We start from the raw sequence: 57,671 nt of genomic DNA, 5'->3' as shown, positions 1-57,671 counted from the left end.
ATATCCACGGCCTTTGTTTATCGTGAGGTCGAGAACCATTAATGCCTTTGAGTCTAAATGACAAATCACCAAATCTGGGTTTAACACTTCAAATCCAGTCAGATACTTGCCAATGTCACCGGCTTTGAATTCGGTGGAATTCTCTACGGTGATACTAACTTTCTCGTTCTCGAATTCTTCTACTACTTGCTTGAAGCGTACTTGCTTCAGATTCAAGATGATGTTGGTAACATCTTCTTTTACACCGGGAACGGATGAGAACTCATGTTCAACACCGGCAATCTTGATGGTGTTGATGGCATAGCCCTCGAGCGATGAAAGGAGAATGCGGCGCAGTGCGTTACCAATGGTCACACCGAAGCCTGGCTCAAGAGGACGAAATTCGAACTTGCCGAATTTATCATTTGCCTCCAGCATCACTACTTTATCAGGTTTTTGAAATGCTAATATCGCCATTAATTTAATGATTTGATTAGTTCTTAGAATACAATTCTACGATTAACTGCTCCTTGATGTTTTCGGGAATGTCAGCACGATCTGGCACGTGAAGGAACTTGCCACTCTTTGAAGCAGCATCCCACTCCATCCAAGGATACTTGCTGTGGTTGAAACCTGCGAGTGCAGACTCAATCACTTCAAGAGACTTTGACTTCTCGCGGACACCGATAACCTGTCCCGGTTTCACTGAATAAGAAGGAATACCCACAACCTGACCGTCAACTACGATATGTCTGTGGCCTACAAGTTGACGAGCTGCCGCGCGAGTAGGAGCAATTCCAAGACGGAATACTACATTATCGAGACGACACTCAAGATGCTGTAGCAGCACCTCACCGGTAATGCCACCAGACTTTGCAGCCTTATTAAAAAGGTTGCGGAACTGACGCTCGAGCACACCGTAAGTGTATTTAGCCTTTTGCTTCTCTGCCAACATGACCCCATACTCCGAAGTCTTGCGACGACGGTTCTGGCCATGCTGTCCGGGAGGGAAGTTTCTCCGGGACAAAACTTTGTCTGCACCGAATATGGGTTCTCCAAAACGACGAGCAATTTTTGATTTCGGTCCAATATATCTTGCCATAATACTTTGATAATTTTTCTTTTGTTAATGTTATTTCTCCGAACAATCCGAAAATTCGGATATTCGGGGAAATTTGGTTTTATACACGACGACGCTTCGGAGGACGACAGCCATTGTGTGGCAGTGGTGTAACGTCAACGATTTCGGTTACTTCAATACCTGCGGTATGGATAGCGCGGATTGCACTTTCACGACCGTTACCCGGACCTTTAACGTAAGCCTTTACTTTACGGAGACCAAGGTCGTATGCAATCTTTGCGCAGTCTTCTGCTGCCATCTGTGCTGCATAGGGAGTGTTCTTCTTTGAACCACGGAATCCCATTTTACCTGCAGAAGACCAAGAGATTACCTGACCATCACCATTGGCCAATGTTACTATGATATTATTGAAAGAACTGTGCACATGAAGTTGACCAAGAGCATCAACTTTCACATTTCTTTTCTTTGCGACTGTTTTCTTTGCCATAATTCTTAATTGTTAATTTTTAATTGATAATTGTGAATTACTTAGTGGCCTTCTTCTTGTTAGCAACAGTCTTCTTCTTACCTTTACGTGTTCGGGCATTGTTTTTGGTGCTCTGACCACGTACCGGAAGACCATTACGATGACGGACTCCACGATAGCAACCAATATCCATCAGTCGCTTAATATTCATCTGGATCTCACTGCGGAGATCACCTTCAACTTTGTATTCAGCGCCGATAACTTCACGGATTTTGGCTGCTTGATCGTCGCTCCACTCGTTAACCTTGAGTTCGCGGCTGACACCAGCTTTATCCAATATCTTTGCTGAACTACTTCGACCTATACCATAGATATAAGTCAATGCGATTTCGCCACGCTTATTCTGGGGCAAATCTACTCCAACAATTCTTATTGCCATTGTTTTTTAATGTAAAAATAAAATGTTTAATTTCAAAAACCTGCTAAAAAGCATGCAAAGGTAAGAATAATATCCGAGACTCTTGCCTTATTATGCTTATTTAACATTAACCCTGACGAAGTTTATACTTAGGGTTCTTCTTGTTGATAACGTACAGACGACCTTTGCGACGTACTATCTTGCAGTCGGGTGTGCGCTTCTTAAGTGATGCTCTTGTCTTCATATTATCTCTAAGTTTATTTGTATCTAAATACTATCCTGCCTTTTGTAAGGTCGTAGGGACTCATCTCTACTCTAACCTTGTCACCCGGCAATATCTTGATGTAGTGCATTCTCATCTTTCCTGAGATGTGTGCTATGATAGGCACTCCGTTCTCAAGTTCTACACGGAACATTGCATTCGAGAGTGCCTCTATTATTGTTCCGTCTTGTTCTATAGCCCCTTGCTTTGCCATGTAAGTTTATCTTGTTCTATTAATTAATGTTTTCTATTTCTTCGAAAGTTGATAAAATCTCTGCCTTGCCCTGTCTGATTGCTATGGTATGCTCGAAGTGGGCTGCCGGTTTTCCGTCTCGTGTACGTATTGTCCAGCGATCCGGCATCATGTATATGCTTCTGTTTCCCATTGTTATCATAGGTTCTATTGCGATACACATTCCTGCCTTTAGCAAAATACCGTTACCTCTCCGACCATAGTTAGGCACTTGAGGGTCTTCGTGCATTTCACGACCTATGCCGTGTCCTGTCAGTTCTCGCACCACTCCATACCCTTCCTTCTCACAATGGTCTTGTACGGCACAACTTATATCACCGACATGTCTTCCTGCCACGGCATTCTCAATTCCGAGATAAAGAGCCTCTCGAGTTGTCTTTAGAAGTTTCTTTACCTCATCTGAAACCTCGCCCACACAAAAAGTATAGGCAGAGTCGCCATTGAAGCCGTCAAGCAACGTACCGCAGTCTATGGAAACGATGTCTCCATCTTTCAGTACGTCTTCATCACTTGGCACTCCATGCACCACAGCATCATTCACCGATGTGCAGATGCTTGCGGGAAACGGTGCTCCGTATGGATTGGGAAAGTTCTTGAACGTAGGCACTGCGCCATGATCGCGTATGAACTCATCGGCAATCTTATCTAACTGGAGCGTGGTGACACCCGGCTTTATATGTTTGGCTAATTCGCCGAGCGTTTTTCCAACAAGTTGGTTAGCTCGGCGCATTAGCCCGATTTCATCTTCTGTCTTTAGAAATATCTTCATCTACAACAGAAAAGAAATTAGTAAGCAGAAACTCCGCCACGCTGACGTGATGTGCCCGAATTGAGCAGACCGTCATAATGGCGCATGAGCAAGCGGCTCTCTATCTGCTGTAGAGTGTCTATTACAACACCGATAAGAATCAGCAGTGATGTGCCGCCAAAGAACTGCGCGAACGAGTCTTGCACATTCAAGAATCCTGCGAGAGCAGGCATAATGGCTATGAAGGCAATAAACAGAGAACCCGGCAATGTGATGCGTGACATCACTGTATCAATGAACTCTGCTGTCGGTTTTCCCGGTTTTACACCCGGAATAAAACCATTGTTACGCTTCATGTCTTCTGCCATCTGTGTTGGATTCAGCGTAATTGCAGTATAGAAATATGTGAAAGCAATTATAAGTATTGCGAACACTACATTATACATTACACTACGGTGATCCATCAAGTTACGCATTATATATCCCGGCTCGCTTACATAACTTATTATAGTCAACGGAATGAACATCAAAGCCTGAGCAAAGATGATAGGCATCACGTTGGCAGCGAACAACTTCAATGGTATGTACTGGCGTGCACCTCCATACTGCTTGTTGCCCACAAGTCTCTTTGCATACTGCACAGGGACTTTACGAGTACCTTGAACAAGGAGAATTGCAAGACAAACCACGATATAAAGTATTAGAATCTCGATTATGAACATTACCAATCCACCACCTGTAATAGCAGTGAATCGCGAACTCACCTCTTGTATAAACGCCTGCGGTAGGCGGGCGATAATACCAATCATAATGACTATCGAGACACCATTTCCTATACCCTTATCGGTTATGCGTTCGCCAAGCCACAGAATGAACATGCTGCCGGCAGCGAGGATTATCGTTCCGACGATAATGAAATAATTCCATGAAATACCTGTGGCAAGTGCATCTGCCGACTGTGCGCGGAGGTTAATGAGATAAGACGGTGCTTGAAACAGCAGAATACCCACCGTGAGGATACGGGTGTACCACTGAATCTTCTTACGTCCACTCTCCCCTTCTCGCTGCATCTTCTGGAAATAAGGTACAGCTACTGCGAGCAGTTGCATAACGATAGAAGCCGAGATGTACGGCATGATTCCCAGCGCAAAGATTGACGCATGGGAGAATGCTCCACCTGAGAAAGCATCAAGGAGGGACATCAGTCCACCTGCTGTCTGTGACTGCAACTTGCCGAGGCTTCCGGGGTCGATACCCGGAAGTACCACGAACGAGCCGAAACGATATATTGCGACAAACAGGATGGTGATGAGGATTCGCTCTCGCAGATCCTCAACCCTCCAGCAATTCTTCAGGTACTCAATAAACTTTTTCATTTAAGATCAGATTATAGTTGTGTTACCACCTGCTGCCTTAATGGCCTCTTCAGCAGTTTTAGAGAAAGCATTTGCTTCAACGTCGATCTTTGCTTTAAGTTCGCCGTTACCAAGAATCTTAACCAGCACCTTGCCGTTTGTGAGTCCGGCATCAACGAGTTCTTGTATGCCAATCTTTGTCAGATTCTTTGCCTCTACGAGTTTCTGAAGAGTTGACAGGTTCACTGCGAAGTACTCCTTGTGGTTTATGTTCTTGAAACCGAACTTCGGAACGCGACGCTGGAGTGGCATCTGACCACCCTCAAATCCAATCTTTCTCTTATAACCGGAACGAGCCTTTGCACCCTTGTGTCCGCGAGTTGACGTGCCGCCCAGACCTGAACCCGGACCACGACCGATACGACGACGAGAATGTGTAGAGCCTGCTGCCGGCTTTAAATTATTTAATTTCATGATTAATAACTCTGTTTAAACGTTAGACTGTAAGTTTACTCTACAACGGTTACCAGATGATGAACCTTGCGTATCATTCCGCGGAGAGAGGGAGTGTCCTCACGTTCTACCACCTGAGAGATTTTGTGCAGACCCAGCGCTTCAAGTGTGCGCTTCTGGTCGATAGGAGCACCAATCTTGCTCTTTATCTGCTTTATTTTCAATGTTGCCATATAAAAAACCTCCTAAGTTTTTAACCGTTAAACACTTTTTTCATATCCACACCACGTATTCCTGCAACAGTGTAGGCATCACGCATTTCTGTGAGAGCCAATATTGTAGCCTTCACAAGATTGTGCGGGTTAGAAGAGCCCTTGCTCTTTGCGAGCACGTCAGTAACTCCTGCACTATCAAGAACGGCACGCATAGCACCACCGGCAACAAGTCCGGTACCGGCAGCAGCCGGCTTCAAGAACACTTGCGCTCCGCCATAGCGTGCTTCTACTTCATGAGGGATTGTGCCTTTAAGCACGGGAACCTTTACGAGGTTTTTCTTTGCAGCCTCAGTTCCCTTTGCGATAGCAGCGGTAACTTCACCGGCCTTTCCGAGGCCCCATCCGATAACGCCATTGCCGTCACCGACAACAACTATTGCTGCGAATGTGAAAGTGCGACCACCCTTTGTCACCTTGGTAACTCGGTTAATAGCAACCAAACGGTCTTTCAACTCTACGTCACTATTTATCTTAACTTTATTATTCATTGCCATAATAATCTTTTAGAATTTAAGTCCACCTTTACGAGCACCGTCTGCCAATTCCTTAACACGTCCGTGATACAAGTAACCATTACGGTCGAACACAACTTGTGTGATTCCGGCCTCCTTGGCTTTCTCTGCGAACAACTCGCCCACCTTTGCTGCCTGCTCTTTCTTTGGCATTTTTTCCATACCCAGAGAAGAAGCGGCACAAAGAGTCTTACCGGTCAGATCATCAACTGCCTGTGCGTAAATCTGTTTATTGCTGCGGAACACGCTCAAGCGGGGACGCTCAACAGTCCCGTTCACGTTCTTGCGAATTCTGAACTTTATCTTAATTCGTCTTTCTACTTTCTTTGTTGTCATAATAGTAAAATCAATTAAAATTACTTAGCAGAAGCCGACTTACCGGACTTTCTGCGGATAACCTCGCCTTTGAACAGGATACCCTTGCCTTTGTATGGCTCAGGCATACGGAAAGAACGAATTTTTGCACAAATGAGTCCGAGCAACTCTTTATCGCAAGACTCTAACAAAATCTGAGGATTCTGGTTACGTTCCATCTTTGTTTCCACCTTTACTTCTTTCGGAAGTTGGAGGAAGATAGGGTGTGTGTAACCAAGTTGGAACTCCATGAGGTTTCCTTGATTCGAAACACGATAACCTACACCGATAAGTTCGAGTTCCTTCTTGTAACCCTCGCTCACGCCAACAACCATATTGTTGACCAAAGCGCGGTACAGACCGTGGAACGCGTTCTTCTGCTTGTAGTTAACCGGGCTATTCTCATCAACCTCGAAAATTATCTGACCATCTTCCATCTTCATTTTGATAGATGAATCCACTTTCTGAGAAAGTTCTCCCTTTGGTCCCTTAACGGTTACTACGCCGTCATTCTGAGTAACTGTAACTCCTGTAGGGATAGCGATTGGCAATTTACCTATTCTTGACATATTTAAGCCCTCCCTAATTAATAGATATAGCAAAGAACCTCACCGCCTATTTTCTGGGCAGCGGCCTCTTTGTCAGTCATTACACCTTGAGACGTGGATATAATTGCGATACCCAGTCCGTTAATTACTCTCGGCATGTCTTTGTAGCCGGTATATTTGCGAAGACCGGGCTTTGACACTCTCTTGAGAGAACGGATTGCGTTCTCCTTTGTTTTTGGATTGTATTTCAAGGCAACTTTTATTGTTCCTTGAGGACCATCATCCTCAAACTTATAGTTCAGGATGTAACCCTTCTCGAAGAGGATCTTAGTGATCTCTTTCTTCAAGTTTGAAGCCGGTACTTCTACAACACGGTGATTAGCCATGATTGCGTTTCTCAACCTCGTCAGATAATCTGCTATTGGATCAGTCATAAAATATAAAATGTTTAATTAATCGGGACTACCCCGACAATATTAAAAAAATATCCTTTTCAGGTATTGGTGCTTGGTGGTGGGTGCGGCAAAAAGCAGGCACCCCCATCCTTCACCTTTATTTATCATTACCAGCTTGCTTTCTTTACTCCCGGAATGAGACCTGCCGAAGCCATCTCACGGAACTGGATACGAGAAAGACCGAACTGGCGCATATATCCCTTAGGACGACCCGTTATCTTGCAACGATTGTGCAGACGTATAGGGTTGGCGTTCTTCGGTATGCTCTGCAACTTGCGAGCGGCCTCGTAAGCCTCTGCCGGATCCTCGCTCTTAGCGACAATCTTCTTCAGGGCTGCACGTTTCTCTGCATAGCGAGCTACGAGTTTGGCACGCTTCACCTCACGAGCCTTCATTGATTCTTTTGCCATATCTCTTAATCTTTTTTAGCGTTCTTGAATGGGAGACCGAATGCTTTGAGCAGTGCAAAACCTTCCTCGTCGGTCTGTGCCGATGTAACGAAAGTGATGTTCATACCCTGAATACGGTCGATAGCATCAATGTTTATTTCAGGGAAGATAATCTGCTCCTGAATACCGAGTGTGTAGTTACCACGTCCGTCAAACTTAGTCTCAATACCTTTGAAGTCACGGATACGAGGGAGAGCCACGCGCACGAGTTTCTCAAGGAACTCGTACATGCGCTCACGTCGCAATGTAACCATAACGCCGATAGGCATCTTCTTGCGGAGTTTGAAGTTGGCAATATCCTTCTTTGAATATGTAGCGACAGCCTTCTGTCCTGTGATTGCTGAAATCTCATTGATGGCAACGTCAACAATCTTCTTGTCCTGGGTAGCATCTCCCAGACCTTGGTTAACTACAATCTTCTTAAGTACAGGAACCTGCATCTTAGAGGTGTAGTTGAACTGCTTTTCAAGTGCCGGAGCTATTTGCTCGTTATACACTTTCTTCAATTGTGCTGTATCCATTATTTGATTTCCTCCCCAGACTTTTTAGCGATGCGTACTTTCTTGCCATCCTCATTCACCTTAATGGCGATGCGTGTAGCCTTTCCGCTCTTCGGATCTATCAGACTTAAATTTGAGATATGAATGGGTGCCTCAATCTTTATGATGCCGCCCTGAGGGTTCTTGGCGCTGGGCTTGGAACTCTTGGAAACCATATTCCATCCTTCCACGATAGCCTTCTGCTCTTTAACCAAGACTTTGAGGACCTTACCTTTCTGGCCTTTATCCTTGCCAGCGAGGATGATTACCTCATCACCTTTCTTAATATGTAACTTCGTCATTACTTATTTACCGTTTTTAATTATTAAAGAACCTCAGGTGCCAGAGAAACGACTTTCATGTTCACGGCGCGAAGCTCACGTGCAACAGGACCGAAGATACGGCTGCCACGGAGTTCGCCGGCGTTGTTCAGTAGCACGCAAGCATTGTCGTCGAAGCGGATGTATGAGCCATCAGCACGGCGTATTTCTTTCTTTGTGCGCACAACCAAAGCCTTTGATACTGCACCTTTTTTAACGTCACTTGTAGGTATAGCGTTCTTTATGGCAACCACGATGACGTCGCCAACGCTTGCATAACGGCGGCGAGTTCCACCCAGCACTCTGATGCACTGAGCCTCACGTGCGCCACTGTTGTCAGCTACTGTAAGTCTTGATTCAACTTGTATCATAATTACTTAGCTTTTTCGATTATTGAAACTAATCTCCATCTCTTTGTCTTTGACAGAGGACGGGTCTCCATGATGAGCACTGTATCGCCTACATTTGCCTCATTCTTCTCGTCGTGTGCATGATACTTCTTGGTCTTCTGCACAAACTTACCGTAGATTGGGTGCTTCTCCTTGAACTTGGATGCAATAACAATGGTTTTATCCATTTTGTTGCTGATAACGACACCCTGTCTTGTTTTTCTTAAATTTCTTGTTTCCATCTGGACCATTGTTATTAATTAAGTTCTCTCTGATGCAATTCTGTTCTCAGACGCGCTATGTCACGACGAAGCAACTTAATCTGCGATGGATTCTCCAGAGGAGTGATTGCGTGGTTAAGCTTCATTTGATGAAGTCTTGCAACCTCAGCGTCTATGCGCTCTTCGAGTTCTTTAGTCCCGAGTTCTCTTATTTCCTTGTTTTTCATCTTTCTTAAGCGTTTTTATCGTAATCACGTCTTACTATAAACTTAGTCTTGACCGGCAACTTCTGAGCACCAAGACGGAGAGCCTCTTTTGCTATATCAAAAGGAACGCCTTCTACTTCGAAGAGGACACGACCCGGTGTAACCGGTGCCACCCATCCTGCGGGATCACCCTTACCTTTACCCATACGGACATCGGCTGGCTTGCGAGTGAACGGTTTATCGGGGAAAACACGAATCCATACCTGACCTTCGCGTTGCATATAGCGGTTAATTGCAACACGGGCAGCCTCTAACTGTCGGCTGTCGAGCCATTTGGCATCAAGTGTCTTGATACCGAAGGAGCCGAATGCCAACGTTGTACCTCTGTGGGCGTTGCCTTTGTTGCCACGTCCATCTTGAGGTCTTCTATATCTTACTCTTTTTGGCTGTAACATGATGATTTCTTAATTTAACGGTTATTGTTTCTCTTACGATTACCGCGACCGCCTGAGCGGCCACCATTGTTACCACGACCACCGCTGCTCTTCTCCTGTGTGAAGTTAGGGGCGAGGTCACGCTTCTCGTAAACTTCGCCGCGGCAGATCCATACTTTTATGCCCAGCAGTCCGACCTTTGTCAGAGCCTCTGCATGGCAGTAATCGATGTCGGCACGGAAAGTATGCAGTGGCGTACGGCCTTCCTTATACATTTCCTTACGTGCCATTTCTGCGCCGTTAAGACGACCGGTGATTTGCACCTTTATACCCTCTGCTCCTGCGCGCATCGTATTGGCAATAGCCTGCTTGATGGCACGACGGTAAGCAATCTTGCCCTCCACCTGGCGAGCGATGTTGTTAGCCACGATTGTTGCGTCGAGTTCAGGTCTCTTCACCTCGAAGATATTAATCTGAATTTCCTTGTCATAAAGTTTCTTCAGTTCTTCTTTCAGTTTGTCAACGTCTTGACCACCTTTACCTATAACGATACCCGGACGGGCTGTGCAGATGGTGATTGTAACCAACTTCAGTGTGCGCTCTATCACGATGCGTGACACCATAGCCTTCTCCAGACGCTTGTTCAGATACTTACGGATTTTCTGGTCTTCCACCAGATTTTCACCGAAGCTTTTACCTCCGAACCAGTTCGAGTCCCAACCGCGGATAATTCCCAGGCGGTTGCTAATTGGATTAACTTTCTGTCCCATTCTGCTTATTAATTTTCATCGTTAGGTTTAGTATCTACGAATATTGTCACGTGGTTGCTACGCTTACGGATGCGATAGCCGCGACCCTGTGGTGCAGGACGCATGCGTTTCATTGTGACACCTTCATCAACAAAGACTCTCGATACAAACAGTTCACCGTCTTCTGCCTTGCGGTTATTTTTGGTTTCCCAGTTTGTGATGGCAGAGCGAAGCAACTTCTCAACGTCGATGGCTGCTTTTTTCTTTGAGAATCGGAGTACGCCGAGAGCACGGTTCACTTCCATGCCGCGTACCATATCAACGACATAGCGCATTTTGCGTGGCGAAGAAGGGCATCCCTTCAGCTTTGCAAAAAACAATGTCTTGAGGGCTTCTTTTCTTTGTTCAGCCGCTAATCTTTTTCTTTTTCCCATTATTGTTCCTGTTTAAAAATGGTTTTTCTCCCTGAGTTACTTCTTATTACCTGCATGGCCTCCGAAGCGACGTGTCGGTGCGAACTCACCAAGTTTGTGCCCTACCATGTTTTCGGTAATGTAAACAGGGATAAATTTGTTTCCGTTATGAACTGCAACAGTATGTCCCACGAAGTCCGGGGAAATCATTGAAGCTCTGGCCCATGTCTTAACCACTGTCTTCTTGCCGCTCTCGTTCATCGCGAGAACTTTCTTTTCAAGTGATACGTTAATGTATGGACCTTTTTTTAATGAACGACTCATAATTTACTTCAGTTTACTTTGTTATTTACTTGCTCTTGCAATAATGTACTTGTTAGAATGCTTCTTAGGTGCACGTGTCTTGAGACCCTTAGCATACAAGCCCTTGCGTGAACGTGGATGTCCACCACTCTGGCGTCCTTCACCACCACCCATTGGGTGATCGTGCGGGTTCATTACAACACCACGGTTGTGCGGACGACGTCCCAACCAGCGTGAGCGACCTGCCTTACCTGACTGCTCAAGAGCATGGTCGGCATTTCCTACAACACCCACAGTTGCCTTGCAGGCAGAGAGAATCTTGCGAGTCTCTCCTGAGGGAAGTTTAATCACACAATAACTGCCTTCACGAGAAGTAAGCTGAGCAAAGTTACCAGCCGAACGAACCAGTTTCGCACCCTGTCCCGGACGCAGTTCGATGTTATGAACCACTGTACCCACAGGGATGTTGGCAAGAGGAAGAGCATTTCCCACCTCAGGCGCAGCCTCTGCGCCGGAAAGCAGTTTCGCACCAACCTCAAGTCCGTTAGGAGCAATAATGTAACGTTTTTCACCATCAGCATAGAAAAGCAATGCGATACGAGCCGAGCGGTTCGGGTCGTATTCGATTGTCTTTACTGTTGCTGGAACACCATCTTTCTCTCGTTTGAAGTCGATGAAACGATACTTCCTTTTATGACCTCCGCCGATGTAGCGGACTGTCATCTTACCGGTGTTGTTTCGACCACCGGTAGAATGCTTGCCGCGAACGAGAGACTTCTCTGGCACGGATGCAGTAATATCCTCGAACGTGCCAATAATCTTGTGTCTTTGACCCGGAGTTACGGGTTTTAATTTACGTACTGCCATTTTTCTATTTAGATATTGCTATAAAAATCGATTGTATCGCCCTCTTTCAAGGTAACGATGGCTTTCTTGAAAGCCGCTTTCTGGCCACGAACAAGTCCTGCCTTTGTGTAGCGACTTGAACGCTTGCCCGAATAACGCATTGTATTTACGTCTTCAACCGTAACGTTATACAGACTCTCAACCTCGCTCTTTATCTCAAGCTTGTTTGCTTCAGGCTTAACGATAAAACCATAGCGGTTGGGGAACTTGTCTGTAATCTTGGTCATCTTCTCAGTGACCAATGGTTTGATTATGAATGCCATGTCTGTATCTTCTAATTACTTTGTTAAGACTTCGTCGATTGCCTGCAACGAACCCTCAGCGATGACGAGCACGTCAGCGTTGAGAACTTTGTAAGTGTTGATTGCAGAAGCAGTCATCACTTCTGCCTTTTGCAGATTGCGAGCCGACAAATATACATTCTTTTCTACTTTTGGCAAAACGAGAAGCACTTTCTTGTCTTCAACTTTAAGATTTTTAGTAATATTTATAAAATCTTTTGTCTTTGGAGCCTCAAAATCGAAGTCTTCCACTACAAGAATAGCATCTTCCTGTGCCTTATATGCGAGAGCACTCTTACGCGCGAGAGCCTTAACTTTTTTGTTAAGTTTGAAACCATAGTCGCGTGGCTGCGGACCGAAAACACGACCACCACCCTTCAGCAGTGGAGAGTTGATGTCACCGCGGCGAGCACCGCCACTACCCTTTTGGCGTATGAGTTTACGTGTTGAACCTCTATGTTCGCTACGCTCCTTTGTCTTGGCTGTGCCTTGACGCTGGTTAGCGAGGAACTGTTTCACGTCAAGATAGATAACGTGGTCGTTCGGTTCAATTCCGAAGATAGATTCGTTTAACGTAACCTTTCTTCCGGTCTCCTGACCTTTGATGTTTAATACGTTAATTTCCATTAGATGTTAATTATTACGGTTGAACCTTTACAACCAGCCACACTACCTTTCACGATGAGAAGGTTGTTCTCTGGTATTACCTTTAACACTTTGAGGTTTTGAGTAGTCACTCTGTCACCTCCCATTTGGCCGCCCATGCGCATGCCCTTAAAGACCTTTGCAGGGTAAGAACAAGCACCGATAGCTCCCGGTTTGCGGGCGCGGTCATCCTGTCCGTGTGTTGCCTGACCAACACCGCCGAATCCGTGACGCTTCATAACACCTTGGAAACCCTTACCCTTTGAGGTACCTACAACGTCAACGAAGTCAACGTCGTTGAAGATTTCCACTGTGATTGTGTCTCCGAGGTTGTGCTCCTCGTCAAACTTGAACTCGGCCAAGTGAGCCTTTGGTGTTGTACCGGCTTTCTTAAAGATTCCCATCATAGGCTTGGTAGTATTCTTCTCCTTAGCCTCGCCGAAACCTAACTGAACAGCCTCATAACCGTCTTTCTCAACGGTCTTTACCTGAGTAACAACACAAGGGCCAGCTTCGATAACAGTGCACGGCACGTTCTTGCCGTCGGCACTGAAAACGGATGTCATTCCGATTTTCCTTCCTAATAATCCTGGCATTTCAATTAATGTTTATAAAAGTTTATATTTAAATTCGGACTTTGACCCCTCGGCATCTTCTAAGAGCCTGCGGAGCCTCCGACCATTATTACACTTTGATTTCTACTTCAACGCCACTTGGGAGGTCGAGTTTCATCAATGACTCAACGGTCTTTGACGTTGCGCTGTAGATGTCGATAAGACGTTTGTAGTCGCTAAGTTGGAACTGTTCGCGAGCCTTCTTGTTTACGAAGGTAGAACGGTTAACTGTGTAGATACGCTTGTGGGTGGGGAGTGGAATAGGACCACTTACGATTGCACCCGTGGCTTTCACTGCCTTAACGATTTTCTCTGCTGATTTGTCAACCAATTTATGGTCGAAACTCTTCAACTTGATTCTGATTTTCTGACTCATTGTCTTCTGTTTTGAATTTGAATTATTACTTTATTTAATATTGTAAAAGGTGAACCGCCAAAGAGTCATTTGCTCGGCGGCTCTCCCTTATGCTTTATACGAGATCAACGCGTCCCTTCACCTCCTCGAGCACAGCCTTGGCGATGCTTGAAGACACTGCTGAGTGATGGTCGTATTCCATAGAACTTGTAGCACGACCGGAAGTAATGGTACGCAGTGAGGTAACATATCCGAACATCTCTGCCAGCGGAACCATTGCCCTAACGATGCGTGCACCGCTGCGAGCCTCGTCCATTCCTTCTACCTGACCACGACGCTTGTTAAGGTCACCGATAACGTCACCCATATTCTCCTCAGGGGTTACCACCTCAAGTTTCATCACAGGCTCCATAAGTACAGGACCGGCTTTAACGCAAGCGTTCTTGTATGCGCTGCGTGCAGCGAGTTCGAACGACAACTGGTCAGAGTCAACAGGGTGGAAAGAACCGTCGAGCAATGTCACCTTCAGAGAGTCAACCGGGTATCCACCGAGAACACCATTCTTCATGGAATCTTCGAAGCCCTTCTGCACTGCAGGGATGAACTCCTTAGGAACGTTACCGCCCTTAACCTCATTAACAAACTGCAGGCCGCCCTTCTCTTTGATGTCCCAATCGGCATCAACCGGACCAACATTAACGATGATATCGGCAAACTTACCGCGACCACCCGACTGCTTCTTATATACCTCACGGAGATTAACCTCCTTGGTAATAGCCTCTTTGTAGTTAACCTGCGGTTTACCTTGGTTACACTCAACCTTGAACTCACGTCTCAGACGGTCGATGATGATGTCGAGGTGAAGTTCACCCATACCTGAGATAACGGTCTGACCGCTCTGCTCGTCTGTACGAACGGTGAATGTAGGATCTTCCTCTGCAAGTTTCGCAAGACCGTTGTCGAGTTTTGCGATGTCGGCCTGACTCTTCGGTTCTACGGCAATAGAGATAACGGTATCCGGGAAAGCGATGCTTTCAAGTATGATAGGATGCTCCTCATCGCAGAGAGTGTCTCCGGTACGTATATCCTTGAAACCTACACCTGCACCGATGTCACCTGCATCAATGCTCTCCATCGGCTGCTGCTTGTTAGAGTTCATCTGAAACAGACGGCTAACGCGCTCTTTCTTGCCAGAACGAGTATTGTACACGTACGAACCGGCCTCAACCTTACCGGAATAAACACGGAAGAATACCAAACGGCCTACATACGGGTCGGTAGCAATCTTGAATGCCAATGCTGATGTCGGCTCGCTGTCTGACGGCTTGCGATCCTCTTCCTCGCCTGTATTAGGATTCTCACCAACGATAGCCGGTGTATCCTGCGGTGACGGAAGGAATGCACAAACATAGTCGAGCAGTGTCTGAACACCCTTGTTCTTGAAAGAAGAACCACAAAGTACAGGCGTACATTCCATAGCAAGTGTTCCCTTGCGGATTGCAGCCATGAGTTCCTCAACCGTGATAGAGTTAGGATCGTCAAAGAACTTCTCCATTATCGACTCATCGAACTCTGCGGCAGCCTCTACGAGTTTGTCGCGCCATTCCTGAGCCTCTTCTTTAAGATCGGCAGGAATCTCGGCAATTTCAAACTCCGAACCCTGCGCCTCGTCATGCCAGATGATAGCCTTCATCTTCAGCAAGTCAACGATTCCCTTGAATGTCTCCTCCTGTCCGATTGGAACAACCAATGATACAGGGTTGGCACCGAGCACGTCTCTCATCTGCTGAAGCACGTCGAAATAGTTGGCACCGGAACGGTCCATCTTGTTGACATAGCCCAGACGCGGAACATTATACTTATCAGCCTGACGCCATACGGTCTCGCTCTGAGGCTGTACGCCACCTACGGCACAATATGTAGCGACTGCTCCGTCAAGCACACGCAACGAGCGTTCCACCTCTGCGGTGAAGTCAACGTGCCCCGGAGTGTCTATAAGGTTTATCTTGTATTGTTTATCTTTATATTGCCAGTAACATGTTGTGGCTGCGGAAGTTATGGTGATACCTCTCTCCTGTTCCTGTGCCATCCAGTCCATTGTTGCGGCACCATCGTGTACCTCGCCCAGCTTGTGAGTCTTTCCTGTATAGTAAAGGATACGCTCTGATGTGGTTGTCTTACCGGCATCGATGTGAGCCATGATGCCAATGTTGCGAGTCAAATGTAAATCTTGTTTTGCCATTTTATTATCTTACCCTTTTCTGTTTACCTTTTATCTCTTCCAAAATTAGAAACGGAAGTGAGCGAATGCACGGTTGGCCTCAGCCATGCGGTGCATATCTTCCTTACGCTTGAATGCACCACCCTGATTGTTGTATGCGTCCATTATCTCGGCTGCGAGTTTTTCAGCCATGCTCTTGCCGCCACGCTTGCGGGCATAAAGGATAAGGTTCTTCATTGACACACTCTCTTTGCGGTCCGGACGGATTTCCGTAGGAACTTGGAATGTCGCACCACCGATACGACGACTCTTAACCTCCACCTGTGGGGTGATATTGTCGAGAGCCTGCTTCCACACTTCCAGAGCGGACTTCTCCTCGTTCTGCAATTTACCGGTAACGATTTCGAGAGACTTGTAGAAAATCTCGTATGACGTATTCTTCTTTCCGTCATACATCAGGTGGTTAACGAACTTTGACACTTTAGTGTCGTTAAATCTCGGATCCGGCAGGATCACGCGCTTCTTTGGTTTTGCTTTTCTCATTTTACTGTTTGATATTTTTCATTCTGCATGGGGCTGTCTTTTCTGTTCTTCAACGCCTTCACCAAGGACATTTACTCAACCTGTCTTTAACAATTCTCCAGCAAAACTTTTTATTTTTCTTATTTTTGACGTTAACGTACGCCTTGACGTTGCTTTAAAAGCGGGGTCAGCCCGAGCCCTCTCCGGCCTTAGCCTGACCGCCGTTTCTTTTTTTACTTCTTTGCCTTCGGACGCTTAGCACCGTACTTTGAACGACGCTGAGTGCGGTTGGCTACACCCGCGGTGTCAAGAGTACCGCGAACGATGTGATAGCGCACACCCGGAAGATCCTTTACACGTCCACCGCGAACGAGCACGATAGAGTGCTCCTGCAAGTTGTGTCCCTCTCCGGGGATGTAAGAGTTGACCTCTTTCTGATTTGTCAAACGAACACGCGCAACCTTGCGCATTGCTGAATTAGGCTTCTTCGGGGTCGTCGTATATACACGAACGCAAACGCCACGACGCTGCGGACAAGAGTCCAAAGCCGGCGACTTGCTGTTATATACAAGCACCTTTCTGCCTTTTCTTACCAATTGTGAAATTGTAGGCATTGTTTTACTTTTTTAAATTTATATATTATTTTCGTTATATTCAGCACGTTACGGAACACTTTCTTATCCGTACAATTTGGGGTGCAAAGGTACGAAGAATATTTTTAACAGCCTAATAATAAGGAAACCGATTTTTTATCGCACCCCGATTTTAACAATAAATAACAACAAGTCATATTTTTTAATCGCAAAAAATACTCCAACTTTCCAAATCACAAACATCACGAACAACATTTCGCCCAAGCATCGGCATATTTCAACGTCGCATTATGGCATTAATCACTCTGCAATTTCGCCCAATTTACTCTGCAATTTGGGCGAAATTGCAGAGCAAATTGGGCGAAATTGGTTTGCAAAATCGGCGAAATAGCACTCACATATTTCATTCTGCGGACAGGAATCTTTGAAATATCGTGCCAACATGGGGCGCGATATAGGAGAATTCGAATGGTAGTTTATCCATTTTTCTCGTATAGTTTATCTCCATTAAACCGAAATCGATCATTGTATATTAAACATTAATTTGTTGTTTACAATCAACTTTATCGTTTTTAGTTTATTGTGAACTATAACTCCCTTATAGTAAGTTATGAGATCATTGGGAAGTATATAAATATTGTTGGGTACACTTTCTATGCGTATGGATATATTTATTTTTTCTTTATTTATACTAAAGTACTTCTTTATGTAGCTTAATTCTTTAGTGCCATCGTAACAAACCAGAAAATCCTTATCACCCTTAAATCTAAACATTCCGTATATGCTACTTTCTGTTATTGAGTTTATTCCTCTGTATTCCCAATTCTGTATTGTAATGAAAACGCGATTATGCCTGTGGCTGAATCTGACAACATACATCTCCGAAGAGTGTTCTACAGATAGCTTTTCGATTATCGTGTACAAATCTAACCTGGTACTGCTGATGCTAAGTTCTTTGAACTCATATTCGGCAGAGCGGTATAAGGAAGTGTCTCATTCATTCACATTGTATGTTACGAGTTTCTGGGCTAAAGCTATGCCTTGTGAAAATAGACTAAAAAGCAAAATGAGTATTTTCATTTGTCATTCAACCGTAATATGAGGTATTATAACTTGGGATTGAAAAGAGAAGCCTTTGTAACCATGTGTCATATTCCATCTTTTAAGGGTGTATTGAAATATAAAAATATTTTTCATTTGATATATTCTTTAAATTCAATTAAAACGAACAAAATACGCGATGATTACCGAGGACAAAGTTATAAAAAGTTTCTGTGTAATCAATGAATTTTATAAGAATTTTAATTCCGAACTTGGCAAAAGTCTGGTTTACGTTATTGACAGAGACATTGTCATTTCCGATAAAGTCTGATATTATTAAGTGAAATCGTGACTATTATGACATACCGTCATTTTGACACTTTCTACATATTGTTTCTTTGAGAACAAACCGCAGGGCATTGCCGGTACATGGGGAAAAGACGAGGTAGTTAGAACTCATTTTTGATAAATCTTATCCAGAACTCGCATAGCTTTGATACCCTTGTATGTGTAATCCTCTTTTCAAGAACTCATTGACTCGTTATGGATAACTTATAAATCTCTTTAGTACAAACCATATAGGTAGAATCATTCTTAAAAATCACATTATAGTTAATTCTTTCACGAGGAGTGTTTATTTTCTCGAAAATAACAGAATATCTTCCATTTAAAATACTTTTAGGAGTTTCTATCAAAATAGAATCAGGATTAGTACTAATAATCTTCCATGTTCCTTGAGAGTTTTTTCCAACTCATCTAATTCTTTATATGTTCCTTTTATATTATCATTAGTTGTGAGCATAACAGGAAGGCTGATATTTCCCTTAGTTATGAAAATATTATTGTCTAATGGTCGAAAATCTATTTGTCTATAGAAATGCGATTTATCGAAGTCGATATTACATACGCCTTGTAAATTTTCATACAATGGAGTATGCGTCGTTCGATTGAAAATAATGCCAACAATTATTATTGCGACAACAACTAATGATACGATTATTTTCGTATTGTTCAATAAACGGCTTATATCTTTTAATTTCTTTGTCATATCTTTCGGATTTTAATAAAATTAGTTGCTCTATTATTGTGATATTCCTACCTTTTGTTATAATCTCTCCTTGAAAAACATAATTCAAAATTTCTCCCATCTTATCAATGTTATTTCTGTAACTCGAAGGAACAGAATTTATATGGCTATTTACTGCTTTTATAACTTTTCGGAAGGATGCTATTTTAATTATCAAGCCAACCCTTTCATAATGGGCACCACCGGAGGTGTACCGAGCGACTTATAATATTCCTCGCGCTGTTTCTCTATTTCCAGCATACGGGCAGCGTAGTCTTTCTGACCTGCCGCGACATTGTTGCCACTGATGCCATAGACATTGTTGAACTTGCCTGTTCCTAATTTGGAGGCAATTCGTTTATCGCCGATAAAGTAATGCTTGGTGAAGCGGTTCTTCGTCACAGTTATAATAGGAGCAGGATAGATGGTGTTATCTTCCGTTTCGTAGAACTTCAGTGCAAACCGAATGCAGAACAAGCGATTTTGTTTTGCTGAGGTGCAGCCTGAAGTCGGAGAAAGCCAATGGGTAATCCCTTGCGGTGCTCCGTTGACATACACACCTTCGAGATCGCCATGACTCTTGATGATACGCTCGCCGGCAGCGTTATAGGTGTATCGGCCGGTCTTACCGTTATCCGACAATACCATCCGTCGGTTTTCCTCGTCCGAATATAATTCCCTCGCGGTGTTCGTGGAGTCGTTTGTTATATCTTTATATCTTTATATCTTTATATCTCATAGTCTTCACTTATTAATTATTTTTTTGAATAATTGTATTAATAAATAAACTATTAGTAAGAAAATATGAATGAGATAGGCTAAAGCTAAAGCTGTAAACCAAACAAGACTTGTTCCATACTGGCCTTTATAAACAAGATTATAAACAAAAAATAGCGTATAACTCATGAATAGGATTAAATGTGAAAAGATTTTTTTTATTCCATTCACTTTTCCAAGTATGAGCATTAATATAATGCAACATGTTCCTAAAAATACTAATATTTCATTATCACTCATCATATTATTTCTCGTTTTTTACAGAAATCCGAAAGTACTATTTTTTTGTATCAAACAAACAGAAAACATTTTATTTTCTTGATAATCAGAAGTTCATATATCATTCAGCAGACAGTCTTTGATTTTTAACTAATTTATAGTTTGAGTATTTCCCATCTATTCCTAATGGAACTAAATATTCCCCATAATATTTCCAATACTCATTCTCAAAAACTCTTTTCTCTTCTATCATTATATAAAAAATGTTAGACCTTGAACCAAGTATTTTATAAGTTGGGGAATATTGCCCTTGGGTGTCCACGACATAAAATGAAGAAAAATTTCCTAATACAGCGGTTTGATCAAACTGGTTTTTAAATTCTAAGGTATCATTATCCATTGTAATTAAATATAGATTATAATGAATATGATGATTATCCGTATTCCGTATTTGAAAAGTGCTTTTTTTACTTCTTTTTCGAGATTCAAGAACAGTAATTCTGCTTCTTTGGGGTCTGCTATCTAGTACAAGAATACTATCATCCCGTAGTTGCCAATTTCCTTTTATTTCGGTCTTTATAAATTCCGACCTACTATAATAAACAAAGCTTCCATTTTCCAGTAATTCTATACTTTCATAATAATGTGGTGTTTTATAAGTAAACACATCTTTTTTATTAAATGTATTCTGTGAATATGCAAACAAATGCAATACAAACAATCCTAATATAATTTTTACATTTCTCATAGACGCTATTTTTTTTGACCTTTTTGATAATCTTTTTGCCAACCTTTATAAACTTCTTTTATAGGAATACCCTAACTGCCAGCTTGCTTAGTTTGCTGTCTTAGCATTTTTCCTGCTTTTGATTTAATATCTATTGACCGACTTGGTAAAGTTTGGTATGCCGGCGAACTCATTGAATTACCAAAAGTTTTAACATCTCTATCACTCATTTGTAAAGGATTACCATTTACAACAATTTTCGGAGTTTGGAAAAACTGTATACCCATACCAAATGCACGTTCTCTGTTATATGCCTTAGTTTCATCTGTAATATCATATAACTGTCCATACCCTGATTTGTCAACAACTAATGAGACTTTTCCCTCTTCATATTGATAAGCGTGTATCAATTCGTGACCTACTATTCCAATGTTATTGTCTCCAAGACCTATTTTAACCTCACCCGAAACCATATTATAACTCATTCCCCCTTCTTTACTCGACTTGTCTGAAAAAATAGTGTATACCTGATCTGATTCTTCCAATTTAGATATTTCTTCTAAAGCAGTTTTATAGAGAGGCATAAGTTCTCTGCCTATACTCGATTCTACAGCACTAGTTTTTATCATTTCTTGTAAATTATTTATATTGTCGGATAGTTGATTATTATATTTCTTAACAATACCATCAGGATCTTTTATTTTTCTTCCATCTGAATCAACCAACTTAATCGGATTGTCAGGGTCTTCAGGCTTCTGCCATTGAATGGGTGGGCCGGGGACATCACCTTTGTCGTTGAACTTCGGTCGCTGCACCCAACCTTCAGGCACACTATGGTCACCCAAGTCCTGAATAATGCTCTTATACCCACGCCCCATATTATTGGAATCCGCTGTTATGCCCTTCATTGTGTCTTTAATTTGGGGTTTATCACTAATAGAGAAATAAAAAATTATACAAAATTCAATTAATGACTAATATCCGGCCACTTGGGAGCGTTCTCTGTCATATTTTTCCATACCTGGCTGAATACCGAATATTCCCAAGCTTGTCTTTGAGAAGTATAGCATTTCATTTCTTTCCCGACATTGATACACAAAGGCATGATCTTTCTCCTGCAAAGAATAGCTGTAAACCTCTCTCTTGTCGTATTTCGACCGGCCGTGTTTTGCCAACAGTTTCTTTCTTTCATGATTGAACATGTGGGCAAACATCAACATTTCGTTATAGACGGTATGGGTGCCACTTACAAAATCAAGCTCCCCAATCAGTTTTATATTCACGCACCGTTTATGCGTCTTTATATAAAATTGCTTATACTTGGTATCGCCGAGATAGTAGCACTGATATTCAAGTATCGTGTCGTTGCCACATATTCTATCATAAATGCGAGCCGGTTCTTCGAGACTGCTCTTAGTAAAGGGCTGTCTCTTTTTCCAAAGTTCCAATTCTATATAATTACGCCACCTATTGCCCTGTCTATGATATACTTTCACATTAGTCGTATCATTTGATGGGATTACAATCATCGTATCTTTCGTTGTCTTTACGTAAACGAAAGGCGAATATATTGGTTTACCCACCCCCTTCATCTTAAATTCATCGAATGTTTGATAACGCATAAACGTGGTTAGGTTATATTTAGTTTGCGAATATTGCAAATTACTATAGTTACTTGTGGTGGGTTGCTCTCTCTGCACCACCATTTGCTCTTTATTCGTTTTTTGATGGATTACCATTCTATCGCAAGTGGAAAGGAGTGAAAAACACAGAAGGAATATAATTTTCATACAAGTAATTCTAAAATAATGATATGATCGCATACACCTCGCAGTAATAGATTAGTACCATGGTGAATAAATATTTGATACTACAGGGTTTAGATAAAATGGCATTTGTGGTTCTACATCCCAAGATAGTCCTTTAGTCTTATCAATCGTGACATTGCGTATTTGATCAAACATACTACCACGTGACGAAATGATATACCCATTTTGCTCTATCGCAGGAAAAGGAAATACAACCTTACGTTGATTTAAATAATTGCGACCATCATAAATGTATCCAGATAGTAAAGGATGATCAGGGGCAATTACAGTTGATAAAGTTTGCTTCGACATATTTTCAACTAATTCATAACTATTTCCATAAAGAGTACCTACATTACATGCGCCAATAAACACTTGTCTCCCTTCTAATCCAGACTTAAGGATAGAGAAATCAGTATTAGATGTTACCATGTCATTTCCAATATAAAAATGGGCAGGGTTCTTTTCTGTATCTGCTGTGCCACCAGTACCATGACTATTTAAAGCATATGCCCCAGAAGCAGAATTAATCTTTTTTAACTCCGTCATTGCATTCGCAAAATTCTTCATATTGTCAACCCTCATCACAGGCATCCCTGCCTCTATAGCTTTAGCATGATCATATTCTAAAGCTCCTGTTCCATCCGATAAATTACTTGAGAAAACCGCTATAACAGGATAATATTTATTCGCCTCAATTGTTCCCTCAAAGTCATATTCGCCATTTGGGTCTATCAATTTTATAGGATTCATGTGGCAATATAAGTATGCATATATATTCGGATACTTCTCTGTCATCGGATCCACCCCATACCATAGACTCGTTACGGGGGTTATATACCTCGCCCCATAATAATACAACCCTGTCTCTTGGTCAAGTTCCTTACCATTGAATTTATAAGGCATATCCTCTGAAGATGTATGCTCATCCACGAGCAGTTCACCATAAGGCAGGTAAGCATCGAACTGGGTGATGTTTGCCTTGGCATCAGTAATATAAGAGGTGCTGCCGAGGTGATCGGAGTGATAGAAAAAGATGTCCTCGATATTAGTCGTATCGGCAGGGATATAACCATAACCGGGTTGAGCATTGTCAGGATCTTCGGGCTTCTGCCATTGGATGGGAGGACCGGGGACATCGCCTTTGTCGTTGAACTTCGGACATTGCCCCCAACCCTCAGGCACAGAGTGGTCACCCAGGTCGAGAATAATGGTGTTATAACCACGACCGGTGTTATCGGGGTCTGCTGTTGCGCCTTTCATCGTGGGAACACCCGGAGGTGTACCGAGCGATTTATAATATTCCTCGCGCTGTTTCTCTATCTGCATCATACGGGCGGCATAGTCTTTCTGACCGGCCGTGACATTATTGCCACTGATGCCATAGACATTGTTGAACTTACCCACACCGAACTTACTTGCTATGCGTTTATCACTGATAAGTGCGTGATTCATTAAATACGGTTGCCCATAAAGTTTCAAACATTGAAACTGTGCGTTCCAATGCTTGGAATTTTTCTGAGACTCTATTTTATTCATATGAGTAACGGTCGATGTAGTTATCGAAGTCCAATTCTTCGGTATAGCCATATGAGCGGAAGATCTTTATAATACCCTTTTGCTGCTCGGGTGTTAGGGTGAGCTGTCCGTTCATGTAACGGTAGTAGGTGGGGCGACTACCGAGGTATTGCTGGTTTTTTCTGCGTATCGGCGTGTCGTCCACGTGCTTTACGTTGAGAAACAGTTTGCGAAATCCCCAGGCAGCGCGTATCACTCGCTTTTCTATGTAGAACCGGCACTTGCCGTTCTGCAGGGCATTGGGGTAGATGGCTAAGCCCATCATCTTGTCGGCAGGCAGATGCTGACCGGCAAAATAGTGCATGCAAGTGTCCTTGTGCGTGCAATCTTTGTTGAAACAGAGTTCCCATGTTGATGGGACAGAAGTGAAGTTGAATGGCAGTTTATTCATGTTTATTGTTATCTTCTTTGAGATATAATTATGATCTGTATAACATATTCCTTACCAATTTATTACTCTTAAGGTTCCTCACCCGTCCTGTGACAAGGTATCAAGCCCGTTCCTATGTTTTTTGATTTTTTCTTCTTTCTTATTATTCTATTGGGAATTCTATGCCAAACTACCTCTTCTGAATTATTATTTTTTACAACTATAGTATCTCTAGCATATGATATAATATGTAAGGTATCATACATTGTTATAAATCCTCTTTTAGTTCTTACATAATGAAATATCGTATCATTAGAGAATTTAAATCTAACACCATAAATGTCACCCAAAGATCCTGTAAAACTATAATTTAAATCTTCATCAAGAAACTGTCGTATAGAGTCTTTTTTTGAGTACACTGCAATTACCCCATGAGGATTGCTTGGTGTCCAATAACGTGACCAATATGCAACATTATTATGTGTTATTACATCGAAGCATGACTGCCTGCAGGACACAAATGATATCCCTAAAACCACCAACGATATTACTTGTTTGATTTTCGTCCAATTACAATACATTCTTTCAAATTATTATTTACAGTAACCTGATTATTAACTATTTCAAATGTTGCATATCCAGTAAATGCAGTATTTAATTTTTGAAATATATCTTGAGGGATAATATTATTGTAGCTATATTGATTTAAAGATTTTGCCGCATAAGACGCTTGGCTTTGTATATAGTTATCACTAGCATAGTTCCATGCAGGACATTCTATTGCTGTACGTATTATCGCATTAACTTCACCTATAGTGCCTCCATGGGTGGATTTATCATATCTATGAGTTGACTCATGAAAAGTAACACACTCGAAGTCATAACAATTTCCTAACGAATGATTTACATAACCATTGGTAAGATATATATCATAATTCGAGGTGCCAGCATCATTTGAAAAAACGGCATCTTGTAGAATATTACCCCCAGTATTGGATACGGTTAAATTAAATTGAGACTTATCTGATTTAGCAAGATAATGAATGCCAACATTTTGAATAGCACTCTTATTATTTGTAAAATCAACATCTGTGATACTCTTATACTGATTACCACACTTTATCTTCACCGAGGTTCCTGTGTCCGTCCTCTTTATAAAAATCCCTTCTTCATCAAAGAGATCATCCATTCCATCGAGATCAACCAATTTTACAGGATTACCATGACAATAAACATACGTCCCTATATTCGGAAACTTCTCTGTCAACGGATCCACCCCATACCAAATACTCGTCACTGGATTCATATATCTCGCCCCATAATAATACAACCCCGTTTCCTAGTCAAGTTCCTTGCCATTAAACTTGTATGGCATCTCCTCGCTGCTGCTGTGCTCGTCCACGAGCAGTTCGCCATAATGCAGGTAAGCATCGAACTGGGTAATGTTTGCCTTGGCGTCGGTGATATAAGAGGTGCTGCCGAGATGGTCACTGTGGTAGAAGAAGATATCCTCAACGTTGGTGGTATCTGTGGGGATATAACCATAACCCGGTTGAGCATTGTCAGGATCTTCGGGCTTCTGCCATTGGATAGGCGGGCCGGGAACATCACCTTTGTCGTTGAACTTCGGTCGCTGCACCCAACCTTCAGGCACAGAATGTAAGCCCAAGTCCTGAATAATGCTCTTATACCCACGCCCCATATTATTGGAATCCGCCGTTGCTCCCTTCATTGTGTCTTTATAATGTTCTGATTCAATAAAATACGCTATGATTATCGAGGGCAAAGATAAAGAAAATTGTTATATTACCGAAGACTTTAACAAGAATTTTACTGCATTTCAATCTGACATCGGCATCGTTCTACGTCACATTATGGCATTAATCAATCTGCAATTTAGGCGAAATTGCAGAGTAAATTGGGCGAAATTGGTTTGTAAAATCGGCGAAATTGCGAGGCAAATTCGCCCAATTTGCAATGAAGACTTAAACCCTAATCTGTCATTAGACTATTATTTCTCCATCTCATATTGATTTTATCGCTTTCTGACATCTTTTATTTGCTTTGTTGCCATCTTATCTTCACTATTTTCTCGCCGTAGCCCGTTACGTCTTCGATAATAGTGCAGACAACCTGACCAACAATCAAACAAAATCTGTGGAGGCTCTAATAACCGATTTTGGTTAAATAATCAACCTTTAAAAAGCCCATTTCACCGAAAAGTTATCCCGATTTAACTTTTCGGTGATAGTTTGCAAAAGGAAATGAGTAAGGGAGTAGAACTTTTTAAGGAACGATTAATTACCAATATGACATACCACCATTTCGGCACTTACTGCATATTGTTTCTTTGAAAACAAACAGCAGACATTGCCGATAATTTAGAAAAGACAAGACGGTTAGAACTCTTTTTGAGGGGGCTTATCCCGAACTCGCATATATATACCACAAGGAAAATTTCTTTAACAACTATTGCTCATGATGAGAATTCCCATTAACAATATGGTTACTACTACAGATATCCTCTTTCTCATTTTTGGTATAGTCATTGTACTCATTTGTATTCGGAGACATTCCCAATATAAATTATTATTTCTTTTAATACTGTTTTTGATTCTGTTCACATATACGTTTGGAATGTATTGCCATAACCGGATCCACTTTCACCCCTCTATTTATTATTAATACGATTCATTATTTTCTTATTATCAATTGAAAATTTTTGTTTGACAACATACATCGGTGTAGATGACGGAGATGTCTTTGTCATAGCCCGTTTTTTCAACGGCAGTCTTTTCTTTTTCTATTTTTTTGCGAATGCCTCCAATTCTTTTACGAGTTCGTTTGAGAACATTATTCTGATGCTTCATTTCCACTCTTTCCTTAGTTAGAAATGTGCAAGGTAATAAAATCTCCATTTCAAACGTTTCCTTTGTTTCAATATCTCTTCCCGGTTTAAACGGGAGTTTTTTCACAAACGACAAAAAGGCGGAATAGAATGCGGAATAAGTAGTTGAGTCAGGAGGTGTTCGTTCGTATTTGGCCATTTCTACAATTCCTGACGGGTTAACACGAACTCTAATAACTGTATTCATCGTATCAGGACAGGCATTCATGGCACGATATACCTTACAAACGGAATATACCATATTCCACATTGTATCTTTTTGAACATTAGGCTCGGGAATCTTTCTATTATATAGGTTTGGTGAATTCTTTAATCGAGAAGACTGGTCTTTACTCTTTATATATGTAGAGGGTAAGTATTCACCTCGGTCATCTATTACTTGCATAATTAAAGTATCCTCGGTTAACTTCAATAATTTTTCTCTCAAATATAAGTAATTAGTCTTGATATTGGAACTACTGAAAGAAATTATTAAGGTATCACCTTCAACTGAGAAATATCTTGAGTGTCTGTCTTGTTCACTTGCGATAAAAAAACACCGATTCTTATCGTATTTCCAAAAACTACAATCTTTTCTGTTAAATACAACACCGCCTAATTCTCTATTTTCATTATCCCAATACTTTATACTGTCTGATGTAAGAAGAAAAATGAATTCCGCATCTTTTTGCTTATCACATAAGGAAGTAAATACCATAGATTTACACTTACAGAGGTTACTATATAAAAATAGTATAAACATTAAAATAATATATTTCCTCATTTGTTTAATCTCATTATTTTTACTTATTTTTGTTTCGAATAGGAGCTACTATTTCAAATTTACGAAATATTGCATTGGAAAGGCTCATCTCTACAATATTTTTATTTGTATTTACATCAAATGTGGCGATGTCGTAAAAAGCCTCATTCAATCTACCAACATATTCTGCTAACTTAGAGGGAGATAACTTAGCAGTATTTAAACTCATTTGAGCGTAGCTTGCTTGGGATTGTTGAAAATTTTCAGGAACATAATCCCATGACTTATGTGATGTCTGCATAATAATTGCCTCAACTTCACCTATGCCACCTCCCCAAGTCCTTGAGTCATACCTATGGCGGCTTTCATGAAATGTCATACTCTCAAAAATATATTTATTGAGACCTCTGCAAAACCTTTCACCCACTAACCTTTCATCTCTATAACTTTAAATGAGTGAATATTTATAAACAACGGATGTCTTTATGAGGCAACTTTAGTGTAAACACACTCTTTTATGGGTGTGTTTCCTCTTATTTGATACAATTGCACACAATAATCCCCGGTGTCCTGTATAAGTTGTAGGCAATGGACTCCATTATATGCTGTGCATGTGTTTTTGAGAGTCCGACATACCTTGCTATTCCTGCACCAAACCATCTGTGCATAGAACCAAAGGTACGCTCTACTTTGTAGCGTATCTTACTTATAGCGATATTGACCCTCTTCTGTCTTTCGGTAATCTCATGTCCTCTTGTTCCCTTATGCATGATGCGGCTTTTGAGTCCCATACGTTTGAGGGTTTCCTTATTCTCAGCAGAGTCGTATCCTTTATCCGCATAGACAAGTGCCTTTCGTGGTAGTTTGGCTTTCTTCAAAGGAGTTTCCAAGTGTTTAATATCACTTTCATTGGCTGCTGTTGTTTCTTCGGCAAGTACCATCCCATTTTCATCCGTTACCGTGTGACGTTTGTAACCGAAATGGAGTTTTCCCATCTTCTTTATCCAACGGGCTTCCGCATCCACATTAGGCTTGACGACTTCTTTGACCATTGATTTTTCCGAAGCCTCCATGTTATCATCATCTTTTCTATCCTCAACGACCTCATAACTCTTACATCCGCGGGGACGACGTGGGGTGTTCGTAATGCTTGCATCAACAATTGCGGCTTATATGACAAAAATGTGCTTATTTTAGAGTCGTTCTCTCTTATGTGACAAAAATGTGCTTAAAAACTCCCATTCCCCTTTTATTTTTTAGGGGAATGGGACTTTATAAAGTCCTGAATGAAGATCTTTCTTCTTTCCGTACTGATTCCCTTGTGTAGGTTCAATTTTGTCTTTAAATCTGCATTAAGTGATTCAATAGCATTGTTGGTATTTGGTATCTCCAACTCAGGGTAATCATAGTATGTCCACAAACACGACATATTCCTTTTAAGGCTCAAAAAAGCACTACGTAGAGTTTTATGAGTATAATGTGATTTACCATCTTCTGTTGTTGTTCGTTCCTTAAGAAAATCCTCCCATTTAGTATACCATTCTTATAAAGCCCCAATAAAGGACTCTTTGTCCGTATGACATAACATCTTGGATATTGCAAGCAGTTCTTTAGAAGCCTCAAGTTTGGGTCTTGAGGTTAGTTTTGTCTTTATAGTCATTACTTGATGGAACTGGCATAATTGGAATTTATAATTGGGGAAAGCTTGTCTAAGTCCCTTAAAACCATCGCATACAAGACCTTGAATGGTATATCCAAGTAATTCCAAGTAGTTTATGCCCTCTTTGTAATCTTCAAGACGTTCATGCCTATTGATAAACTTAAACCAAAGTACATCACCAGACAATGAATCCTTCATAATAACTACACCAAAATTACGTCCCCAATAGGTGACATCCATTAAAACCACTACCGGACGAACAAGAAGGTTGGGCAGGTCTTCTTTATAAGATTTGGTGAGCTTCCTATAAATAGTCCTGGTTGAAACTCCGTACTCCTCTGATAGATCTTTGATTGTAAGATTACCCTTGGAATAACGATTGTTAACAATGGTATTTGTAAGACGCTTATGTCCGACAAAGCTCCTCTTACAGCACTTACAATACCAGCGTTGACAACCATTAAGATGACCACGTTTTATAGTCGATTTTGAGCCACAATAAAAGCAGATTTTTTGCCATAAAAATATAAATAGAACAAAGATAATGATTATTAGACAGTTGCAAGGATTTTAAGCACATTTTTGTCATATAAGCCAATCTTTTCCATTTGGATCTATGAAATTGATAGGATTACTTGTGCTATAAACATATCCACCAAGAGTTGGATGTTTTTCCATTAATTTATCCACTCCATACCACAAACTCGTAACAGGATTCATATATCTCGCGCCATAATAGTAAAGCCCTGTTTCTTGGTCGAGTTCCTTGCCATTGAACTTATACGGCATGTCCTCGCTACTGCTGTGTTCATCCACAAGCAGTTCACCATAAGTCAGGTAAGCATCGAACTGGGTGATGTTTGCCTTGGAATCGGTGATATAAGAGGTACTTCCGAGGTGGTCGGAATGATAGAAAAAGATGTCCTCGATATTAGTCGTATCGGCAGGGATATAACCATAACCGGGTTGAGCATTGTCAGGGTCTTCAGGCTTCTGCCATTGAATGGGAGGGCCGGGAACATCTCCTTTGTCGTTGAACTTCGGTCGTTGCAACCAACCCTCGGACACAGAATGTAAGCCCAAGTCCTGAATAATGCTCTTATACCCACGCCCCATATTATTGGAATCTGCTGTTGCTCCCTTCATGGTGTCTTTATAATGTTCTGATTCAATAAAATACGCTATGATTATCGAAGGCAAAGATAAAGAAAATTGTTATATTACCGAAGACTTTAACAAGAATTTTACTGCATTTCACCCTGACATCGGCATCGTTCTACGTCACATTATGGCATTAATCAATCTGTAATTTAGGCGAAATTGCAGAGTAAATTGGGCGAAATTGGTTTGCAAAATCGGCGAAATTGCGAAGCAAATTTGCCCAAATTGCAATTAAGAATTAAACCCTAATCTGTCATTAGACTATTATTTCTCCATCTCATATTGATTTTATCGCTTTCTGACATCTTTTATTTGCTTTGTTGCCATATTATCTTCACTATTTTCTCGCCGTAGCCCGTTACGCCTTAGATAATAGTGCAGACAACCTGACCAACAATCAAACAAAATCTGTGGAGGCTCTAATAACAGATTTTGGTTAAATAATCAACCTTTAAAAAGCCCATTTCACCGAAAAGTTATCCCGATTTAACTTTTCGGTGATAGTTTGCAAAAGGAAATGAGTAAGGGAGTAGAACTTTTTAAGGAACGATTAATTACCAATATGACATGCCACCATTTCGGCACTTACTGCATATTGTTTCTTTGAAAACAAACAGCAGACATTGCCGATAATTTAAAAAAGACAAGACGGTTAGGACTCTTTTTTATGAATCTTATCCCGAACTCGCGTATTATATTTAATAGGAAAATATGGGCTTAAATATATATTAGAATCAACAGATAAGAAAAAATCTATACCTAAATATCCTCCATTATATGGTGCTTGGTAAAAGATGGAATCACCACCATCTCCTAAAACCAACACATCACATGTATCTTTCTCTAAGACTTGAAAAGTGAAATCTATTTCTTTACAGTGATAAGTATATACACCAGAATGACGGCGACACCGTACAATGACATATAAAATTACCATCAAAAAAATATCATAAATACGATATATCTTTTCTTTACCATATTATCTACATTAGCAAACATGTTATTCTTGTTTATGCGACAATGGCTTCACTCTGTATTTTTCTATTTTATCTCGACAGTATAACATCTCACCATTTATATTTATCTCAAGCGTATCATCCCTTATTCTCATTTCTTTTATCCTATATCCTTTGCATACCAAGATAGAATCATTATTAACAATATAATAAACGCTATATGGATATTCTTGATCAATAACACCAATTTGTGTAATCAATGCAAACTTTCCATTATCAACATCTATACACTCGCTTTCTTTGTTTTGAGGAGAAAAATTAGGAAAGCAACAGTTCAGCAAGAATAACATCATAAAAGATGTTGCTATTCTATTTATAGAATTTCCCATAATATCCATAATAAATATAACTTCCAGAATACGTGTGTTCACCGAAATATGGAAAACCTTTATTATAACCTTGTCCAGAGTTTTGTTTTTGATTGTATTCTCCAACTTTTTGCATAACCTTAGTATAATACCAAGTAGGTGTCCCTAAAAGATATGGCTTTGTTGAATGAACATTTGCTCCAAATAGCATATTGCCCATTGCTCTTAGTGTTGTTATTTTAGGTGTTCCATTCCTATTTACACCCGCTCTTATTGCAGTATAAGGATCCAAACCTAAACTTGCCTTAATATCTAAAGCTGCATTATTTGCAGATAATGATCTAAGAACTTCCAAATCGCCATAAAACGTAATAGGACTTTTAAAACTTAATTCTGAATTGAAAACGCTCTGTCCCCAGTCAAGTAGTCTCTGAGCATCTGCATTAAATAAAGAATATTCCCCATTATCTGTTTTTACAGTTCCAGAAACAGTTAATTTACTAGTGTCAAAAGTTATTCCTGTCTCTTTTGCATCAAAATGGAATTTACCATTCTTATTGTCTGTCCCCATAAAGTCATATGGCCTCAAAGTTGTTCCAATAATCTCCCCAGTTCTTTCATGCTTATTGTTTACAACGTAAATATTATTATCACCATCATTTTTAGCATTCACTACAGTATATGTACCATTGGAGTTTTTTGTAACATCAGTACTTTCTAAACATCCATTTGGGTCAACAAAAGTAATAGGGTTGCTAAGACAATAAGCATAAGAACCAATATTTGATTTTAATTCCTGCATCGGGTCCACCCCATACCACAAGCTCGTCACAGGATTCATATACCTCGCCCCATAATAATACAACCCTGTCTCTTGGTCAAGTTCCTTACCATTGAATTTATAAGGCATATCCTCTGAAGATGTATGCTCATCCACGAGCAGTTCACCATAAGGTAGGTACGCGTCAAACTGGATAATGTTTGCCTTGGCATCAGTGAAATAAGATGTACTGCCGAGGTGGTCGGAATGAAAGAAGAAAATGTCTTCAACATTGGTGGTATCTGTGGAGATATAACCATAACCCGGCTGCGCATTGTCAGGGTCTTCGGGCTTCTGCCATTGGACGGGTGGACCGGGAACATCACCTTTGTCATTGAACTTCGGTCGCTGCACCCAACCTTCAGGCACACTGTGGTCACCCAAGTTGATAATAATGTCGTTATAACCGCGACCGGTATTATCGGGATCGGCCGTTGCGCCCTTCATCGTGGGAACACCCGGAGGTGTTCCGAGCGATTTGTAATATTCCTCGCGCTGTTTCTCTATTTCCAGCATACGCGCAGCATAGTCTTTCTGACCTGCCGTGACATTGTTGCCACTGATGCCATAGACATTGTTGAACTTGCCTGTTCCTAATTTGGAGGCAATTCGTTTATCACCGATAAAGTAATGCTTGGTGAAGCGGTTCTTCGTTACAGTGATAATCGGGGCGGGATAGATGGTGTAATCTTCCGTTTCGTGGAAGGTAATCCCTTGCGGTGCACCGTTGACATACACACCCTCGAGATCGCCATGGCTCTTGATGATACGCTCGCCGCCGGCATTGTAGGTGTATCGGCTTGTCTTACAATTATCCGACAATACCATAAGTCGGTTTTCCTCGTCCCAATACATTCTCCGCTCGGTATTGAGACTGTCGTTCTCCACCAATGTGGGATTACCGTTGACATCATAGGTATAATGCTCGTGTCCTATCTGCGTGGGAGCGGTGGGATGGTTGTTGTCCTCATACTTATACGTGAAATCGTAAGACTGCGCTGTCTTTGTGGAGTCCACCTTCTGCACCTTGGTGAGCGGTTCACTCATCCGTCCGAAGGTCATAGTCATTTCATACGATGCACTCTTCGCCTTACCGTTCGCCTTTATCAGACGGTTAAGATCGTCATAAGCATAGGTATGATTTATCAAATAAGAGTATCCGTAGAGTTTCAAGCACAGAAACTGTGCGTTCCATAGGATGAAACTATGAGTTTCATCGGATGGAATCGTGGGTTTCATGTATTGAAATTCTGTCTTCCATTGCCTGAAACTTTTCTGAGACTCTATTCTATTCATACACATAAAGGTAGATATTTTCGGCAAAGTTCATTTCTTAGGTATGAATGCAGGCTTTTGCAGAAATCTCCTATCGTAAATACGGCTGTAAAATAAACACATCGTCTTTTTTCTTAATACTAAATTTTGCCACACTCCTATTAATTTTAAATATATTATTTCGGCTGTTAATTATAATCCCTTTAGGATTTTCCGGATTATACCACCAACCTGCAATATATACCAATTTACCATGGTTCAAGAAAATCATTCTATCAGCTAAATCCGTATATTCTGTTAATTGGAATCCTAAGTCATGATTGATTTCATCAAGGCTACACCCTAAAGAATAAAAACACAAGGTGTCCCATTCAAAATCAAATTCTTTTGAAAAATCAATTACAATATTTTTTTCTGTTTGATGTCTATTCCAGTAGGAAACAACTGCATCATCTACCTTATTATAGTCATTATCACAAGAAAAAAATAGAATTAAAAACAAAAAATAAATATATTTTTTCATTTCATACTCCCCCATGTTATTTGTAGACTTTCTAACTTTTGCTTTTCCTTCATATCATGCAGTCTTGCTTCCTTCGGTGTAAAGCCCCTATTATCTAGCCCCTCAAAAATTTTAAAAAGTTTAAGATATTTGTCTTGTGATAATATTGTCTTTGTCACGACCCATTTTTCCCCTTTTTTTATAACGGTATATAAGCCTTTTTGTCTAAATTCTTTTAGTACACTAACAGCTAAATGTCTCATACCTTTCCCTTTCTCTCTTTGTCCAATCTCTCTCCCAATTTGATTATTTAACAAATCTACTGTCTGATCTGCTTCAGACAAATTACTAAAAGTTCTAATCGCTAAATCCGTGTTGGGATTATTCTCGTGAGCATTACCTGCTTCCTCCGCAGTTCTAGCATTAAATTCTGAAGTAATAGTTGCCTGCCAAAGAGTATGGCGAAATGCTCCGTTTTCACTACCGAGTTCACGTTCAATCTTAGGGCGAGTTCCATTTAAGACATTGCCTCTTGTCGCAAATCTGGTACTGTTTGTGCTTATATCATCAGCATCATGTGTAACACCCTTACCTATTCGGTAAGTTGCTATAGGATGTTTGAAAACAAACTTTGCGTAACGTACCCATTGAGGTTGTGGTTCATTCTCTTTAATTTCTTTACCATTAGGATCTATAAGTGTAACAGGATTGCTTGTACAATAGACGTAACTTCCTGAATTTGGATATTTCTCAGTTAATGCATCCACCCCATACCACAGACTCGTCACGGGATTCATATACCTCGCCCCATAATAATACAACCCTGTCTCTTGGTCGAGTTCCTTACCATTAAACTTGTATGGCATGTCCTCGCTGCTGCTGTGCTCATCCACGAGCAGTTCGCCATAAGGCAGGTAAGCATCGAACTGGGTGATGTTTGCCTTGGAATCGGTGATATAAGATGTACTGCCGAGATGGTCACTATGGTAGAAGAAGATGTCTTCAACATTGGTGGTATCTGTGGAGATATAACCATAACCCGGCTGCGCATTGTCAGGGTCTTCGGGCTTTTGCCATTGGACGGGTGGACCGGGAACATCACCTTTGTCATTGAACTTCGGTCGCTGCACCCAACCTTCAGGTACAGAGTGGTCGCCCAAATCTCCTATAATGTCGTTATAACCACGACCGGTGTTATCGGGATCTGCTGTTGCGCCCTTCATCGTGGGAACACCCGGAGGTGTTCCGAGCGATTTGTAATATTCCTCGCGCTGTTTCTCTATTTCCAGCATACGGGCAGCGTAGTCTTTCTGACCTGCCGTGACATTGTTGCCACTGATGCCATAGACATTGTTGAACTTGCCTGTTCCTAATTTGGAGGCAATTCGTTTATCGCCGATAAAGTAATGCTTGGTGAAGCGATTCTTCGTCACAGTGATAATAGGAGCAGGATAGATGGTGTAATCTTCCGTTTCGTGAAAGGTAATTCCCTGTGGTGCTCCGTTGACATACACACCCTCGAGATCGCCATGGCTCTTGATGATACGCTCGCCGGCAGCGTTATAGGTGTATCGGCTTGTCTTACCATTGTCCGACAATACCATAAGTCGGTTTTCCTCGTCCCAATACATTCTCCGTTCGGTATTGAGACTGTCGTTCTCCACCAATGTGGGATTACCGTTGGCATCATAGATGTAATGCTCGTGTCCTATCTGCGTTGGAGCGGTGGGATGGTTGTTGTCCTCGTACTTATACGTGAAATCGTAAGACTGCGCCGTCTTTGTGGAGTCCACCTTCTGCACCTTGGTGAGCGGTTCGCTCATCCGTCCGAAGGTCATAGTCATTTCATACGATGCATTCTTCGCCTTACCGTTCGCCTTTATCAGACGATTTAGGTCATCATAGGCATACGAATGGTTGAAAGCACCACCGAGTTTTGCTTTGTTGCTATTGTTATTCTTATCGGCTTGCGTCGGGTCTATGGCATTGGTGATGCCAAGGATGTTATCCACGGCATCATATTGATACTTGTTGGTCATAATCGCCGTACCTGCTGCCATGAGGTTCATCTCCTGCAAACGCTCGCGCTGCTTGTCATAAGTATAAGTGGTTTCCGTGCCATTGCCCAATTTGGTATAAACGGTATGCCCGTCCTTGTCGTAGCCCACTTTCTCAACGATGGTTTCTTCTTTTCCCTGTTTGTCGGATTTGATGCTCTCTATTTGTCCTGCAGCATTATAGGCATAGGTCACGACTTCTCCGTCGGGATAAGTCATGGTGCGCACGCGGTTCCAACTGTCGTAGGTGGCACCGTAAACGTATGTACGCACATCGGCGGTACTGACCATAACCGAGCGAACGGTCTTTACGACTTCGCCTTGATTGCCGTAGTAATACGCCTCGCCTCCCGAAGCATCTTCCACGAGAACGAGTCTGCCCGCACGGTTATACTTCTCGCCCGGCTTGCCATAAGTGTAGGTAACACGGTTAAAGAGATTCTTGGGGTATAGCACCTCGCTCAACCGTTCGTAGTCGTAGGTGTAAGTGATGGGGGCATCAGCAGAAATCCTCTTTTTGAGTTCTGCCGTGAGTTTGGTCAGAAGGTTACCTGCCGCGTCGTAGGTACAGGTCACTTCGCCTGCATCAGGATGGTTCACCTTGAGTTTTTGTCCCAAGAGGTCGTACTCGTAGGTCGTCGTCTTGTCGTTGGGGTGATGAACGGTGGTTACTTGTCCCACGGCATCGTAGTCGTATTTCACGGTGATGTTATCACCAGAGGCATGCTGCACCGTCTCGCGGTTACGTCCTTTCTCGTCAGTGTAACTCTCGGCATTGCGTCCGAGGGCATCGGTCACCTTCGTTTCGAGCATCGGTTCGCCGTTATGGGAAACGATGCCGTAGGCCGTCGTAGTGGTTGCCCCATCAGGCAGCGTAACCTTTGTCGTGCGATCATAAACGTCGTATTCGGTGGTTGCCTGCGGGTCGCCCGTGGCGGTGTTATACGTACCGATACTGCCGTAGCTCTCTGTCATAGGATAGAACGCCTTTATGGTGCGACCGAAGGCATCGACAACGGCTCGACCGCTGACAACAGACACTTTTTGATTACTGCCGCCTGTCCATACCACGCCTGTCTGCTTGGTCTGCACGGCACGCATCAGACTGTCGGAGAAAGTATAGGTCTCTATGTCGCCCTCTGGTGCGTAATGCAGTGTACGGGCATAACGGGCAGCGGGGTGATATTCAAACTTGATGGTATAGGGTTTGCTTGCGGCTATCTCTTTCGGACCGAGAATTGTGCTCGGACGTCCCATGTCATCATAGGTATAGCGCATCTTGTTGCCGTTGAGGTCGGAAGTCTCCACCGGCACTGCCCATTTGTAGTCGTAAGCAGTGGAAGAAGAGTAACCGTAGGCATCTTTTACGTTCGTCACCAGCATGTGGAGCACGTCATCGTAGGTATAGTCATAGCGCATACGCTGCCCATTATGATTTTCGGGCTTGGTGAGACTCGTAAGGTTGCCGTATGCGTCGTAGGTCATGTCATATACCGATGGCTTGTCACCATTGTGCATCGTGATGCCGGTGATGTCGCCAAGACCATTGATGTTTGTGGAACGTTCGCGACAGACCTTACCCGCCTTATCCTTCACGGCAATATGCTTGGGTACGGAGACGATATATTTCGCCTGCAAGTCATGATAGGCAATATCGGCATCCAGTTCATAGTTCGTTGCGGTCTCCTTATAAGAAATGAGATTTCCGTAAGCATCGTAAGTATTGTTCACGGTGGTGCTCATACTGCCCGAGCCGTTGTTGTCGTAAATGGTCTGCTTTACGGATACGAGGGCTGGGAAATATACCGTCGTGTCAGTCTGCTGTTTGAGTTCGTAAGTATTCTGCGTGCCTTGCAGTTTGTTGCCCTCTGCATCGTATAGCGTCTCGGCCGTGACAAGGTCGTGCATATAGAAATGGCGGTTGTGTCCGTATTCTTCCACCTGCTTACGGTAAACGGCATTGCCGTTCTGTGTATCAATCTGCTTGGTGATAACCTTCTCAAAACCGTAGAAGTCGCGTTCCCTACGGTCTCGATAGCCGCCTTCATACTCGAACTCGTTGCGCATCTTCGTTGCTCCGTTCTCGGCGTAGCCGCCAGTAGTTTCCACGCTTTTGAGTACATAGCGCGAGCCTGGCAAGGCAAAACTGGGAAGGGTTTTCTCATAGGTTAAGGCTATATGTCCGCCAAAAGGCAAAGTAACGTCTTTAAGCAGATTGGTGCGTCCTGTGAGATTGCGGCGTACCTTTAATTCATTGGGACCGTTTTCTCTGACGTAATCGGGATAACCGTCACCGTCTATGTCAATAAGAGCCGTTGAGTTACGACTCACACCATCTGATTTGGAAGCAATAGCCCGTGGAAGGAGGGTTACAAACAATGCAGGGATAGCCACTCCCACATTGGCAAATCCGGAAACAGAAGAAGATACGCTCTTTGCTAAGGCGGCATTTTTGATAAACTTTATCTTGGGTAGAAAGCCGTTACCGGTATTATAAGCCACATACAAATCATCACCTTCTAGTGTAATAATGTCGGGCAAGCCATCACCGTTGAGGTCATTCATCGAACTAGTCGATTCTGAAGTGGTACGAGTACCATTGAAACCGAAACTAATGTTTACCTTTCCTGCGATTGGAATGCTCACGCCACCACCGGCACCCCATGTCTTGGATTTGGATGTACCGATACCACCGCAACCACTTTCTTGGGCATCTGCAAAAGAATTTCCCAGATTATAGCGCACACTACCGCCGTCAAGCATATCGGGTAAACCGTCACCGTTGAGATCCGTCCAATCTCTTTCCGTACTTGTCTTGCCGCTGGTATAGTTACCGCTGGCGCTGACGGAACCAGAAGAAGTTTCGTTTGCCTTTGCCGCAGCAATCAGGCTTTTCTTACTGAAACTCCATTGTTCGGCAATCGTTGGTGACTCTGCTCTTCCGTCACCCGCATTGCCTCCGTCTTTGAGGTCGGCTCCAATATCTATGCCAACCGTCCCTGAAGAAGCCTTGAATTTAGGATTGGCAACATTGGGCTCAAATATATGATTACTAAGTGCACCAGCCTGTGTCGTGATTTGTGCTTTGATTTCTTCCTTACGTTCTTTTATCCAATCGGGATAGCCGTCACCATTTATGTCCATGCAGGACACATTTGTATAGGAATTCTGCCAACTTTTACTTCCCGAGAGACCTGCTTTGAGGAATTTTACAGCAAACTTTCCACTAGCAGATACCGTATTTCCAGAAGCTTCCGTTTTTAGAACGGGAGCAGGAAGGGAAGAGCCACCGGCGGCATAGGAGACGCTATCAACATCTATCTCTTGTTGTCCAATACGGGAACTACACTGCGAAACTCTGCCGATATAGGTACTATCGGTTACACTGACATAGACATCTCGCTGTACATTGTAGCCCATCATAAAGAAACGCTCTTTGTTGATGGGTGTCATTACCTGCCCAATCTGCTCCGGATCGGGATCATCACTTGCAATGTCTTTGTATTTATTTTGGTCTATCTTCAAAACCGTGGTATCAATGGGTAGTTCACCCCATTCTTTGTTGCCATTATAGGCGAATTGCCCCCAGCCTTTATAAAGAAGGCCGTAGTCGTTACTATCGTATTTACTGAAAACGGAAGCTTTGATTTCCTGCTCAAAGCCAGTTCGGATAATTTTGATACAGGCTGTATCAACTTTCGTCAACTCACGTTCAGAGGAGAATGTTACATAGAAACTCCTATTCGCTAATTTTGTCGCAAGAGCCGCATCGGTAAAGATAAGCGTGTCTCGTTTAATGTGCCCATCAGGAGCAAGTGTAAAATCCGTAGAATGAATCAAATCTCCTGCGGTACTCTTGATTGTCAGGAATACTTTAGACTCTTTGTCAGAGGCTGAATGTCTGTCCACTTTCAAGTAGGGAACAAGTCGGAAACCTGTACCATATGCCGGCAACGTAGAAGCAATGAGTGGACTGAACAGCTGTGCAGGAATAGGCAAAACATGTTTAGCAAAAATAGTTCTTGCAGGAGATAAGGCAATGGTATCTTTGTTTTCATAATAGTAAATGGGCTTCCATGTTACCTTTTTCCAATCAATGGGGCTTTTCGTTTCGATTACAAACTTTAGCATGGCACTATCTGCCTTGTTGGCAAGATACTCGGTCTCGAACACACCATCGACAATGGTGTCCGCTTTGAGATGAATTTCCGCCTGTGTCGTATTGCTCGTGCGAGTCTGCTTGATAATCCTTAAATACACATCGTCCGATGTCTTTTCTTTGTGATAAGGGGCTTTGATGAGCACCTTTCCTGTTTCTGTAAGGTATGCCGTAGAGACCTCACCGCCGATATAGTCTTGCGAGGCTTTGTATTGGGTAAGGTCTTCGCCGGCATAAGTAGTCACACCTGAAGAGATGGTAGTATATTGTATGGCAGGATCCCATTTTATGCTGTCCGCTATTCCCGAGTAACGGGATTGTAGGCGGAAAAATACATGCTGTCCGGCAACAACGTTGCGGGTGAGAGCGTAATTTCGAGTTCCGCTTTCAATAAGAGAGTCTTTCCACAGTATTACACCCTGTGTCTGTATGTTCATCTTTACGCCATCACCATGTGTGGCCGTTCTTTCAACCAGTCCACTGATGGTAACGGTTCCTGTATAAGGAGCTCTCCAAACTCTTACAGCATCATTGAGGGGAAATTCCTGTTCTAAAGAATCTCTTACCTGTTTATAGTCGGGGATAAACGTTTGATCGACAACTTGCTCATCGGGTGTATGGATAGGATTGAAAGTCCCTGCACTGGTCGGTTCAAAATAGGGCTTACCGTCCGCTCCGATATGGTTAAAGTACACCGTTCCCTTGTTGGCTATGTCAACCAGTCCATCCCCGTTGAAGTCCTGCATATAAACATTCACTTTGTCGCTCTGGATACTGTGTCCGTAAGATGCGCCGACACTTGCCGGTCCGAAACCGGCGCCTACATCAACTCCGACGTTATGGTTCAGGCTCTCACTTTCAGAGAATCTGCCAATACCCTTTACGTGGATGGGATCGCCAAAACCGCCTTGTGCGGTCTTTCCATAAAGATTTGGTCTGTACCAAATGCCGGTGGAGTTCTTAAAAATCTTATCAGGAAGCCCATCGCCGTCAATATCCAAAAAAGTCACTTCCCCATAACTTTTATTTTTGCTTAATTCATAAGATGCACCGACTGAGACCGGACCGATAGCAACACCAAATCCGCCACCACCACTACCACCGGAAGAACTGGAGCTGCCGAGTATGGACAGAGAGTCGCTGACATTGTCGAAACGCTTTTTTTTAAAAAAGACAAACTTTTCTTCTTTGCTCTTACTATTCCACGTTTCTTCTTCCGAAGAAAAAATTCCGTTCTTGGTCTCATCGAAATAAGAGAAGCCCTGTGCAGCCACACGTCTGTCTTTGCTATCAAGTTGCACAATGCTATCCAGAAGTGTTTTGGAGAAGACCCCTTCTTTATAACGAAGCGCATAAGCCCGCAGCAGCTCGCTGTTATATTTCACTTCCACGCGGTCAAGCAGAGCATCGTCGGTTTGCAATATGCCCAATCGACCGCTCTTAACGACATCCTTGCGTGCTTCAGACTTGAAAGCGAACCGAACGCTGTAAGCACCATCTTCGCTTTTGCTACCGGTATATCGGTATGTGTCGGGATAGAGGTTATTGCCGCGTTTGATGTATTTGTAAGACACGAAGTTGTCATGGGTGTCTTGCGTCTTGCACAGTGCCCAGCGCAGGATGTTGCCATTACCGTCTTTGAGTACGGCATTATCATCTACGGCTCCGTCCACGCCACCGAAATAAGACACAGTACCATCTTTTGTGGTTACTTCCCATGTGTAGTTCTGCGGAGAATCTCCCTTGCGGATGATTTTGGCGAAGCCGCCCTCAACGAGGGGATAGAAACGTTTGTCTTTGCTTCTTGCCGGGGCATCGGCGGTGCGATAGGTGCGGTCGCTGAGTTTGCTGCCCATGAGCAGATAACTTTCGCTTTCCTTATCGGTATCGAAGCGAGGAACGCCCCAGCGAGTCTCTATATCGATGCTTTGCAAGGGCAGATTCCAACCGTAACCCACATAGGAAGAACTTCCGTCGTTGCTGTATTGCAGGCCGACACTTGGTTGCATGTCTGCTCGTCCTTTGGGCAAATCGAAAGAATAGCCGAGCGATGCCGTTCCGCTCTGATTCGCAGTGGGTGCACTCACGGTCGTGATTCCGGCATTCGGGACAGCGGCTTTGAGTTCGCTGATGCCGGTTGGTACGTAGTTCTGCGTTTCGGGGCTCTCCGGCACTTTGATGATACCATTGATGATGTCAGTAAAGTGAGAGGTTTCTGCCATTACCAGTTCTTTGCCTTTGTCCAAAGCCTTATGTCGCAGCATTACCCATTGGGCTTTTAACTCGTCGTAGTAATAGGTGTGAATGTCTTCGGCGGTATAACCCTGCGGAATGAGAGTGCTGTCATAAGGCACGGCGATACTTGCCGGTGAGTACACGAAATGTTCACCGTGTGGCAGGAACCGATAGCCGGCTATGCTGTCTTTCGAGTTGGTCTCAACAGTAGGATTACTTCTATCTGCTGTTACGTTGACCATCCCTGCGGGCAGGTGAGGCAGTTCTCCCTTGCGAAGTGGTGTAATACTCAACACTTTAGCACGTTCCATACTGCCATGGGGAACTTTCAGTTCTGCACAACCCACAGATAAGGAGTCGGTAATGGTGCCGGCAAAGTACTTGCTGACCGTACGTTTACGGAAATCCTGTAAATTTGCAATTCGGCCTTGTTCATTTCTTCGCTTTTGAGGAGTGCTATTCTTCCCCAAAGAAAGAATTGTATCTTTTACGGTATTCTGTTTTATAAAATCCGAATCCGAAACAGAAAACTCTTTGTTATCCTGTTTATGGTCATAATATGATGCTTTTCTGTTGTCATTGCAAGAAGCAAACAACAGAAATACCCCTATAATCGTAATGGGTAAAAATATCGATTTATTCATAGATTCTAATCTCATTTGATGGGATATGTCAATGTCTTATATCTTAACTTATTGTTCTTGAACTATATGGATAATGTCTGTTTATCTTCTTATGAGTTTCAGACTCTTTTTACTGATCCCATTCTTCATTTCAAGGATATACACACCATTTATAGGCAGCCGGCAGCGAGTGGCATGGTAAGTGTCTGCATCGCGAGTCTCGGTTTGCAACAAAGCACCATCGGGTGAATAAAGCCGCAGTTCCAGAGGAAGTGATTCTGACATTTCAACGCGCACATGGACATTGCCGTCTGTCGTGGGATTGGGGGAAACATCATAGCGGGCAAAACCGTCACCGACAATCGTTGACACATTTAAAGTGCGAGTAGTGGAGCAACCTTCACCGTTGATCAACTCAATGATATATTCGCCGTCCTCTTCGAGTGTGACGCTCTCTCCGCTAAGATATTTGCCATTGGGACTTTTCCAGCGACATATGTAATCGCCTTTTGTGTCAAGACGATAGTCGCGTGATGCGCCTTGGGCGAAGTGAACATCCTGCAATTCGGGGATTTCTGACATATCGGCATTGGATATCATAATTTCGTTTGAAAGAGTTTTGCCGGTATAATCCTTGGCAACAATGACGTATTTGCCTTGTTGCAGGTCGGGAACGGTGATAATGCTGTCTCTTGTGGATTGATTGCAGAGCATTATTCCATCAAGGCTGACAGAGTATTTATAAGGAGCGGTGCCACCTGTGAGAAGTATGTGTAGCCGGCCTTTTTCCGAAGTGGAGCAACGTGGTTGTTCGATTTCAACGGTAGCAAAAAAGTCTTTGGCGGCGCGAAGTGTAAAAATGCTTTCGCCTACATCGGCCGTAATGTTTGTAAAGACGATGCTGTCGGTGTGGCTGTCTTGTGCCTTGTAATAGCGGATTTGTCCGATGGGGAACTTGCCTGTCCCGCTGTTATCTACCGCGAGGTAGTAATACTCATCTTTGTCAAGCGGCTGTATATGGCGGATACTTCTGGTATCGAATGTCAAGGTGAGATTATGTGCAGACTGTCCCGTAGTTGTTGCTGCCCAGCGACGCTGCATCCATTTCCCATTGCCTTTGTCAGTTGCAAAGGAGAGTTGTTTGGCATTATCGCCCCAGAGATAACTTGTGCCTTCGTTGATTGATCGGGCAGAAACCTTGATGACGGCTTCGTCCTCGCTACTTTCGCCAGTGGTACGGTTGAGGCGAGAGGTGGCATCGCCGATGACACCTGCTACGCGGTGGTTGTAGGTTTTAAGTTGATAATAGTTGCGGATGGTTTCTCCTTTGGAGTTGATATATGAGTGTGCAAGTGTGATACCGTGACGAAGAGCGAGGGCACTTTCCACCCGCATGCGTTCGGCAACAGTAAGTGCACGGTAGTAAACCACATATTCTGTCATGCCGTTTTTAAGGATTTTGACGGGAAGTTTTTCTTTGGTTGATCCACCTACGTTGAGTGTACCGCGTATGCCATTTGCCGACGAGGTGCTGTAGGAGTATAAGCGTAGTTGAGGTAAAGTATCACTTCCAACATAGTTCATAAAAGTTCCTTTGGCGAGGTTAGCGGTGCGTGCCGTAGTCTGCACGCGTTCAGTCTTTCCTGATTGTGTGCTGACATTCCAAAGCAGTTGTTCGTTCTCTTTCTGCATCTTGCCTACACCGATAAAGGTCATGCCGCCGGCACCGGTAAGTTGCATAGGTGTGTTGTCGTTACCGTTCGCCCATTTGACAAAACCTGCCACACCACCGGGGGATTCCGGTTGTGTTGCTATTCGCGTCTGCGATTGCGCTTGGCTTTCCATAGTGTACAATGTGCACAAGAGGAAAATGAATATACCTGTAAGATTGAGTATAGAATGTTTCATCGTCATTTCTGTTTTGTTAAGGGAATGGTATAGCCCACTGTCAGCAAAAGCAGGTGGCTGTTGTTCGTGGCTTTGTGATAGCCGTAAGGGTTCTCGTGTGTTTTTATAAGATCCATAAAGCCATAGCCGTATTGCAGGCCGGCTTCGATACCGTTCTTAAACGACGAGTAGCCTATTTTAAGTAGGGGCATGACGTGCAGTCGTGCACGCAATGTTTCTCTTAAATGTGCTTGAATGAGTTCATCTGTAGAAGCAAACATCGCGGATCGGTTAGTCGAAAAGTCGATACCATCGGGATTAAGCGGGATGCTCATGCTCACACCGGCACCCATATAGAAATCGCTCAGCAGGTAGAGTCGTGCAGCGACTTGCGGCATGATTACATGATAACGGAAAACGGTTTTTTCGTTAATGTCTCCAATCTGCTTATGTTCTTTCAATGTGGAAGACAACCATGTGTAGTCTGCCGCCAGTTCCACACCGATACGGTCGTGCCGCCAAAGGGCGAAGACACCTATCGAAGGAACAATCGCACCGCTTTCTTCTATGGTATAACGTGGGCGGATGGCACCGTCTTCAACCAAAGCACCGAGATTGCCGATAACGCTGTAACCCACACCGGAACGGATGCCGATACGGGTTTGGTAATAATGCTTGTGTGAGAAAATGTGTCCCGGCTTTGGTTCACTAATGATTTCCAATGTATCTATGACTATATCGTCTGTAACAGTCTGTTTTTCCGACGTGTCTTCAACGATAAGTACTTCTGCCTCTTCAGTAGTATCTACTTTTTCTGCCGGTTGAAGAACCGAGGCGGCAATCACCTTACGTTTATGGTTCCTCCTTGCAACCTTTTTCCGGACTTGTGGGAAAGCGGTTGTCGTATCTTGTTTGATTTTGATGGTGTCTTGCGAGATGGACACTGATGGGACAGGTTGAGTTGCCGGCACGTCTTCCTTGTCATGTCTGCAAAACCGAAGACATAATAGGATAATGAGGATGATGATTAACGCGACAATGCCACGGATGACATAGCGGAGAGTTTTGGGAGTAGAATTGCTCACAGGCACTTACCTATTTATTTTATAACATCTTGTACTAAAACCTTATCTTAAAACCTTATGCCAACCTTGGCAAAGAGGAGAAAGAGAGTAAGGGTAAAATCTCGTTTGGGACTTATCTGATATTAATCATATAACCCACTGTCAGTTCTATCTGCAGATTGTGGTTATCGTGTTCCACCCAGTTATAGGTGTTCGTTTCAGTCTTGATACTGTTAGTCAGACTGTAATGATAGCGCAAATCAAGTGTCATTCCAAAAGGAAAGTCATAACCTATACCGCCACCCAATGCCACATCGGGGCGACCTTTGAGTTTATCTTTGAGCATCCGCTCGGTCTCCTTTACAGTTGGATAGCCCAACTCCGAGAACTTCGCATCTTCCTGATTCCCCGTATAGGTAAGGTTGTTTGGTGACAGGTTAGCACCGAGCCGTCCGCCCAGTGAAACGTGTAGCGAGTTCTTTGCTTTGAAAGGATAGACGTTAAAATAAGTGGCAAGTCCCAAATGGTGATAACGGGTGGAGAGCGTATAGTTCAACTCGTTTTTGTCCTCATAGCGCACTTGAGCCGTCTTGTTGTAGTAGGCGATACCCGCTTCTACGCCCCACAAGCTTTCCGGTTGTCTATAAAGGAAAAACAACTCAGCACTTGGAACGAACTGTCCTTTGTTGTCGAACGAATAATTGGAGTAATACTTCTCGCTCACCAATATCTTGTCCACATTGTTATTCACACTGTAACCGCCACCCAAACGGAGACCGGCATTGAACGCACTCTCCTGAGCACTTGACGACAAACAAGAAGTCGCAAAGAAAATAAGCAAACCACACCTTATTGTTTTCATAACTATCTGACTTATTATCAATGATTATCGTGATATTCTGAAATCATATAAATTGAAATGCACTGATTCCGCCTGCAAAATTAATGATTTTTTTGATACATAACAACAAAACCAGCTAATTTTTGCAGAATGAAAAGACAACAATAATGTACAGAACCTCCTCCGAACACTTATAAGGAGCACGGAAGAGAATAAACAGTTTCAACGAAGGGTGATGGAGTTGACAGAGTGCCTTACTAAATCGTAAACTTTATTTGTATTTTGAAAATTCAATTTTTATATTATCATCTGGATCTCCTATAAAATAAAACAGAATAGAATCTGAATAGTAAAGGTCAAAACATCCTTGACCTTTACGATTTGGTAAATCATATATGATATGAATAAATTCTTTATTAACAATAGTCCAATTCGCTTTATTAGTATTTATTTTTAATCCTTTGTTATCTGGAAAAGGACTTATTTGATAAAAATCAACATCCTTTATACTGCATACTCCATTTCTGTAGAAAACTATTTTTTCTTCGTTTTTAGTAATCCACGTACCAACAATAATTTTGTTATTGATTTGGGTTGAACAAGAGCACAGTATAATTACAATTATAAAGAATAATTGAAGTTTCTTCATTTCTTAATTATTTATGTTTCACTCCGCTTAAGGGATGTATATTTCACTGTTAGTGGAACCACACCATTCCAAAGACTCGTCACAGGATTCAGATACCTCGCACCATAATACAGTCCAGTCTCTTGATCAAGTTTCTCAATTTCCAGCATACGGACTGCGTAGTCTTTCTGTACTTCCGCGACATTGTTTGCATAGTTGGCATAGATGCTACTGATGCCATAGACATTGTGGAACTTTCCTGTTCCTAATTTGAAGGCAATTCGTTTATCGCCGATAAAGTAATGCTTCGTCAAGATGTTCTTTTTTTACGATGATAATCGGTTATGAATTGAAATCATTTTTTTGTTAAAATAGTATTATCCATCTGTAGTTGTTTCCTATTTCTTACGACAATCTTATAGTCTCTTTGGGTCATATATCCGCTCGACATTAATGATATTACGTCAGAGTCATTTCTACATTTCAAAATAACCGTATTCCCTCTTTGAATCCAGATTCCCTTGCATGCAGAAGTAACTTCAAAATATTTTTTTGTAAATACAAAAGTGCTATCAGAATCATTTAACCTTAGATAATAGGAAAAATCCTTACCTTCTTTAACATATTCTCCTGTCATAGTGTTTATCGAGACATTACAAGAGATTAATGTCGCAAATAATATTATCAATAACTTTCTTATCATTTCTTGTAGTATGTTTTTGAATCTCCCTTTAATGTATATGTTGACGGAATCTCTATAACTTTTAATTGAGGGTACGCTTTGATCAAACTTTCTCTATAAGTATTTATATTAACAGGTGAAATACCAGTATTTGCATTTCCGCCTGGAGCATATATTTTAGATCCATCAGATTTTGTTATTCCTTGTACCCAACTTACAGTAATGTCGCTAAAAGATTTAACTACAGAAGACGAGGTAAGTCCTGATACAGATGAAGGACTGTATCCATATTTAGCTTTATATGCAAGTACTTCATCAAATACTCCAGATGAGTTGCAGGATGAATTCCTCATTTCGTAAATCATTTAAATACGTGAAAGTTTATTATTTGTTTGATTTTCGTCCAATTACAATACATTTTTCCAAATTATTACTTGAAATCGAGATAAATGTTCATCATAAAATCTGACAACCCACGCACTTCATTATGTCTTTATAATGTCCTAATTCAATAAAATACAAACAAAACCTACTATGATTACCGAGGACAAAGATATAAAAGTTTTCTGTATAATCAACGAATTTAACAAGAATTTTAATGCATTTCACCCTGACACCGGCATCGTTCAACATCACATTATGGCATTAATTACTCTGCAATTTAGGCGAAATTGGTTTGCAAAATCGGCGAAATTGCGATGCAAATTCGCCCAAATTGCAATGAGCTCTCGTATAGTCAGGCAAGCTATGAATGACTTACGCCCAATTCGCAGGGTACGCGCTAAAGAGTTGGATAGGTTTATTGTAGTTATAGTGGGCGCAAAATTGTTCGTAAATAATTAGTGACTTTTCTTGCGTATCTAAAAAAAAAATGCGAACATTGCAAAATGATTCATAGAAAAACATATAACATAAGTAGAATAAATTATAAAAAGAGAATAGACTATGGCATTTGAAAATTTTGATTTCTCGAACTTTTGGGACGATAGCGACTACGCGAAGAAAAAATATATCGGCAAGACACCTACCGACAAAGAAATATTAGAAATAGAAAAAGAATTGGGCTATAAACTGCCCCAATCGTATATCGAACTGATAAAAAAGCACAATGGTGGCATTCCGATAGCACGTTCTTTCTATGATAATGATATGGAAATAGACATCATTGGCATATATGGAATAGACAGAACAAAGCCATATTCGCTATGTGGAGATATGGGGACTCAATTTATGATGTCGGAGTGGGGTTATCCTAATATTGGCATTGCAGTGGCCGACACCATTTCCGGTGGTCACGATATGATATTTCTTGATTACAGAGAGTGCGGAAAAGACGGCGAGCCAAAAGTTGTCGTTGTAGATCAGGAAAGCGATTACCGTATTGAATTTTTGGCAGACACCTTTGAAGACTTTATCAAAGGGCTTACAATAAATGCGACAGAAATAGAAGACGAAGAGTTTGGCTTTTTAGATGAAAAACAGAAATGCCTTGCCATAAAATTCCTTCAAGAGTTAGGCGAAGAAGAGCGTGTGATAGAATTGCTCACATATATCGGTATAGAGAATTTGAGTGCACAACTTTTAGGAATGCTTGCCAGATCCTACAACAACAACGATCAGGCAGAAGAGGCCATGAAAATAATGGATATGATTCCGGTGGAAAAGAGAGACGCAAAGTGGTATTATCGCTATGGGTATTCTTACGCATACAGGAACTTCCCCATTAATTCGGACGATAAGATAAAAGCCATTGAAATGTTAGAGAAGGCCATAGAAATGGCAGAAGACGATGAATTAAAGATTTGGTGCGTGGAACTTACAGATGTTTGTGATCTTCATCTTATATTAGAAACGAACAAAGAAAAAACACCTCTTTTATATAAATGTTATACAGAACATATAGACAACCTTAAAGAGAAGGAGGAAGAGGAAAAAACATATAAAAAGATTACGGTAGATGATGTAAAAAACGCCAAAGACAGTTGGGACATAAACGAACCCATGTATTGGACAATAAATATTTATGGCTCACACGAAGAATATTTGAAATCTGCGGAGCCGTTTACATTAGAGCAAAGGTATCTAAATGCTATCATTTGGTACTATATTGAAGTGAACAATGGAGGGCATCATCAGTTTTTTAGTAATTCGACAGGTATTGTATGGGAGGACGCATTGAATGGCTTAAAATTATTTGGCATGACAGATGCGGCAAACAACTTACAGCATATTGTTGATTTGTTTGGGGGCTCAATTCCTTTTGACAGAGAAAAACGCTGGGAAGCAATAGAGAATATTGAAAAGAGTTTAAACTTATATGATGTTTTAGACAAAGCAGATGATTTTGTATATAACGATAATGGAGTGCCTGAAGACGAATATATGAAACAACACCCGGAAAAGTTCGTGTTTGAAGGGTATTATAATAAGATGTAAGATAAAAGAGAATAATCATTATACAAGTTCGGGATTAGATCCCACTCCTTTATATTAGAGAGCGAGGAGACATAACTGCAATAGCAAATCTAAGCCAATGCGCTCTGATGAACGATTGGGGTAAAACTATGCACTTGTTTCTGGAATCCGTATTGAATCTCGTTTGTATTAATTAAAGTTAAAACATTTCGTTTTATTTTGTTTATTATTACCTTCGCACTATAAACAATTTAATAAAAAAAATGAAGAAAATTATATCCTATTCTTTGATTCTGCTAACTATTTTGGCAGTATCTTCTTGTGGAAAACTGGCAAACAAAGCAGCAAAAGCATATATGAAGCAAGCTACAAACGAGTCTCTGAAAATATATGTATTAACTCAGCCGCAAGAGTTGAAGAAATGGTATGATACGATTGCAAAAAAATTAGGTGAAGGTGCTTCTGCAACTGATGTGATTTCATTAAACGTAACTGAATTACGAGAGGAGAATGCAAACTTGTTGATTAACCTTTTATTTCAGTCAAAAGAAGACAAACGTAAAGTTGTGGAAATTATATTCTCTTCAGAGGCAACCGGTTGGTTAGAGCCAGAAACAAAGGAAATTGAATTCTCAAACGGAGATAAAGAGAACTTTAATTTGGAAGATGAATTGTTTGATCTAAAAGAAATTCCTTATGCAAATCTTCAGAAGATAGTAGATGCTGCTATGAAAAAATATGAAGATAAGGAAAAGTACGAGTACCAGTACATTCAAAACATCACCATTGAGAAGAATAGCATACAAATAACCGTTTCCGGCAGATTGATATCTAATAATGTGGACAAAGAAAAGTACTATAACACAGACTTTGCCGGAAATGAAAAAAACGATGATTAATAGTATGATTTTTTAGTTCCCATTAACAGGACTATAAACATAAAAGCCATATCTGACTATGTATTCGAGTAATGATATGGCTCTTTTCATTGTTTTTTGATAGTGAGGAATTTCCATATAAATGTTATTGATGTCCGATAAAAACAACCTTAAACTACAGGGAGATTACAATACGTAGTAATGTACATCATTTTACTTATAAAGCATCGCTCTATGTGAGTATATTCCGTAGCCCCTTCATGGCTTACGCGAGTTCGGGTTAAGAAAGTCCTTATAAAAGTTGGTAATCTCACTTATTTTTATAACTTTATAGTTATAAATCAATAACTTACAAAACAACTAAGCGATGATTACCAAGGACAAAGTTTTTCACTTCGTTCAAGGGAACACCGGAAATTTTCTGTATTATTGATGAGTTTGACAAGAATTTGAATGTTGAACTGAGTAAAAACCTATTTTTACCTTCCTATAATAACAATGGAAAACGTTTTAGGAATCGTAAGGGAAGGCTTTCTGAAAGTGAAATTATGATCATCCTTGTATGCTATCATTTCGGTACATATCGTAATTTCAAGGAGTATTATCGGAACTGTATCTGTGGCCGGTTCAAGCATGAATTCCCTGCAGCCGTCTCCTATAATCGTTTTGTAGAACTCATGCCCCGTGTGTTCTTTAAGATGATGTTGTTCATGAAACTCCATGCCTTCGGCAAATGTACAGGTATAACGTTCGTTGACAGTACGATGATTCCGGTATGTCACAATGTAAGACGGTACTTTAACAAGGTCTTTGCAGGGTTCGCCAAGAGTGGAAAGGGTACCATGGGTTGGTGTCATGGATTCAAACTGCATCTGCTTTGCAATGATTCCGGTGAAGTGATAACATTCTGTCTTACAGGAGCAAACGTAGATGACAGGGATAGCAGAGTGTGGACGGTATTTGCTAAGGTTCTCTATGGAAAGGTTTTTGCTGACAGAGGATACATCAAACAGGAACTCTTCGAGAATCTGTTCAGTCAAGGTATTCAACTTGTGCATGGACTTAAAGCAAGAATGAAGAATAAACTTATGCCTATATGGGACAAGATTATGCTAAGAAAAAGATATATCATCGAATGCATTAACGAACTGCTAAAGAACAAAGCCAACCTCGTGCACTCGAGACATCGATCGATACACAACTTTATCATGAACTTGTGTTCTGCCCTTACGGCATACTGCTTCTTTGAGAATAAGCCGGAGGAACTGCCGGTATATGTGGAAAATCAAGGCAGTTGGAACTCTTTTCATGCTAAACTTATCCCGAACTCGCGTAAGATAGTCCTAAAAATGTATCTAATTGAGGATAAAGAAGTTACCTTGTTGTGCAAACTAAATAGGTAACGATTTGGAAACGAGCGAAGTGCTTTCAATCGCAGGTTTCTACATCAACAAAGAACGCTTGTTATTCTATTTGCAAAGATAACCATTTGCTTTGAAAAACAAGCGTTCTTGATAAAAGATATTTGATAATAATTTACGACATTCCTCAACAGGCTTGTTAATTTTATAATAACAGACTGAATAGTAGCGAAAAAACTTTACCGTTGATACTCGTTATTTTATATATCTATCTACGTTTTAAATACTTAAATACACTATTTAGATTAATTCCAATACCACCCACGTTTGGTTCAAGAATTAGTGTATCATTAAGTATTTTGCCAACACCTCCCTTTAACTCTTTCACTACTTTGAAATTTTTAATTGTTTTCTCTTCTTTAATGTCTTGAAATATCTTCTCAAGAAGTGTTACTACATCTTGAGGATGTTGGCAAATTTTCCGTATTTTTAAAAATACAAAATTATCTTTGGGAATATTCTTTCCTTTAATTTGCTTATTATCTCCATCTATAAAATATTTGGGATGTAGAGTAGTTATCATTAATGCTGGTAATAATTCCAATGGGTCTATACCATTTATAGATCTCCAAGACATTAATTCTGAATAAAAATGGCTACCTGCTATTCCTTGTATAACTACAGAATTATTGTTAGCTGCAAATTCTGCTATTTTATCAAAGTTTTCCCTCAAAGTATTACCAATAGGCTCGTCCCAATTGTAATAGTCCAAAATATACAAATAATACTTTTTAGAAACACTATCAGGTATTTCTGCTAATGTATGAATTTTTAATCCCATAGGTTATATATCTTTTTCTAATAGCTCGTCATAATGTTTCTGATATTCTTCCTCAGAAAAACCTTCAGCACAATTTTTGGAATGCATTAAAACACGTATTTTATCAATTCCCTTTCACTTAAAGGCTTTCAGGAAAATTTGTTCTTTTTTCTGTTCTTTTTTCTCTGCTGCAAAGATAATCATAAAGTACAGAAAGAACAAATTACAGTGGCAAAAACTTAGTGATCCTTTTTCCATATTAACATTTATTGTTGTTGTATCCCTAAGTGTAATAGTGGTAGCCTGATTATCATACAGAAACATAGGGGGGCTTATATTTTTTATTGGCAACCTGACTGAGCCCCAATCAGCCTTGAATACACATGACAATGCTATTTCCAAGTTATCCCCTAACCCATTGATTATTAGTTTATTACTTAGGATGATCTTTTTTTTACATATTAAGATTTATTGTTGTTGTATTATCTTAGCCTATTGCATAAGAAAAAAGAAATAGACATATCCCTATTCCTATAATTGGCAAAAACAATTTGGCCAAGACATTTTATCTCTGACAATAAGAGTTATACGCGAGTTCTGGATAAAAACCCATCATAAAATTTGGTAATCTGCGGAAATTGTTGTACCTTTATAGTACTATAAATCAATAAAATACAAACAAAACCTGCTATGATTACCGAGGACAAAATTATACAATTTTTCTGTATTATCGACGAATTTAACAAGAATTTTAATGCCGAACCTGATAAAAATCTTTTTTTACCATCGTTTGATGGCAACGGCAGGCGTTATCGTAACCGCAAAGGTCAAATGTCAGAAAGTGAAATAATGACCATTATGATATGCTATCATTTCGGCACATACCGGACTTTCAAGGATTATTATATGCACTATATCAAAGGTTATCTGAGGCGTGATTTTCCCACAGCCGTATCCTACTCGCTTCGTGGAACTCATGCCCCGTGTGTTCTTTAAGATGATGTTGTTCATGAAACTCTATGCCTTCGGCAAATGTACAGGTATAACCTTCGTTGACAGTACGATGATTCCTGTCTGTCACAATGTAAGACGGTATTTTAATAAGGTCTTTTCCGGTATTGCAAAGAACGGTAAGGGCACTATGGGATGGTGTCATGGATTCAAACTGCACCTGCTCTGCAATGATTCCGGCGAAGTAATAACGTTCTGTCTTACAGGAGCAAATGTGGATGATAGGGATAGCAGGGTATGGACGGTGTTTGCAAAAGTGCTATATGGAAAGGTATTTGCTGACAGAGGATATATCAAGCAGGAACTCTTCGAGAGCCTGTTCGATTAAGGTATACAACTCGTTCATGGGCTCAAGGCTAAAATGAAGAATAAACTTATGCCTATCCGGGACAAGATCATGCTGAGAAAAAGGTACATCATCGAGTGCATTAACGAACTGCTAAAGAACAAAGCCAACCTCGTGCACTCGAGACACCGATCAATACACAACTTTATCATGAACTTGTGTTCTGTCCTTACGGCATATTGCTTCTTTGAGAACAAGCCGGAGGCACTGCCTGTATATGTGGAAAAATCAAGGCAGTTGGAACTCTTTTCATGCTAAACTTATCCCGAACTCGCGTAAAAACATTAGGGAGGTAATATCTCAATAGCAAATCTAAGCAAATGCGTTCTAATGCTCGATTGGGGTTTAACTTTGTAATTGCTTCTTGAACCCACATTAATTAATGTTAATACGTTTCGTTATTTTTTTGTTTTTTATTATCTTTGCAGCATAAACAATTTTAAAAAGAGAAAAAATGAAGAAAATCTTATCTTATTCGTTGGTACTGTTCACTGTTTTGGCAGTATCTTCTTGTGGAAAACTTGCAAAAAAAGCAGCAAAATCAGTTATGGGACAAGTCGAAGCCGAGTCCGTGGAATTAAATCTTTTGAATCAGCCACAAGAGTTGAAGCAATGGTATGATACTATTACAGAAAAATTAGGAGAAGGTGCTTCTGTAACAGATGAGATTTCGTTAAGCGTAACAAAATTGCAAGACAACCAAGGAGAGTTGTTTATTAGTCTTGTTTGCCAGTCGAACGAGAACAAACATAACGTTATACAAACTCTTTATTCTTCATCGGCAAACGGTTGGCAAGCACCTATAACAAAGGAAATTGAAATCATAGGTGGAAATGAAGAGGAGTTTAATTTGGAAGATGAGTTGTTTGACCTGAAAGAAATTAGTTATTCCAATCTTCAGAAGATAGTAGATGCAGCTTGGGAAAAACATAAAGATGAGGCAAAGTACGAGTACCAGTTCATTAAAGATATTACCATTAAGAAGAATAGCGTAGATGTTGTCGTTTCTGGCAAGTTGAAGTCTAATGGTCTGGATAAAGAAGAGTACTATTACACTGATTTCGCCGGCAATGAAAACAGATAATATAAGTAATATGAATTATTAGTACCAGTGCAAGCTGGACTATAAATATAAAAGAGCCATATCAAATTCGGTTTTCGAGTAATGATATGGCTCTTTTCATTGTTTTTAACCTCAATTGGTCATTAGAACCCTGAACTGATTTTGTTCGATTGTTGAGCAGATGTGCTGACGTTTCAGCGAAGGCGTAGCGGGCTACGGCGAGATGTAATGGCAGTGCAGATGTCGGCAAGCAGACGAAAGCAGTAAGGAAGCATACCGGCAATAGCAAAACTAAGCAAATGCG

At 41.5% G+C, this 57,671-nt stretch carries 54 protein-coding genes and 8 pseudogenes (1 of these 62 running past the window's edge); 5 read left to right on the top strand and 57 right to left on the bottom strand.

Features of this window, described 5'->3' with window-relative positions:
- From EHV08_RS09400 to EHV08_RS09115, 56 genes and pseudogenes are all read right to left on the bottom strand, one after another.
- Positions 1 to 456: the 5' end (the start) of a DNA-directed RNA polymerase subunit alpha gene (locus tag EHV08_RS09400; RefSeq protein WP_126679033.1), read on the bottom strand. 537 nt of this gene lie to the left of the window's left edge; 456 of the gene's 993 nt are visible here — the first part of the coding sequence; the start codon lies at positions 454 to 456; its stop codon lies off the left edge, out of view.
- 16 nt (positions 457 to 472) lie between these two features.
- Positions 473 to 1,081 carry a 30S ribosomal protein S4 gene (gene rpsD, locus EHV08_RS09395; protein WP_126679032.1) on the bottom strand — a complete coding sequence of 203 codons (609 nt, stop codon included), beginning with the start codon at positions 1,079 to 1,081 and terminating at the stop codon, positions 473 to 475.
- A 79-nt stretch (positions 1,082 to 1,160) separates the two neighbouring features.
- Positions 1,161 to 1,547, bottom strand: coding sequence for a 30S ribosomal protein S11 (rpsK, locus tag EHV08_RS09390; RefSeq protein WP_126679031.1), 387 nt, complete (start codon positions 1,545 to 1,547; stop codon positions 1,161 to 1,163).
- Positions 1,548 to 1,584: 37 nt separating this feature from the next.
- A complete protein-coding gene (gene rpsM, locus EHV08_RS09385) occupies positions 1,585 to 1,965 on the bottom strand; it encodes a 30S ribosomal protein S13 (protein ID WP_126679030.1) in 381 nt (126 codons plus the stop codon).
- Positions 1,966 to 2,071: 106 nt separating this feature from the next.
- A complete protein-coding gene (gene ykgO / locus EHV08_RS09380) occupies positions 2,072 to 2,188 on the bottom strand; it encodes a type B 50S ribosomal protein L36 (protein ID WP_021855190.1) in 117 nt (38 codons plus the stop codon).
- A gap of 13 nt (positions 2,189 to 2,201) precedes the next feature.
- Positions 2,202 to 2,420, bottom strand: a complete 219-nt coding sequence (gene infA, locus EHV08_RS09375) for a translation initiation factor IF-1 (RefSeq protein ID WP_126679029.1) — start codon at positions 2,418 to 2,420, stop codon at positions 2,202 to 2,204.
- A 19-nt stretch (positions 2,421 to 2,439) separates the two neighbouring features.
- Positions 2,440 to 3,228, bottom strand: coding sequence for a type I methionyl aminopeptidase (map, locus tag EHV08_RS09370; RefSeq protein ID WP_126679028.1), 789 nt, complete (start codon positions 3,226 to 3,228; stop codon positions 2,440 to 2,442).
- A gap of 17 nt (positions 3,229 to 3,245) precedes the next feature.
- Entirely contained in the window at positions 3,246 to 4,583 is a 1,338-nt protein-coding gene (gene secY, locus EHV08_RS09365) for a preprotein translocase subunit SecY (protein ID WP_126679027.1), read from the bottom strand.
- 6 nt (positions 4,584 to 4,589) lie between these two features.
- Entirely contained in the window at positions 4,590 to 5,036 is a 447-nt protein-coding gene (rplO, locus tag EHV08_RS09360) for a 50S ribosomal protein L15 (RefSeq protein WP_126679026.1), read from the bottom strand.
- Between the two features lie 35 nt (positions 5,037 to 5,071).
- Positions 5,072 to 5,248: a 50S ribosomal protein L30 gene (gene rpmD / locus EHV08_RS09355; protein ID WP_126679025.1), complete on the bottom strand. Its 177-nt coding sequence runs from the start codon at positions 5,246 to 5,248 to the stop codon at positions 5,072 to 5,074.
- A gap of 20 nt (positions 5,249 to 5,268) precedes the next feature.
- A complete protein-coding gene (gene rpsE, locus EHV08_RS09350) occupies positions 5,269 to 5,784 on the bottom strand; it encodes a 30S ribosomal protein S5 (protein WP_126679024.1) in 516 nt (171 codons plus the stop codon).
- A gap of 9 nt (positions 5,785 to 5,793) precedes the next feature.
- The gene (rplR, locus tag EHV08_RS09345; protein WP_126679023.1) at positions 5,794 to 6,138 is read right to left on the bottom strand and encodes a 50S ribosomal protein L18; all 345 of its coding nucleotides are present in this window, start codon (positions 6,136 to 6,138) and stop codon (positions 5,794 to 5,796) included.
- A gap of 20 nt (positions 6,139 to 6,158) precedes the next feature.
- On the bottom strand, positions 6,159 to 6,725 hold the full coding sequence (gene rplF / locus EHV08_RS09340; protein ID WP_126679022.1) for a 50S ribosomal protein L6: 567 nt from the start codon (positions 6,723 to 6,725) through the stop codon (positions 6,159 to 6,161).
- A 17-nt stretch (positions 6,726 to 6,742) separates the two neighbouring features.
- Complete coding sequence (gene rpsH / locus EHV08_RS09335) at positions 6,743 to 7,138, bottom strand: 30S ribosomal protein S8 (protein WP_126679021.1); 396 nt, start codon at positions 7,136 to 7,138, stop codon at positions 6,743 to 6,745.
- 128 nt (positions 7,139 to 7,266) lie between these two features.
- The gene (gene rpsN / locus EHV08_RS09330) at positions 7,267 to 7,569 is read right to left on the bottom strand and encodes a 30S ribosomal protein S14 (RefSeq protein ID WP_126679020.1); all 303 of its coding nucleotides are present in this window, start codon (positions 7,567 to 7,569) and stop codon (positions 7,267 to 7,269) included.
- 5 nt (positions 7,570 to 7,574) lie between these two features.
- Positions 7,575 to 8,129: a 50S ribosomal protein L5 gene (gene rplE / locus EHV08_RS09325; protein WP_126679019.1), complete on the bottom strand. Its 555-nt coding sequence runs from the start codon at positions 8,127 to 8,129 to the stop codon at positions 7,575 to 7,577.
- On the bottom strand, positions 8,129 to 8,449 hold the full coding sequence (gene rplX, locus EHV08_RS09320) for a 50S ribosomal protein L24 (protein WP_126679018.1): 321 nt from the start codon (positions 8,447 to 8,449) through the stop codon (positions 8,129 to 8,131). The genes rplE and rplX overlap by 1 nt, the downstream gene beginning before the upstream one ends.
- A gap of 23 nt (positions 8,450 to 8,472) precedes the next feature.
- Positions 8,473 to 8,838 (bottom strand): 50S ribosomal protein L14, encoded by a 366-nt coding sequence (gene rplN / locus EHV08_RS09315; protein WP_126679017.1) that lies wholly within the window; start codon positions 8,836 to 8,838, stop codon positions 8,473 to 8,475.
- A 2-nt stretch (positions 8,839 to 8,840) separates the two neighbouring features.
- On the bottom strand, positions 8,841 to 9,107 hold the full coding sequence (gene rpsQ / locus EHV08_RS09310) for a 30S ribosomal protein S17 (RefSeq protein ID WP_125234263.1): 267 nt from the start codon (positions 9,105 to 9,107) through the stop codon (positions 8,841 to 8,843).
- Between the two features lie 5 nt (positions 9,108 to 9,112).
- A complete protein-coding gene (gene rpmC / locus EHV08_RS09305; RefSeq protein WP_126679016.1) occupies positions 9,113 to 9,304 on the bottom strand; it encodes a 50S ribosomal protein L29 in 192 nt (63 codons plus the stop codon).
- 5 nt (positions 9,305 to 9,309) lie between these two features.
- The gene (gene rplP / locus EHV08_RS09300; RefSeq protein WP_126679015.1) at positions 9,310 to 9,738 is read right to left on the bottom strand and encodes a 50S ribosomal protein L16; all 429 of its coding nucleotides are present in this window, start codon (positions 9,736 to 9,738) and stop codon (positions 9,310 to 9,312) included.
- Between the two features lie 14 nt (positions 9,739 to 9,752).
- Positions 9,753 to 10,487: a 30S ribosomal protein S3 gene (gene rpsC, locus EHV08_RS09295; RefSeq protein WP_126679014.1), complete on the bottom strand. Its 735-nt coding sequence runs from the start codon at positions 10,485 to 10,487 to the stop codon at positions 9,753 to 9,755.
- Between the two features lie 8 nt (positions 10,488 to 10,495).
- Positions 10,496 to 10,900: a 50S ribosomal protein L22 gene (gene rplV / locus EHV08_RS09290; protein ID WP_126679013.1), complete on the bottom strand. Its 405-nt coding sequence runs from the start codon at positions 10,898 to 10,900 to the stop codon at positions 10,496 to 10,498.
- Between the two features lie 36 nt (positions 10,901 to 10,936).
- Positions 10,937 to 11,203 (bottom strand): 30S ribosomal protein S19, encoded by a 267-nt coding sequence (rpsS, locus tag EHV08_RS09285; RefSeq protein ID WP_125234268.1) that lies wholly within the window; start codon positions 11,201 to 11,203, stop codon positions 10,937 to 10,939.
- Positions 11,204 to 11,224: 21 nt separating this feature from the next.
- Positions 11,225 to 12,049 carry a 50S ribosomal protein L2 gene (gene rplB / locus EHV08_RS09280; RefSeq protein WP_126679012.1) on the bottom strand — a complete coding sequence of 275 codons (825 nt, stop codon included), beginning with the start codon at positions 12,047 to 12,049 and terminating at the stop codon, positions 11,225 to 11,227.
- Between the two features lie 8 nt (positions 12,050 to 12,057).
- A complete protein-coding gene (gene rplW / locus EHV08_RS09275) occupies positions 12,058 to 12,351 on the bottom strand; it encodes a 50S ribosomal protein L23 (RefSeq protein WP_126679011.1) in 294 nt (97 codons plus the stop codon).
- Between the two features lie 15 nt (positions 12,352 to 12,366).
- Positions 12,367 to 12,996 carry a 50S ribosomal protein L4 gene (gene rplD / locus EHV08_RS09270; RefSeq protein WP_126679010.1) on the bottom strand — a complete coding sequence of 210 codons (630 nt, stop codon included), beginning with the start codon at positions 12,994 to 12,996 and terminating at the stop codon, positions 12,367 to 12,369.
- A complete protein-coding gene (rplC, locus tag EHV08_RS09265; protein ID WP_126679009.1) occupies positions 12,996 to 13,610 on the bottom strand; it encodes a 50S ribosomal protein L3 in 615 nt (204 codons plus the stop codon). Before rplC ends, rplD begins: the two co-directional genes overlap by 1 nt.
- Before the next feature lie 88 nt (positions 13,611 to 13,698).
- On the bottom strand, positions 13,699 to 14,004 hold the full coding sequence (gene rpsJ / locus EHV08_RS09260) for a 30S ribosomal protein S10 (RefSeq protein ID WP_126679008.1): 306 nt from the start codon (positions 14,002 to 14,004) through the stop codon (positions 13,699 to 13,701).
- Between the two features lie 94 nt (positions 14,005 to 14,098).
- Positions 14,099 to 16,225, bottom strand: a complete 2,127-nt coding sequence (fusA, locus tag EHV08_RS09255) for an elongation factor G (protein ID WP_126679007.1) — start codon at positions 16,223 to 16,225, stop codon at positions 14,099 to 14,101.
- Between the two features lie 45 nt (positions 16,226 to 16,270).
- Positions 16,271 to 16,747: a 30S ribosomal protein S7 gene (rpsG, locus tag EHV08_RS09250; RefSeq protein ID WP_126679006.1), complete on the bottom strand. Its 477-nt coding sequence runs from the start codon at positions 16,745 to 16,747 to the stop codon at positions 16,271 to 16,273.
- A 212-nt stretch (positions 16,748 to 16,959) separates the two neighbouring features.
- Positions 16,960 to 17,340 (bottom strand): 30S ribosomal protein S12, encoded by a 381-nt coding sequence (gene rpsL / locus EHV08_RS09245; protein WP_126679005.1) that lies wholly within the window; start codon positions 17,338 to 17,340, stop codon positions 16,960 to 16,962.
- 1,711 nt (positions 17,341 to 19,051) lie between these two features.
- Positions 19,052 to 19,408, bottom strand: a complete 357-nt coding sequence (locus EHV08_RS09235; RefSeq protein ID WP_126679004.1) for a hypothetical protein — start codon at positions 19,406 to 19,408, stop codon at positions 19,052 to 19,054.
- 201 nt (positions 19,409 to 19,609) lie between these two features.
- Positions 19,610 to 20,134: pseudogene (locus tag EHV08_RS09230) on the bottom strand (RHS repeat-associated core domain-containing protein); the annotation flags it as partial.
- Between the two features lie 409 nt (positions 20,135 to 20,543).
- Positions 20,544 to 21,170 (bottom strand): hypothetical protein, encoded by a 627-nt coding sequence (locus tag EHV08_RS09225; RefSeq protein ID WP_126679003.1) that lies wholly within the window; start codon positions 21,168 to 21,170, stop codon positions 20,544 to 20,546.
- Between the two features lie 71 nt (positions 21,171 to 21,241).
- Positions 21,242 to 22,057: a hypothetical protein gene (locus EHV08_RS11725; RefSeq protein WP_238988058.1), complete on the bottom strand. Its 816-nt coding sequence runs from the start codon at positions 22,055 to 22,057 to the stop codon at positions 21,242 to 21,244.
- Between the two features lie 66 nt (positions 22,058 to 22,123).
- Complete coding sequence (locus tag EHV08_RS09215) at positions 22,124 to 22,888, bottom strand: hypothetical protein (protein WP_238988057.1); 765 nt, start codon at positions 22,886 to 22,888, stop codon at positions 22,124 to 22,126.
- 786 nt (positions 22,889 to 23,674) lie between these two features.
- Positions 23,675 to 24,406: pseudogene (locus EHV08_RS09210) on the bottom strand (RHS repeat domain-containing protein); the annotation flags it as partial.
- An 82-nt stretch (positions 24,407 to 24,488) separates the two neighbouring features.
- Entirely contained in the window at positions 24,489 to 24,926 is a 438-nt protein-coding gene (locus EHV08_RS09205; protein WP_126679002.1) for a DUF6078 family protein, read from the bottom strand.
- Between the two features lie 526 nt (positions 24,927 to 25,452).
- Positions 25,453 to 26,640: pseudogene (locus EHV08_RS11825) on the bottom strand (RHS repeat-associated core domain-containing protein); the annotation flags it as partial.
- Between the two features lie 973 nt (positions 26,641 to 27,613).
- Entirely contained in the window at positions 27,614 to 28,576 is a 963-nt protein-coding gene (locus tag EHV08_RS09190) for a hypothetical protein (RefSeq protein ID WP_126678999.1), read from the bottom strand.
- Positions 28,577 to 28,595: 19 nt separating this feature from the next.
- The gene (locus tag EHV08_RS09185) at positions 28,596 to 28,934 is read right to left on the bottom strand and encodes a hypothetical protein (protein ID WP_126678998.1); all 339 of its coding nucleotides are present in this window, start codon (positions 28,932 to 28,934) and stop codon (positions 28,596 to 28,598) included.
- Between the two features lie 154 nt (positions 28,935 to 29,088).
- Positions 29,089 to 29,721 (bottom strand): annotated as a pseudogene (locus tag EHV08_RS09180) (IS5 family transposase); the annotation flags it as partial.
- A gap of 377 nt (positions 29,722 to 30,098) precedes the next feature.
- Positions 30,099 to 30,725, bottom strand: coding sequence for an IS256 family transposase, variant Zn-binding type (locus EHV08_RS11945; protein ID WP_455430452.1), 627 nt, complete (start codon positions 30,723 to 30,725; stop codon positions 30,099 to 30,101).
- An 87-nt stretch (positions 30,726 to 30,812) separates the two neighbouring features.
- Positions 30,813 to 31,364 (bottom strand): annotated as a pseudogene (locus tag EHV08_RS09170) (RHS repeat domain-containing protein); the annotation flags it as partial.
- A 1,012-nt stretch (positions 31,365 to 32,376) separates the two neighbouring features.
- Entirely contained in the window at positions 32,377 to 32,721 is a 345-nt protein-coding gene (locus EHV08_RS09165; RefSeq protein ID WP_126678996.1) for a hypothetical protein, read from the bottom strand.
- Positions 32,702 to 34,816 carry an RHS repeat-associated core domain-containing protein gene (locus EHV08_RS11705; protein WP_238988056.1) on the bottom strand — a complete coding sequence of 705 codons (2,115 nt, stop codon included), beginning with the start codon at positions 34,814 to 34,816 and terminating at the stop codon, positions 32,702 to 32,704. The genes EHV08_RS09165 and EHV08_RS11705 overlap by 20 nt, the downstream gene beginning before the upstream one ends.
- Before the next feature lie 70 nt (positions 34,817 to 34,886).
- Positions 34,887 to 35,333 (bottom strand): hypothetical protein, encoded by a 447-nt coding sequence (locus tag EHV08_RS09155; RefSeq protein ID WP_203227065.1) that lies wholly within the window; start codon positions 35,331 to 35,333, stop codon positions 34,887 to 34,889.
- On the bottom strand, positions 35,315 to 44,392 hold the full coding sequence (locus EHV08_RS09150; protein ID WP_126678994.1) for a SpvB/TcaC N-terminal domain-containing protein: 9,078 nt from the start codon (positions 44,390 to 44,392) through the stop codon (positions 35,315 to 35,317). The genes EHV08_RS09155 and EHV08_RS09150 overlap by 19 nt, the downstream gene beginning before the upstream one ends.
- An 81-nt stretch (positions 44,393 to 44,473) precedes the next feature.
- Complete coding sequence (locus EHV08_RS09145; protein ID WP_238988055.1) at positions 44,474 to 46,279, bottom strand: T9SS type A sorting domain-containing protein; 1,806 nt, start codon at positions 46,277 to 46,279, stop codon at positions 44,474 to 44,476.
- A 2-nt stretch (positions 46,280 to 46,281) separates the two neighbouring features.
- Entirely contained in the window at positions 46,282 to 47,343 is a 1,062-nt protein-coding gene (locus EHV08_RS09140) for a hypothetical protein (RefSeq protein ID WP_126678992.1), read from the bottom strand.
- A gap of 112 nt (positions 47,344 to 47,455) precedes the next feature.
- Positions 47,456 to 48,184 (bottom strand): porin family protein, encoded by a 729-nt coding sequence (locus tag EHV08_RS09135; protein ID WP_126678991.1) that lies wholly within the window; start codon positions 48,182 to 48,184, stop codon positions 47,456 to 47,458.
- A 250-nt stretch (positions 48,185 to 48,434) separates the two neighbouring features.
- Complete coding sequence (locus EHV08_RS09130; protein WP_126678990.1) at positions 48,435 to 48,812, bottom strand: hypothetical protein; 378 nt, start codon at positions 48,810 to 48,812, stop codon at positions 48,435 to 48,437.
- 119 nt (positions 48,813 to 48,931) lie between these two features.
- Positions 48,932 to 49,114: pseudogene (locus tag EHV08_RS09125) on the bottom strand (hypothetical protein); the annotation flags it as partial.
- A gap of 32 nt (positions 49,115 to 49,146) precedes the next feature.
- Positions 49,147 to 49,428 carry a hypothetical protein gene (locus tag EHV08_RS09120; protein WP_126678989.1) on the bottom strand — a complete coding sequence of 94 codons (282 nt, stop codon included), beginning with the start codon at positions 49,426 to 49,428 and terminating at the stop codon, positions 49,147 to 49,149.
- 62 nt (positions 49,429 to 49,490) lie between these two features.
- Positions 49,491 to 49,826 (bottom strand): hypothetical protein, encoded by a 336-nt coding sequence (locus tag EHV08_RS09115; protein ID WP_158676074.1) that lies wholly within the window; start codon positions 49,824 to 49,826, stop codon positions 49,491 to 49,493.
- Positions 49,827 to 50,418: 592 nt separating this feature from the next.
- Between EHV08_RS09115 and EHV08_RS09105 the strand changes: the two genes are divergently transcribed.
- From EHV08_RS09105 to EHV08_RS09095, 3 genes and pseudogenes are all read left to right on the top strand, one after another.
- Positions 50,419 to 51,909: an SMI1/KNR4 family protein gene (locus EHV08_RS09105; protein WP_203227064.1), complete on the top strand. Its 1,491-nt coding sequence runs from the start codon at positions 50,419 to 50,421 to the stop codon at positions 51,907 to 51,909.
- Between the two features lie 242 nt (positions 51,910 to 52,151).
- Positions 52,152 to 52,787 carry a hypothetical protein gene (locus EHV08_RS09100; RefSeq protein WP_126678987.1) on the top strand — a complete coding sequence of 212 codons (636 nt, stop codon included), beginning with the start codon at positions 52,152 to 52,154 and terminating at the stop codon, positions 52,785 to 52,787.
- Positions 52,788 to 53,182: 395 nt separating this feature from the next.
- Positions 53,183 to 54,081: pseudogene (locus EHV08_RS09095) on the top strand (IS982 family transposase).
- Between the two features lie 314 nt (positions 54,082 to 54,395).
- Here EHV08_RS09095 and EHV08_RS09085 read toward each other — a convergent pair.
- Complete coding sequence (locus EHV08_RS09085) at positions 54,396 to 54,968, bottom strand: hypothetical protein (protein WP_126678986.1); 573 nt, start codon at positions 54,966 to 54,968, stop codon at positions 54,396 to 54,398.
- Between the two features lie 669 nt (positions 54,969 to 55,637).
- Between EHV08_RS09085 and EHV08_RS09080 the strand changes: the two are divergent.
- Both EHV08_RS09080 and EHV08_RS09075 read left to right on the top strand, forming a co-directional pair.
- Positions 55,638 to 56,562 (top strand): annotated as a pseudogene (locus EHV08_RS09080) (IS982 family transposase).
- Between the two features lie 196 nt (positions 56,563 to 56,758).
- On the top strand, positions 56,759 to 57,388 hold the full coding sequence (locus EHV08_RS09075) for a hypothetical protein (protein ID WP_126678985.1): 630 nt from the start codon (positions 56,759 to 56,761) through the stop codon (positions 57,386 to 57,388).
- Positions 57,389 to 57,671: the final 283 nt, after the last annotated feature.

This window comes from Prevotella koreensis, from assembly GCF_003977605.1.
In the GTDB taxonomy this organism is placed as follows: domain Bacteria; phylum Bacteroidota; class Bacteroidia; order Bacteroidales; family Bacteroidaceae; genus Prevotella; species Prevotella koreensis.
The sequence above is the reverse complement of the archived record's forward strand: the minus strand, read 5'-3'. Positions and strand labels throughout refer to the sequence as shown.

Excerpts from the sequence above, each read along its gene's own strand:
- rpsD (WP_126679032.1), bottom strand. The coding sequence starts at position 1,081 with ATGGCAAGATATATTGGACCGAAATCAAAAATTGCTCGTCGTTTTGGA.
- rpsK (WP_126679031.1), bottom strand. The coding sequence starts at position 1,547 with ATGGCAAAGAAAACAGTCGCAAAGAAAAGAAATGTGAAAGTTGATGCT.
- rpsM (WP_126679030.1), bottom strand. The coding sequence starts at position 1,965 with ATGGCAATAAGAATTGTTGGAGTAGATTTGCCCCAGAATAAGCGTGGC.
- ykgO (WP_021855190.1), bottom strand. The coding sequence starts at position 2,188 with ATGAAGACAAGAGCATCACTTAAGAAGCGCACACCCGACTGCAAGATA.
- infA (WP_126679029.1), bottom strand. The coding sequence starts at position 2,420 with ATGGCAAAGCAAGGGGCTATAGAACAAGACGGAACAATAATAGAGGCA.
- map (WP_126679028.1), bottom strand. The coding sequence starts at position 3,228 with ATGAAGATATTTCTAAAGACAGAAGATGAAATCGGGCTAATGCGCCGA.
- secY (WP_126679027.1), bottom strand. The coding sequence starts at position 4,583 with ATGAAAAAGTTTATTGAGTACCTGAAGAATTGCTGGAGGGTTGAGGAT.
- rplO (WP_126679026.1), bottom strand. The coding sequence starts at position 5,036 with ATGAAATTAAATAATTTAAAGCCGGCAGCAGGCTCTACACATTCTCGT.
- rpmD (WP_126679025.1), bottom strand. The coding sequence starts at position 5,248 with ATGGCAACATTGAAAATAAAGCAGATAAAGAGCAAGATTGGTGCTCCT.
- rpsE (WP_126679024.1), bottom strand. The coding sequence starts at position 5,784 with ATGGCAATGAATAATAAAGTTAAGATAAATAGTGACGTAGAGTTGAAA.
- rplR (WP_126679023.1), bottom strand. The coding sequence starts at position 6,138 with ATGACAACAAAGAAAGTAGAAAGACGAATTAAGATAAAGTTCAGAATT.
- rplF (WP_126679022.1), bottom strand. The coding sequence starts at position 6,725 with ATGTCAAGAATAGGTAAATTGCCAATCGCTATCCCTACAGGAGTTACA.
- rpsH (WP_126679021.1), bottom strand. The coding sequence starts at position 7,138 with ATGACTGATCCAATAGCAGATTATCTGACGAGGTTGAGAAACGCAATC.
- rpsN (WP_126679020.1), bottom strand. The coding sequence starts at position 7,569 with ATGGCAAAAGAATCAATGAAGGCTCGTGAGGTGAAGCGTGCCAAACTC.
- rplE (WP_126679019.1), bottom strand. The coding sequence starts at position 8,129 with ATGGATACAGCACAATTGAAGAAAGTGTATAACGAGCAAATAGCTCCG.
- rplX (WP_126679018.1), bottom strand. The coding sequence starts at position 8,449 with ATGACGAAGTTACATATTAAGAAAGGTGATGAGGTAATCATCCTCGCT.
- rplN (WP_126679017.1), bottom strand. The coding sequence starts at position 8,838 with ATGATACAAGTTGAATCAAGACTTACAGTAGCTGACAACAGTGGCGCA.
- rpsQ (WP_125234263.1), bottom strand. The coding sequence starts at position 9,107 with ATGGTCCAGATGGAAACAAGAAATTTAAGAAAAACAAGACAGGGTGTC.
- rpmC (WP_126679016.1), bottom strand. The coding sequence starts at position 9,304 with ATGAAAAACAAGGAAATAAGAGAACTCGGGACTAAAGAACTCGAAGAG.
- rplP (WP_126679015.1), bottom strand. The coding sequence starts at position 9,738 with ATGTTACAGCCAAAAAGAGTAAGATATAGAAGACCTCAAGATGGACGT.
- rpsC (WP_126679014.1), bottom strand. The coding sequence starts at position 10,487 with ATGGGACAGAAAGTTAATCCAATTAGCAACCGCCTGGGAATTATCCGC.
- rplV (WP_126679013.1), bottom strand. The coding sequence starts at position 10,900 with ATGGGAAAAAGAAAAAGATTAGCGGCTGAACAAAGAAAAGAAGCCCTC.
- rpsS (WP_125234268.1), bottom strand. The coding sequence starts at position 11,203 with ATGAGTCGTTCATTAAAAAAAGGTCCATACATTAACGTATCACTTGAA.
- rplB (WP_126679012.1), bottom strand. The coding sequence starts at position 12,049 with ATGGCAGTACGTAAATTAAAACCCGTAACTCCGGGTCAAAGACACAAG.
- rplW (WP_126679011.1), bottom strand. The coding sequence starts at position 12,351 with ATGGCATTCATAATCAAACCATTGGTCACTGAGAAGATGACCAAGATT.
- rplD (WP_126679010.1), bottom strand. The coding sequence starts at position 12,996 with ATGGAAATTAACGTATTAAACATCAAAGGTCAGGAGACCGGAAGAAAG.
- rplC (WP_126679009.1), bottom strand. The coding sequence starts at position 13,610 with ATGCCAGGATTATTAGGAAGGAAAATCGGAATGACATCCGTTTTCAGT.
- rpsJ (WP_126679008.1), bottom strand. The coding sequence starts at position 14,004 with ATGAGTCAGAAAATCAGAATCAAGTTGAAGAGTTTCGACCATAAATTG.
- fusA (WP_126679007.1), bottom strand. The coding sequence starts at position 16,225 with ATGGCAAAACAAGATTTACATTTGACTCGCAACATTGGCATCATGGCT.
- rpsG (WP_126679006.1), bottom strand. The coding sequence starts at position 16,747 with ATGAGAAAAGCAAAACCAAAGAAGCGCGTGATCCTGCCGGATCCGAGA.
- rpsL (WP_126679005.1), bottom strand. The coding sequence starts at position 17,340 with ATGCCTACAATTTCACAATTGGTAAGAAAAGGCAGAAAGGTGCTTGTA.
- EHV08_RS09235 (WP_126679004.1), bottom strand. The coding sequence starts at position 19,408 with ATGACAAAGAAATTAAAAGATATAAGCCGTTTATTGAACAATACGAAA.
- EHV08_RS09225 (WP_126679003.1), bottom strand. The coding sequence starts at position 21,170 with ATGAGAAATGTAAAAATTATATTAGGATTGTTTGTATTGCATTTGTTT.
- EHV08_RS11725 (WP_238988058.1), bottom strand. The coding sequence starts at position 22,057 with ATGAAGGGCATAACAGCGGATTCCAATAATATGGGGCGTGGGTATAAG.
- EHV08_RS09215 (WP_238988057.1), bottom strand. The coding sequence starts at position 22,888 with ATGGTAATCCATCAAAAAACGAATAAAGAGCAAATGGTGGTGCAGAGA.
- EHV08_RS09205 (WP_126679002.1), bottom strand. The coding sequence starts at position 24,926 with ATGAATAAACTGCCATTCAACTTCACTTCTGTCCCATCAACATGGGAA.
- EHV08_RS09190 (WP_126678999.1), bottom strand. The coding sequence starts at position 28,576 with ATGAGGAAATATATTATTTTAATGTTTATACTATTTTTATATAGTAAC.
- EHV08_RS09185 (WP_126678998.1), bottom strand. The coding sequence starts at position 28,934 with ATGACATTTCATGAAAGCCGCCATAGGTATGACTCAAGGACTTGGGGA.
- EHV08_RS09165 (WP_126678996.1), bottom strand. The coding sequence starts at position 32,721 with ATGGGAAATTCTATAAATAGAATAGCAACATCTTTTATGATGTTATTC.
- EHV08_RS11705 (WP_238988056.1), bottom strand. The coding sequence starts at position 34,816 with ATGAATAGAATAGAGTCTCAGAAAAGTTTCAGGCAATGGAAGACAGAA.
- EHV08_RS09155 (WP_203227065.1), bottom strand. The coding sequence starts at position 35,333 with ATGGGGGAGTATGAAATGAAAAAATATATTTATTTTTTGTTTTTAATT.
- EHV08_RS09150 (WP_126678994.1), bottom strand. The coding sequence starts at position 44,392 with ATGAATAAATCGATATTTTTACCCATTACGATTATAGGGGTATTTCTG.
- EHV08_RS09145 (WP_238988055.1), bottom strand. The coding sequence starts at position 46,279 with ATGAAACATTCTATACTCAATCTTACAGGTATATTCATTTTCCTCTTG.
- EHV08_RS09135 (WP_126678991.1), bottom strand. The coding sequence starts at position 48,184 with ATGAAAACAATAAGGTGTGGTTTGCTTATTTTCTTTGCGACTTCTTGT.
- EHV08_RS09130 (WP_126678990.1), bottom strand. The coding sequence starts at position 48,812 with ATGAAGAAACTTCAATTATTCTTTATAATTGTAATTATACTGTGCTCT.
- EHV08_RS09120 (WP_126678989.1), bottom strand. The coding sequence starts at position 49,428 with ATGACAGGAGAATATGTTAAAGAAGGTAAGGATTTTTCCTATTATCTA.
- EHV08_RS09115 (WP_158676074.1), bottom strand. The coding sequence starts at position 49,826 with ATGAGGAATTCATCCTGCAACTCATCTGGAGTATTTGATGAAGTACTT.
- EHV08_RS09105 (WP_203227064.1), top strand. The coding sequence starts at position 50,419 with ATGGCATTTGAAAATTTTGATTTCTCGAACTTTTGGGACGATAGCGAC.
- EHV08_RS09100 (WP_126678987.1), top strand. The coding sequence starts at position 52,152 with ATGAAGAAAATTATATCCTATTCTTTGATTCTGCTAACTATTTTGGCA.
- EHV08_RS09085 (WP_126678986.1), bottom strand. The coding sequence starts at position 54,968 with ATGGGATTAAAAATTCATACATTAGCAGAAATACCTGATAGTGTTTCT.
- EHV08_RS09075 (WP_126678985.1), top strand. The coding sequence starts at position 56,759 with ATGAAGAAAATCTTATCTTATTCGTTGGTACTGTTCACTGTTTTGGCA.